48 protein-coding genes, 3 tRNA genes and 3 pseudogenes (2 of these 54 cut by a window edge) are annotated in these 57,671 nt (G+C 28.2%); 32 read left to right on the top strand and 22 right to left on the bottom strand.

The genetic code is table 11. The features are described 5' to 3' along the window. The 5 genes from QMG63_RS03460 to QMG63_RS03440 all read left to right on the top strand — a co-directional run. Positions 1 to 527, top strand: the 3' end of a protein-coding gene (locus tag QMG63_RS03460) for a hemolysin family protein (RefSeq protein ID WP_281861739.1). It extends 715 nt beyond the left edge of the window; the window shows 527 of its 1,242 coding nt (coding positions 716–1,242); the start codon falls outside the window, past its left edge; the stop codon is at positions 525 to 527. A gap of 25 nt (positions 528 to 552) precedes the next feature. Then, positions 553 to 1,485 (top strand): FtsH protease activity modulator HflK, encoded by a 933-nt coding sequence (hflK, locus tag QMG63_RS03455; protein WP_281861738.1) that lies wholly within the window; start codon positions 553 to 555, stop codon positions 1,483 to 1,485. 1 nt (position 1,486) lies between these two features. Then, positions 1,487 to 2,458, top strand: a complete 972-nt coding sequence (hflC, locus tag QMG63_RS03450) for a protease modulator HflC (protein ID WP_281861736.1) — start codon at positions 1,487 to 1,489, stop codon at positions 2,456 to 2,458. A 336-nt stretch (positions 2,459 to 2,794) separates the two neighbouring features. Continuing rightward, positions 2,795 to 2,867, top strand: a tRNA-Phe gene (locus QMG63_RS03445). 204 nt (positions 2,868 to 3,071) lie between these two features. Then, positions 3,072 to 4,613 (top strand): HD-GYP domain-containing protein, encoded by a 1,542-nt coding sequence (locus QMG63_RS03440; RefSeq protein WP_281861734.1) that lies wholly within the window; start codon positions 3,072 to 3,074, stop codon positions 4,611 to 4,613. 9 nt (positions 4,614 to 4,622) lie between these two features. Here QMG63_RS03440 and rsmD read toward each other — a convergent pair whose 3' ends face one another. Then, positions 4,623 to 5,162 (bottom strand): 16S rRNA (guanine(966)-N(2))-methyltransferase RsmD, encoded by a 540-nt coding sequence (gene rsmD / locus QMG63_RS03435; protein ID WP_281861732.1) that lies wholly within the window; start codon positions 5,160 to 5,162, stop codon positions 4,623 to 4,625. Between the two features lie 95 nt (positions 5,163 to 5,257). Here rsmD and QMG63_RS03430 point away from each other — a divergent pair, with 95 nt between their 5' ends. From QMG63_RS03430 to QMG63_RS03400, 7 genes and pseudogenes are all read left to right on the top strand, one after another. Next, a complete protein-coding gene (locus tag QMG63_RS03430) occupies positions 5,258 to 6,088 on the top strand; it encodes a UTP--glucose-1-phosphate uridylyltransferase (RefSeq protein ID WP_281861731.1) in 831 nt (276 codons plus the stop codon). Continuing rightward, the gene (locus QMG63_RS03425; protein WP_281861730.1) at positions 6,089 to 7,801 is read left to right on the top strand and encodes a BB_0208 family protein; all 1,713 of its coding nucleotides are present in this window, start codon (positions 6,089 to 6,091) and stop codon (positions 7,799 to 7,801) included. It begins immediately after the preceding gene. Between the two features lie 49 nt (positions 7,802 to 7,850). Continuing rightward, positions 7,851 to 8,549 (top strand): annotated as a pseudogene (locus tag QMG63_RS05725) (tetratricopeptide repeat protein); the annotation flags it as partial. 886 nt (positions 8,550 to 9,435) lie between these two features. Further along, positions 9,436 to 11,802, top strand: a complete 2,367-nt coding sequence (locus tag QMG63_RS03415) for a tetratricopeptide repeat protein (RefSeq protein ID WP_281861728.1) — start codon at positions 9,436 to 9,438, stop codon at positions 11,800 to 11,802. Then, positions 11,799 to 13,637: a DNA mismatch repair endonuclease MutL gene (gene mutL, locus QMG63_RS03410; protein WP_281861727.1), complete on the top strand. Its 1,839-nt coding sequence runs from the start codon at positions 11,799 to 11,801 to the stop codon at positions 13,635 to 13,637. The genes QMG63_RS03415 and mutL overlap by 4 nt, the downstream gene beginning before the upstream one ends. A 20-nt stretch (positions 13,638 to 13,657) precedes the next feature. Next, positions 13,658 to 14,698 carry a coiled-coil domain-containing protein gene (locus tag QMG63_RS03405; RefSeq protein WP_281861725.1) on the top strand — a complete coding sequence of 347 codons (1,041 nt, stop codon included), beginning with the start codon at positions 13,658 to 13,660 and terminating at the stop codon, positions 14,696 to 14,698. Between the two features lie 100 nt (positions 14,699 to 14,798). Continuing rightward, positions 14,799 to 14,872, top strand: a tRNA-Ile gene (locus QMG63_RS03400). A gap of 2 nt (positions 14,873 to 14,874) precedes the next feature. Here QMG63_RS03400 and QMG63_RS03395 read toward each other — a convergent pair. Beyond that, a complete protein-coding gene (locus QMG63_RS03395) occupies positions 14,875 to 15,531 on the bottom strand; it encodes a hypothetical protein (RefSeq protein WP_281861723.1) in 657 nt (218 codons plus the stop codon). Next, on the bottom strand, positions 15,509 to 16,087 hold the full coding sequence (gene efp, locus QMG63_RS03390) for an elongation factor P (protein ID WP_281861721.1): 579 nt from the start codon (positions 16,085 to 16,087) through the stop codon (positions 15,509 to 15,511). The genes QMG63_RS03395 and efp overlap by 23 nt, the downstream gene beginning before the upstream one ends. A 119-nt stretch (positions 16,088 to 16,206) precedes the next feature. Between efp and QMG63_RS03385 the strand changes: the two genes are divergently transcribed. The 4 genes from QMG63_RS03385 (at position 16,207) to pstB (ending at position 20,353) form a co-directional block, all read left to right on the top strand. Next, complete coding sequence (locus QMG63_RS03385; protein WP_281861720.1) at positions 16,207 to 17,058, top strand: substrate-binding domain-containing protein; 852 nt, start codon at positions 16,207 to 16,209, stop codon at positions 17,056 to 17,058. 83 nt (positions 17,059 to 17,141) lie between these two features. Next, positions 17,142 to 18,050 carry a phosphate ABC transporter permease subunit PstC gene (pstC, locus tag QMG63_RS03380; RefSeq protein WP_281861719.1) on the top strand — a complete coding sequence of 303 codons (909 nt, stop codon included), beginning with the start codon at positions 17,142 to 17,144 and terminating at the stop codon, positions 18,048 to 18,050. Then, positions 18,047 to 19,588, top strand: a complete 1,542-nt coding sequence (pstA, locus tag QMG63_RS03375) for a phosphate ABC transporter permease PstA (protein ID WP_281861717.1) — start codon at positions 18,047 to 18,049, stop codon at positions 19,586 to 19,588. The genes pstC and pstA overlap by 4 nt, the downstream gene beginning before the upstream one ends. Then, positions 19,589 to 20,353: a phosphate ABC transporter ATP-binding protein PstB gene (gene pstB / locus QMG63_RS03370; protein WP_247065402.1), complete on the top strand. Its 765-nt coding sequence runs from the start codon at positions 19,589 to 19,591 to the stop codon at positions 20,351 to 20,353. Here pstB and QMG63_RS03365 read toward each other — a convergent pair whose 3' ends face one another. The 5 genes from QMG63_RS03365 to QMG63_RS03345 are packed head-to-tail and all read right to left on the bottom strand — an operon-like array spanning position 20,354 to position 25,591. Then, positions 20,354 to 21,175, bottom strand: coding sequence for a ZIP family metal transporter (locus QMG63_RS03365; protein ID WP_281861715.1), 822 nt, complete (start codon positions 21,173 to 21,175; stop codon positions 20,354 to 20,356). Between the two features lie 16 nt (positions 21,176 to 21,191). Continuing rightward, complete coding sequence (locus QMG63_RS03360) at positions 21,192 to 22,973, bottom strand: alanine--tRNA ligase (RefSeq protein WP_281861713.1); 1,782 nt, start codon at positions 22,971 to 22,973, stop codon at positions 21,192 to 21,194. Beyond that, the gene (locus QMG63_RS03355) at positions 22,973 to 24,187 is read right to left on the bottom strand and encodes a flagellar motor switch protein FliG (protein WP_281861711.1); all 1,215 of its coding nucleotides are present in this window, start codon (positions 24,185 to 24,187) and stop codon (positions 22,973 to 22,975) included. The genes QMG63_RS03360 and QMG63_RS03355 overlap by 1 nt, the downstream gene beginning before the upstream one ends. Next, positions 24,174 to 24,875: a 6-phosphogluconolactonase gene (locus tag QMG63_RS03350; RefSeq protein WP_281861710.1), complete on the bottom strand. Its 702-nt coding sequence runs from the start codon at positions 24,873 to 24,875 to the stop codon at positions 24,174 to 24,176. The genes QMG63_RS03355 and QMG63_RS03350 overlap by 14 nt, the downstream gene beginning before the upstream one ends. 20 nt (positions 24,876 to 24,895) lie before the next feature. Further along, positions 24,896 to 25,591 (bottom strand): SIMPL domain-containing protein, encoded by a 696-nt coding sequence (locus QMG63_RS03345; protein ID WP_425592810.1) that lies wholly within the window; start codon positions 25,589 to 25,591, stop codon positions 24,896 to 24,898. Positions 25,592 to 25,668: 77 nt separating this feature from the next. Between QMG63_RS03345 and dusA the strand changes: the two are divergent. Next, positions 25,669 to 26,658, top strand: a pseudogene (gene dusA, locus QMG63_RS03340) (tRNA dihydrouridine(20/20a) synthase DusA). Here dusA and serS read toward each other — a convergent pair. Further along, positions 26,648 to 27,916 (bottom strand): serine--tRNA ligase, encoded by a 1,269-nt coding sequence (gene serS / locus QMG63_RS03335; protein WP_281861707.1) that lies wholly within the window; start codon positions 27,914 to 27,916, stop codon positions 26,648 to 26,650. The pseudogene dusA and the gene serS sit on opposite strands and share 11 nt — an antisense overlap. Positions 27,917 to 28,062: 146 nt before the next feature. Between serS and QMG63_RS03330 the strand changes: the two genes are divergently transcribed. Continuing rightward, on the top strand, positions 28,063 to 28,779 hold the full coding sequence (locus QMG63_RS03330; protein WP_281861705.1) for a hypothetical protein: 717 nt from the start codon (positions 28,063 to 28,065) through the stop codon (positions 28,777 to 28,779). A 12-nt stretch (positions 28,780 to 28,791) separates the two neighbouring features. Further along, the gene (locus QMG63_RS03325) at positions 28,792 to 31,710 is read left to right on the top strand and encodes an insulinase family protein (RefSeq protein ID WP_281861703.1); all 2,919 of its coding nucleotides are present in this window, start codon (positions 28,792 to 28,794) and stop codon (positions 31,708 to 31,710) included. A gap of 16 nt (positions 31,711 to 31,726) precedes the next feature. Here QMG63_RS03325 and QMG63_RS03320 read toward each other — a convergent pair whose 3' ends face one another. From QMG63_RS03320 to QMG63_RS03285, 8 genes are all read right to left on the bottom strand, one after another. Next, complete coding sequence (locus QMG63_RS03320; protein WP_281861701.1) at positions 31,727 to 31,975, bottom strand: type B 50S ribosomal protein L31; 249 nt, start codon at positions 31,973 to 31,975, stop codon at positions 31,727 to 31,729. A gap of 57 nt (positions 31,976 to 32,032) precedes the next feature. Then, complete coding sequence (gene rho, locus QMG63_RS03315; RefSeq protein ID WP_281861699.1) at positions 32,033 to 33,577, bottom strand: transcription termination factor Rho; 1,545 nt, start codon at positions 33,575 to 33,577, stop codon at positions 32,033 to 32,035. A gap of 89 nt (positions 33,578 to 33,666) precedes the next feature. Continuing rightward, on the bottom strand, positions 33,667 to 34,074 hold the full coding sequence (locus tag QMG63_RS03310; protein ID WP_281861698.1) for a bactofilin family protein: 408 nt from the start codon (positions 34,072 to 34,074) through the stop codon (positions 33,667 to 33,669). 3 nt (positions 34,075 to 34,077) lie between these two features. Continuing rightward, positions 34,078 to 34,404, bottom strand: a complete 327-nt coding sequence (locus QMG63_RS03305; protein ID WP_281861696.1) for an HU family DNA-binding protein — start codon at positions 34,402 to 34,404, stop codon at positions 34,078 to 34,080. A gap of 11 nt (positions 34,405 to 34,415) precedes the next feature. Then, positions 34,416 to 34,673, bottom strand: a complete 258-nt coding sequence (gene rpsT / locus QMG63_RS03300; RefSeq protein WP_011772187.1) for a 30S ribosomal protein S20 — start codon at positions 34,671 to 34,673, stop codon at positions 34,416 to 34,418. Positions 34,674 to 34,746: 73 nt separating this feature from the next. Further along, positions 34,747 to 35,568 carry a hypothetical protein gene (locus tag QMG63_RS03295; RefSeq protein WP_281861693.1) on the bottom strand — a complete coding sequence of 274 codons (822 nt, stop codon included), beginning with the start codon at positions 35,566 to 35,568 and terminating at the stop codon, positions 34,747 to 34,749. Between the two features lie 17 nt (positions 35,569 to 35,585). Then, positions 35,586 to 36,692, bottom strand: a complete 1,107-nt coding sequence (ychF, locus tag QMG63_RS03290; protein WP_281861691.1) for a redox-regulated ATPase YchF — start codon at positions 36,690 to 36,692, stop codon at positions 35,586 to 35,588. A 25-nt stretch (positions 36,693 to 36,717) separates the two neighbouring features. Further along, positions 36,718 to 38,724, bottom strand: a complete 2,007-nt coding sequence (locus QMG63_RS03285; protein WP_281862107.1) for a hypothetical protein — start codon at positions 38,722 to 38,724, stop codon at positions 36,718 to 36,720. 156 nt (positions 38,725 to 38,880) lie between these two features. Between QMG63_RS03285 and lnt the strand changes: the two genes are divergently transcribed. After that, the gene (gene lnt / locus QMG63_RS03280) at positions 38,881 to 40,434 is read left to right on the top strand and encodes an apolipoprotein N-acyltransferase (protein ID WP_281861689.1); all 1,554 of its coding nucleotides are present in this window, start codon (positions 38,881 to 38,883) and stop codon (positions 40,432 to 40,434) included. On the opposite strand, the gene QMG63_RS03275 is transcribed toward lnt, so the two are convergent. Both QMG63_RS03275 and QMG63_RS03270 read right to left on the bottom strand, forming a co-directional pair. Beyond that, a complete protein-coding gene (locus tag QMG63_RS03275) occupies positions 40,398 to 41,162 on the bottom strand; it encodes a hypothetical protein (RefSeq protein WP_281861687.1) in 765 nt (254 codons plus the stop codon). The two genes, lnt and QMG63_RS03275, sit on opposite strands and share 37 nt — an antisense overlap. Positions 41,163 to 41,230: 68 nt before the next feature. Next, positions 41,231 to 41,833, bottom strand: a complete 603-nt coding sequence (locus tag QMG63_RS03270; protein WP_281862105.1) for a deoxynucleoside kinase — start codon at positions 41,831 to 41,833, stop codon at positions 41,231 to 41,233. Positions 41,834 to 42,082: 249 nt separating this feature from the next. Between QMG63_RS03270 and QMG63_RS03265 the strand changes: the two genes are divergently transcribed. From QMG63_RS03265 to QMG63_RS03240, 6 genes and pseudogenes are all read left to right on the top strand, one after another. Further along, positions 42,083 to 42,499, top strand: a complete 417-nt coding sequence (locus QMG63_RS03265) for a hypothetical protein (protein WP_281861685.1) — start codon at positions 42,083 to 42,085, stop codon at positions 42,497 to 42,499. Positions 42,500 to 42,643: 144 nt separating this feature from the next. Beyond that, positions 42,644 to 43,405, top strand: a complete 762-nt coding sequence (locus tag QMG63_RS03260; protein WP_281861683.1) for an MIP/aquaporin family protein — start codon at positions 42,644 to 42,646, stop codon at positions 43,403 to 43,405. A gap of 61 nt (positions 43,406 to 43,466) precedes the next feature. Next, positions 43,467 to 44,960, top strand: coding sequence for a glycerol kinase GlpK (gene glpK / locus QMG63_RS03255; RefSeq protein ID WP_281862103.1), 1,494 nt, complete (start codon positions 43,467 to 43,469; stop codon positions 44,958 to 44,960). A 104-nt stretch (positions 44,961 to 45,064) separates the two neighbouring features. Beyond that, positions 45,065 to 46,429: a glycerol-3-phosphate transporter gene (gene glpT / locus QMG63_RS03250; RefSeq protein WP_281861681.1), complete on the top strand. Its 1,365-nt coding sequence runs from the start codon at positions 45,065 to 45,067 to the stop codon at positions 46,427 to 46,429. Between the two features lie 70 nt (positions 46,430 to 46,499). Next, entirely contained in the window at positions 46,500 to 47,516 is a 1,017-nt protein-coding gene (gene glpQ, locus QMG63_RS03245; protein ID WP_281861679.1) for a glycerophosphodiester phosphodiesterase, read from the top strand. A gap of 41 nt (positions 47,517 to 47,557) precedes the next feature. Further along, a pseudogene (locus QMG63_RS03240) lies at positions 47,558 to 49,120 on the top strand (glycerol-3-phosphate dehydrogenase/oxidase). Positions 49,121 to 49,322: 202 nt separating this feature from the next. Here QMG63_RS03240 and QMG63_RS03235 read toward each other — a convergent pair. The 3 genes from QMG63_RS03235 to QMG63_RS03225 are packed head-to-tail and all read right to left on the bottom strand — an operon-like array spanning position 49,323 to position 51,382. Continuing rightward, on the bottom strand, positions 49,323 to 49,817 hold the full coding sequence (locus QMG63_RS03235; RefSeq protein WP_281861677.1) for a YaaR family protein: 495 nt from the start codon (positions 49,815 to 49,817) through the stop codon (positions 49,323 to 49,325). After that, positions 49,814 to 50,356: a bactofilin family protein gene (locus QMG63_RS03230; protein WP_281861675.1), complete on the bottom strand. Its 543-nt coding sequence runs from the start codon at positions 50,354 to 50,356 to the stop codon at positions 49,814 to 49,816. Before QMG63_RS03230 ends, QMG63_RS03235 begins: the two co-directional genes overlap by 4 nt. Then, on the bottom strand, positions 50,357 to 51,382 hold the full coding sequence (locus QMG63_RS03225) for a M23 family metallopeptidase (RefSeq protein WP_281861673.1): 1,026 nt from the start codon (positions 51,380 to 51,382) through the stop codon (positions 50,357 to 50,359). It abuts the gene before it with no gap. 229 nt (positions 51,383 to 51,611) lie between these two features. On the opposite strand from QMG63_RS03225, the gene rdgB reads away from it, so the two are divergent. From rdgB to leuS, 6 genes are all read left to right on the top strand, one after another. Further along, positions 51,612 to 52,211 (top strand): RdgB/HAM1 family non-canonical purine NTP pyrophosphatase, encoded by a 600-nt coding sequence (gene rdgB, locus QMG63_RS03220; protein ID WP_281861671.1) that lies wholly within the window; start codon positions 51,612 to 51,614, stop codon positions 52,209 to 52,211. Between the two features lie 119 nt (positions 52,212 to 52,330). Then, positions 52,331 to 54,100, top strand: coding sequence for an oligoendopeptidase F (gene pepF, locus QMG63_RS03215; protein WP_281861670.1), 1,770 nt, complete (start codon positions 52,331 to 52,333; stop codon positions 54,098 to 54,100). A 14-nt stretch (positions 54,101 to 54,114) separates the two neighbouring features. Continuing rightward, the gene (gene pcsA / locus QMG63_RS03210; protein ID WP_281861668.1) at positions 54,115 to 54,822 is read left to right on the top strand and encodes a phosphatidylcholine synthase; all 708 of its coding nucleotides are present in this window, start codon (positions 54,115 to 54,117) and stop codon (positions 54,820 to 54,822) included. Positions 54,823 to 54,831: 9 nt separating this feature from the next. Then, on the top strand, positions 54,832 to 55,413 hold the full coding sequence (locus QMG63_RS03205) for a DedA family protein (RefSeq protein WP_281861666.1): 582 nt from the start codon (positions 54,832 to 54,834) through the stop codon (positions 55,411 to 55,413). 42 nt (positions 55,414 to 55,455) lie between these two features. Further along, a tRNA-Leu gene (locus tag QMG63_RS03200) sits at positions 55,456 to 55,539 on the top strand. Between the two features lie 141 nt (positions 55,540 to 55,680). Next, a protein-coding gene (gene leuS, locus QMG63_RS03195) for a leucine--tRNA ligase (protein WP_281861665.1) crosses the window boundary here: on the top strand, positions 55,681 to 57,671 show its 5' portion. It continues 538 nt past the right edge of the window; 1,991 of the gene's 2,529 nt are visible here — the first part of the coding sequence; it begins with the start codon at positions 55,681 to 55,683; the stop codon falls past the right edge of the window.

Genomic DNA, 57,671 nt, shown 5'->3' with positions numbered 1-57,671 from the left:
AAATAATAGGAATTTTAATAACTAAAGACCTAATTGAAATAAGTAAAAAAAAACTTGAACAAAACATTGTTAAATTTGTTAAACCTGCCGTTTTTGTACAACAAAACAAAAGAATAAAAGATATACTAGATATCATGAGACAAAAACAAAAAATAATGGCCATCGTTATCGATGAGTATGGAGGATTTGCAGGAATACTTACAATAGAAGACATAGTAGAGAAAATTTTTGGTGCAATATTTGATGAATATGATTTTGAAGAACAAAAACAACTCATTACTAAAAAAGATAAAAATATCTACTTAATATCGGGCGAGACCACATTTGATGAGATTGAAGAAACAGTTGGAATAAAAATTCAACATAAAGATTACATAAACACAATTGGAGGATATATAATGGACTTACTTGATAAAATACCCACAGGCGGAGAACAGGTTAGCACAGAACATGGAAAATATTTAATAGAAGAAATCCAGAATCATAAAATAAAAAAAATAACATTTACAAAACTTGAAAAGGAGTGAAAATGCATAACAAAAAGGAGACAAAATGCTAAATGATATCTTAAAATTTTTCAACAAAACATACGAATATATGATAATTCTAATTGTATTAGTAATAACATTACTAATAACCATTGCAAATATTTTTGTGGTAGGACCATCTGATGAAGCTATAGTTCTTCGTCTTGGCAAGTTAAATAGAATACTTGAACCAGGGATACATATAAAAATTCCATTAATTGAAGAAAAATTAATTGTACCAGTAAAGATCGTACAAGAAGTTAAATTTGGTTTTACTACAAATAATAACACAAGACCCAATTTGAACGAAGATGATGGGATAATTATTACTGGTGATTTAAATATAATTAAGGTTGAATGGTTAGTACAATATAAAATCAGTGACCCATATTCTTTTATGTTTAAAGTAGAAGATCCTGCAAAAACTATAACAGACATTGCAAAATCATCAATGAACAGATTAATTGGGGACAATACTATTTTTGAAATAATTAATGATAATAGAGTTGGTGTTACAGAAGGAGTAAAAGTCTCTATGAATGAAATCATAAAAACATATGATTTAGGAATTGATATTGTTCAAGTACAAATTAGAAATGCTATGCCACCAAAAGGAAAAGTTTATGAGGCCTTTGAAGATGTTAATATCGCAATCCAAGATAAAAATAAATTTATTAACGAAGGAAGAAAAAAATTTAATCAAATAATCCCAAAAATTAAAGGAGAAGCCCTTAAACTGATAGAAGAAGCCAAGGGATATAAGGAAAATAGAATAAATACCGCATTAGCTGAGACTGCCATTTTTAATGCAATTCTAAATGCATACATCAAAGATCCAGAAATTACAAGAGAGAGAATCTATAACGAAACAATAAAGGAAATCCTTGAGAGTAAAGACAACATTGAAATAATTGACAAAAACTTAAATAATTTTCTTCCATTTAAAGAGGTTAAATAAAATGAAATACATACTAAAATTTCTATTCTCTATTGCTAAGATTTTAGCTTTTACATTAATATTTGGCTTAATATCGTTAGCTATAACGCAACCACTCTATATTTTAAAAGAAAATGAAATTTCAATCACCACAAGACTTGGTAAAATTGAAAGAACTGAAAACAAAGCAGGACTTAAATATAAAATTCCATTTATTGAAAATGTACAAATTTTTCCCAAAAACATACTTAGATGGGATGGAGAACCTCAAAAGATTCCAACAGGAGGAGAAGAAAAACAATTAATCTGGATAGATACAACTGCTAGGTGGAAAATTGTAGACATTAATCAATTCTATACAACAATTAAAACAATGAATAGAGCTTTTACAATAATTAATGCAGCTATTGAACCTGCAGTCAGAGGTGTTATTGCCAAGTATCCTTTGCTTGAAATCATCAGAAGTTCAAACGATCCAATTCAACGTCTATCTAATGGAGTTTTAACACCACAAGAAACTACAAATAACACAACTTACAAGATCACAAAGGGTCGAAAAATAATCGAAAAAGAAATAATTGAAGTTTCCAACAAAAACACAAAAGACATTGGTATTGAAATTGTCGACGTTCTTATTAGAAAAATCGGTTATGATCCAAGTTTAATTGACTCTGTACATAACAGAATGATTTCAGAAAGACAACAAATTGCAGAAGAACAAAGAAGTACAGGAATTGCTGAACAAACGGAAATCCTTGGTAACATTGAGAAAGAAAAGCTAAGGTTATTAAGTGAGGCAAAAGCTGAAGCAGCTAAAATTAAAGCTGAAGGGGATCATGAAGCTGCAAAAATCTATGCAAATGCTTATGGCAAAAACGTTGAATTTTACAAATTTTGGCAAGCACTAGAGAGTTACAAAACAACACTTAAAGACAAACGAAAAATATTTTCAACAAATATGGATTTTTTCAAATACTTGCATAATAAAAAATAAATTATGAAAGGGGACAAATACTTAATTGTATTGTGCCCCATTTCAGCAAATACTAAAAAGTAAAGATAAATTCACAAATAATAAACCTTAGTAAAAACATTGTAAAAGTTAAGACAATAATTATCATCATAAAAATATACAATTATCTTTATCATCATATACTTCATCATAATATTTCAAAGACTAAAAATAATATTTACTATATTTTATAATAACTAAAATTAACAAAAAAATTACTCACTCAAAAAATTACAAATAATTTTTTATTGACAAAAGACTTTGTTTATGAAAGAATTACTTCTGTTAATAAAAAATTACAATGTCAAAAAAAATTTAGCCGCTGTAGCTCAGTTGGTAGAGCAGAGGACTGAAAATCCTTGTGTCAGGAGTTCGATTCTCCTCGGTGGCAATATAAGTTAAAAATTTTGTATATACAGTACAACCTAATTAAGAAAAGTAAGAATAAACTTTAGGTTTCAGCTGTTAAGAAGTTATGTAAAATTATATAATAAGTATAGCTACATCTTAATTGATAAAGCATAGGATAAAATTCCTGACTCGTGTATTCAATTGTCTTAGACAAGAATACTTAAAGCTTTTAAGAGGGCTTTCAATGATTTTCAAAGAAATAAAAAAAATAGAAAATTTAACAGAAAAGGATATAATTTTTTCAAATGTTGGAAATATGACCAAATTAAGCACAAGAGTAAATGAAAAAATAATCACATTTTTAAATAAAGGTAACGTTTTACACATACCAGTAATCAATAATTATGAAAATATTCCACATGACAAACTAATAAATACAATTAATGAAGAACTCCTAAACAATGAAATAAATTCCTTAAAGGAAGAGCTAATAGAAGCATTAAAAGATATATATAAACCATTTTCAGAAAAAGATAAAATGTTTACAATCTCTGGAAGAAAAACATTAATTAACTTAAATACACTAATGGAAAAAGAACCCGATCCTATCTACTTTAAGGAAATAATTGAGGGCAGTTTTAAGATTTTACCAAAACACAAAATAATATCTATTCAAAAGATATTAATAAAAATCTATGATTATTTCGATTTCCAAAAAATCACAGACAAAGACAGTTTTAATAATACAAAAACAATAAAAAAATTATATCTACATTCAATTAGAAGAGATTATGAATTTTGCAGGGAACAAGTAAAAACAAAAGGCGACTCCATATTGATACATGCAATTGATACTACGATCTACTTTTTAACAACTATTGCACAATTAAATAAAGAAAGGGCTGCCAAAGATGCTCCACGATCAACATCAAAATTCTTTATCGACAAATCGCACTACACAGAATTCACAGAATTTTTCTACGATAATGACATTATATTGCAAGCTGCACTTGGAGTACTATTACACCCAATTGGACTCATGCATATCACAATATTACAAAAAATAAGAGAAAAGATCAGTCTTAAAAACAAAGACACAAAAGAAAAATATATGTCTAAAATAGAAATTTTAGAAAAAAGTATTAATATTTCCAAAAATCTATTCAGAATGAGAGAAGATATTTCTGCCATTACAAAGATGATAATAAATGGACAAAAAAGCTATCTTAACATCAAAAATCGTGCAGAAATAACAACAAAATTTACCCATGAGCTTATTAGAATTTTTTGCATAATAGATACTTATGATGAAATGGTTAATCCAATTATAATCAAAGAACCCGTTAATCCTTTAGAAGCTATTAAATTTTTAACTGAAAACAGTGAACAATACTATTGGACAAAAGATAACCCAGAAGAATACTTAAAAAACAAAAAATTTGACGTAGAAATGCTAAAACAATTTCTAAAAGTCCTTGCACCATTTGATTATGGAGAAATACTAGATGTATATATAAAAGATTGCAATGAACCTTTATTTAAAGCAGTTGTTTTGAAGTATACAATAGGTATTTTGCCCATTATGTCCATTATCAAACACAAGAACAAATCTTACAAAATTGGAGATATATTACTAAACCTTGAATCTAGAGAAATCATTATAAAGGGACAAAATGGAAAAATTAAGACAAGTCCATTCAAAAACACAGATCAATTTGAATTAAGGCACAACATTGAAGAACTTAAAAGTGATGAATTTCAACTTTTGACTTCTATGCAAAGTTAAGTCTTATGTTTAAGACTTAACTTTAAAAAAATCAAGTTTTGACCCCCCATACTTTCTAAAATCATATTTAAAGAGTCTTAAAATATTGTTGTCCAAATTTTCTTTCGAAGGATAATGAATAATAATTTTTGCATCTTTATTTAAAGTTTCATTTTCTGATATTATTTTAAGTAAATTCTCTTTAAAAGAATATCCAAAAGGCGGATCAAGATAAATAAGGTCATAAAAAAGATCACTCTTTTTAAGAAATAATTCAGCCTTCCTGAAAAAAAATCTGTAAGGTTCACTCACAACTTCAAAATTTTTAATCAAAACATTTTTAGAAAATTTATTGCAATCAACAAGATGAGCAAGATTAGCTCCCCTACTTAGAGCTTCAAGAGACATTATTCCCGTACCTGCAAATATATCTAGAAAATTTGATCCTAAAATCTGATTTAAAAAAATGGAAAAAAATGCTTCTCTAACAATAGCCATCACAGGACGCACACCACCTATTTTAGGAAAAGCAACCTTCCATCCCTTATACTTACCTGCACTTACATGCATAAAAACAAATTTTAAATCATTTTCAAAAAAAATTAAATATTTATAAATATTTATAATTTAAACTTTGATATAATTTTAATTAAGAGAGACAAAACATGAAAGGTATTATTTTAGCTGCGGGATATGGAACAAGATTCTTACCCATAACAAAAACTATTCCAAAAGAAATGCTGCCAATTTTAAACAAACCATCAATTGATTACATTATTGAAGAATTTGCTAGTTCTGGAATCAAAGAAATACTAATAATAACTTCAAGAAGAAAGAGTGTTATGGATAATTATTTTGATAGAGAAATTGAACTTGAAACTGTATTTACCAAAGAATGTAAAAAAGACTTTCTAGAAAAAATCAAACTTAAAGATATTAATATTAGCTTTATAAGACAAAATGAAATGATGGGCACAGGGCACGCTCTACTACATGCAAAACCCTGGATAGGGACTGAAAATGTAATAGTCGCATACCCTGACGATTTACATGTTGGATCACCATCCTTAACAACACAATTAATAGAATTGCATAAAAAAACTGGAAAAAATATATTATCTGTTATTGAGAATCCTAAAGACATTAACAAATATGGAGTAATAAAATTAAATAAAGACAATATTCATGTCAAAGACATAGTAGAAAAGCCAGAAATTGGAAAAGAACCAAGCAATAAAGCATCTATTGGAAGATTCTTATATACACATGAATTTTTCAAATTTTTAGAAGAAGGTTTTAAAATTCACAAAAAAGGAGAATATCATCATATTTATGCCTTAAAAAAACTCATGGCTGAGAACAAAGTACTATACAAAGAAATAGAAGGCGAAAGACTTGATATAGGTGATATTGAGGGATATTTAGAAGCGATAATCAAAATTGCAAAACATGATGATAAATTATTACAAATCATTAAAGATTCACTAAGGAATTAAATGAAAATAACACCAAAATATCAAGAGTTTTATAATTCTCTTAGCATATTAAAAAAATATATAAATATAAACATAGAAGAAAAAATTTTAAGATATAGCATTTTATCAAAACTTTACAAACTCAATGAAGAAGAAATTCAAAATCTTATAAAGATAAGTCAAGATTATGAACTTAAAAAAAACAAAATCAATATCACACTTGAAGAATATTATTATGAGAAAATACAAGACAAAAAAATAAAAAATTGGATACTAGAAATAATTAAAGAAAAAAATTCATTACAAATCAAAAAAGAAACAAATCTTATCAGTAAAAGATCTGGGATAACATATAAATTAAATTCCACCAACTTTTTAAAAATAATTGAAATACAAAATAATAGCAAATATACACAAGAAAAAAAAGAATTATATAAACAATTCATATTAAATTTCTCTAGTAACTTAAAAATAGAAAATCTAGAACCAACAATAGATATATTAATAGCTGTAAAACATAGAAATAAGGAAAAAATTAAACGCATACTAAAATATAATCAATCATTTCAAAGATTATTTAAATCAAGTTTAGGAAAAAAACAAAGTAGAGTAATAAAACTAAAAAAACTACTTATCTTAACCTACTGGCCAGTAGGATGTTTATCCAAATCACTTTTCAATAAAATTTTAACAAAAAATTACAGATATATAATAGATGAGGTTTTAACCCTAAAGTATGATGAGATTCTAAAGTACATAAAAACAATTAAAACTTTCAGTCTTAATGAAATTTTTTATAAAGGATCGAATAAAAATTCTAATTTTAACTATTTTTTTAGTGAATTTATGAAATATACCCCTAAAGATTTTCAAAACACTTTAAAAACTTATTTATTTTCACTTGAAAAAACTGCAATAAAACAATACCTAGAATGGTTTTTTAAAGACAAAGTACCAAATGAATGGGAAGATTTCATCTTTACAATTGAATATCTTGAAACGTATAAACTGCTTAACCTAAGTTCAAATATCAAAAATATCCTCATAGCAAAATTTAAAGCAGAAGAATTTTTTGTATCTTTCGAAAAAATGAATTTCAATCCATACAAAAGTTCAAAAATATTTCAAAATAAAAATATAAAAAGAATATTTTTACAAAATGTAATAAATTATATAAAAGACAACTCAACAAAAATAGATACATACGGATGGATTGCATTTTACATTTATGCAGATAAAAATGATAAAGCAAAATTCTCAAAAGATATAGAAAACTTTTTTGAGAACAAAAACCTTGAAATTCAAAATCAAATATTTGTATACTTTTTATCCTTTTATCCAAATATTGATAAAAAAATTTTTGAATTCATATCAGAAATAATGATACACCTCGATAAAGATAAAATTTTAATACCTCAAGAAATAATAAAAATGCAAGAAATAAGTCCTTACAGATTAAATTATCGTAAATCATACATTTTTGTCAAATCATTAATTTTAAGAACAAGGGTATTTAAAATATTACATAAAAATATTAAACTAGAACTGTTATTTAAACTAGAGGAATTTAAAACTGAAACATTACTACCTGCCGTATGCTATATTACTTGTTATTCTAAATCAAATGCATTAAAAGAAGAACAAACAATGTCATCCGAAAAAAAAGAAGAAATAATGAAATTTATTACTTTTTTAACTAAAGAACAAAATAAATTTGATTTTAAGACACTATGAAATATAGAAATATTTACCTTAAAGTAATAGAATAGTATTCATAAAAGATATGAATAAATATTTATTGTTGCTTAAAAATCTGATTATCTTGCTTATTTTATTACTTAATTCAAATTTGGCATACTCTCAAAGATTAATTAGAATTGGACAAGAAGAGATAAAAAATAAAAATTATTCACAAGCAATAAAAATCCTAAGTGAAGCCATTCAGAAATACCCAAAAGTACAAAATGGCTACTACTTTTTAGCAATAGCCTATAGAGAAAATAATCAACTAACAGAAGCAGAAGGGGCTCTGCTTGATGGAATTGCAATAGGAGGAGACATTGATTATAAGTTATATTTTGAACTGGGTAACATAATGTTTAAACGAGGGGAGGGTTATTATAACCTAGCAATCAAATATTATTCCAATTCAGTTAAAAATATGCCCAATTATGACAAAGCACTTCTCAATAGAGCAAATTCTTATGTTGAACAAGGAAAAATTAATTTTAAGGAAAAAAATTACAAAAATGCATGGGATTCATACACTATGGCAATCCATGATTATTCACAATTTATTACATTAAGATATGAAAGTGAGAAAAAAAATGATATCCTCCACATGATCGCTCTGTTAAGAAATAAAAAGGCCGCTCTTGAAGAGCTTGACAAAAGTCTTAAAAATAGAAGTGAATACATTGCCACAGCACAGCAAAAAGATAACGAGAACATACAAGAACATATAAACAAAGACAAACAAGAGCATACAAACAAAAACGATAACAAAAATAAACAAGAACATACAAACAAAGACACACAAGACCATACAAACAAAAACGATAACAAAAATAAACAAGAACATACAAACAAAGACACACAAGAGCATACAAACAAAAACGATAACAAAAATAAACAAGAACATATAAACAAAGACACACAAGACCATACAAACAAAAACGATAACAAAAATAAACAAGAACATACAAACAAAGACACACAAGACCATACAAACAAAAACGATAACAAAAATAAACAAGAACATATAAACAAAGACACACAAGACCATACAAACAAAAACGATAGCAAAAATAAACAAGAACATACAAACAAAGACACACAAGACCATACAAACAAAAACGATAACAAAAATAAACAAGAACATACAAACAAAGACACACAAGACCATACAAACAAAAACGATAACAAAAATAAACAAGAACATACAAACAAAGACACACAAGACCATACAAACAAAAACGATAACAAAAATAAACAAGAACATACAAACAAAGACACACAAGACCATACAAACAAAAACGATAACAAAAATAAACAAGAACATACAAACAAAGACACACAAGACCATACAAACAAAAACGATAGCAAAAATAAACAAGAACATACAAACAAAGACACACAAGACCATACAAACAAAAACGATAACAAAAATAAACAAGAACATACAAACAAAGACACACAAGACCATACAAACAAAAACGATAACAAAAATAAACAAGAACATATAAACAAAGACAAACAAGAGCATGAAAAGAAAAAAACAATGTTAAAAGACAAATTTGAAGATAATTTAAAAACAGATTCTTTAATTGAACTAGACAAAATTAATTGGCAAGAGGAGTTGAACATAGATGAATAAAAGAAAAAATTTATCCACACTAATAATTTTAATAATATTACTTATTGCTTCATTTGGAGGGCTTGGTTATTACGTATATAAAGAACGCCTAAATAAAAATAATCAAGAAATAATGCTGAATGAAGTAAAAAACAGCATTATGGATAGAAATTATAAAAAAGCATACTCAATAACAAAAATTTTAAAAGACAAATACCCACAAAATACAGATGTTGCAATGCTTGAAAATACTCTGTCCGAACTTGCAAATAACAATCCTTTTGAATCAAAAGATTTACAAAGAGATACGGCTAATCAAATATTAGATAAAATACAAGGAAAACAACAATCAATACCTATTAACAATGAAAATTCTGAAATTGCTTTTAACAATAGATATATAAAAGATACTACAAAAATAGAAAATTATGCTGATAGAAAAGATGATACTGGAATTGAAAACGAAGACATTTTAGAATTTAATCAAAACACAGTACCTGAAAACTTAAGAAAAAACATAAATAAAATAGCAAAACAACAAGAATCAACTCCAAACAACGGTAAATCTATTGGAAATAAAAAAAATATATTTAACTTAAAAAAACTAAAAGAAAATCTCAACAAAGAATTAAATCAAACCAAGACTACCCAGTTCAACACTACAGAACAAGTCATAAAAACACACGAACAAAATGAAGATAAACTTATAAAAAAGAATACAAATGACTCTAGGGAAAATAAAACAAAACAAATTGACAAAGTTATCGAAATTTATCCCTCTCCCAAACCAAAAACCAAAAAAGAGGCCCCAAACACAAAAGATGCTCATAAAAATCAAATAATCGAAAAAATAGAGAGACCTTATAGTTATGTAATAAAAAAAATACTCTATGAAATATTAGATAACATTAATACCGGGAATCCCTCACTTGCCAAAGAAAGACTTAATGAGCTTATTAAAAAAGGATTGAGTTACAAATTCAATAAAGTTAATGACTTAATTGATAAACTACAAACCCAAGAAGCGGCCAATCTCTTAATTAGATTAATAAAACAAGATATAGAACCAAATTCAATAAGTTCAATAAGTATAGAAAAAGCTCCTTTCAAAAAGGAGCTTTTAAAGCAAAAACAACCCAAAGAAAAAAAAATCCCTACAAAAGATCACTTAACAGATAATCAAATAAAAATGAAAGAAAAACCTAAAACACATGCAAACCACCTTAGTCAAACCTCAATAGACTTACAATCTCTTAAAATGCTAGCATCAACAAATGAGGAACAAAAAAATTTCAAAAAAGCTGAAACAATTTATGAAAAAATTGCAAATATTACAAACGAAGCAGAAGATCACTACAAAGTCGGAATAATAAAATTTAAACTTAAAAAATATGAAGAATCAATAAAAGCATTTAATAAAACAATATCATTAAATCCAAAACACAAAAAAGCATATACAAATAAAGGAACAAGCTTAATATTATTACATAAACCAAAACAAGCAATTGAAGCCTTTAAAAAGGCAATTACAATCGACCAAAATTATGATACTGCCTACTATAAAAAAGGAATAGCAGAAGAACAAAACAATGACAAACAAAATGCTTTTTTAAGTTTCAAAAAAGCTTATGAGATTACAAAAAATCCTCATTACGCTTTAAAAACAGGAATTATTGCAAACTACATCGGAGATTTTAAAAACAGTGAAAAATACTTAGACAAAGCAAGTACTTCGATAAAAGAAAAAAACGATATTATGTTTTATAATCTAGCAATAGCAAAATTTGAAAATGATAATCTTAATGAATCACTAATAAACATCAATAAAGCCCTTGACATAAATCCAGAAAAATCTGAGTATTTATATTTAAAAGCATCTATTTATTTGACTAAAGAAAATTATAATGAAGCAATACTACTCTACAATGATGTAATTTTAAAAAATCCTGAAAATATTACGGCTCATATCAATCTAGCAAGAGCATACGAAAAATCAGGAAATGAATCAAAAGCAATTGAAATCCTTGAGAAAATTAGCAATAAAAATCATTTATTAGCACTAAACAATCTTGGCATACTTTATAAAAATCAAGGAAAATATCAAAAAGCAATAGAAATTTTTCAAAAAGCAGAAGCTCTCTCAAGTCTTGAAGCAAAATACAATCTTGCAACTGCCTTGATTGCTATTAAAGACAATAAAAAAGCTATGGAAAAATTAAAAGAATACATTAAAATAAATCCAAATAACCCAGAAGCTTTACATGCATTAGGCATAATAGAATATAATGATAATGGGAATGATAAAATACTTAAAGAAGTTATCAACAAATTTCCCAATTACAAACAAAATAAAACAATAATAAAAATTATAGGCAAATGAATAAAATAAAATTTTTAGATAAAAGTCTAGTACAAAAAATAGCAGCAGGAGAAGCAATAGATAGACCTTGTTCAATTTTAAGAGAATTACTTGACAATTCAATAGATTCTGGAGCAGATAAAATTGAAGTTTTTCTTGAAGAAGGTGGAATTCGAAAAATATTAATAACAGACAATGGTAGCGGAATAAGCAAAGAAGATTTAAAGATATGTTACCTACCCCATACCACTTCAAAAATAAATGAAGAGAAAGACCTTGAAAAAATCCAAACACTAGGATTTAGAGGTGAAGCTCTCTCAAGTATTGCCATCTGCTCAAATCTCACAATCACAAGTTCAACTACAGGAGAAAACAGCTACCAAATTGAAGTTGAAAATGGAACTGAAAAATATTTTAAAAAACAATCCGCAATAAATGGAACAATAGTAAATGTTACTAATCTATTCCACAATTTCCCAGCAAGAAAAAGATTCTTAAAAAAAGACTCTATCGAGACAAAAATGTGTTTAAAAGTTTTTGAAGAAAAGGCTGTTACTCATCCTGGTATTGACTTTAAATTAAGTCTAAATAATGAACTAAGAAAAGTTTACTTTAAAGAAAGCTTAATAAATAGAGTTCAAAGCGTATATGGAGAAATAATAGAAAACAATAAATTTGGGAAAATAGAAACAGAATACGAAAATGTACAAATGAACATCTTTTTTGCTCCACCCAACTTCTCAAGAAAAGACAGACGAAACATAAAAATATTCCTCAACAGGAGACCTGTTGAAGAACACAATCTATCTGAAGCAATAATTGATGGACATAGCAAAATACTTACTAATAGAAATTTCCCAATATGTTATTTATTTCTAGAAATAGATCCCAGACACGTCGATTTTAATATACATCCTCAAAAAAAAGAAGTAAGATTTTTTAACTTACCATTTCTTCCTAAGCAAGTTTCAAGCAATATTAACGAATTTTTCGACAGAGAACGAAAAGAGATTTTACAAGACTACCATAACATAATAATTAAAAGGCAAATAACAAATGATGCACATCTATTACACCCTGAAGATGATCTAACAAATTCAGATTTTCAAGCTTATGAAATCATACAAAACGAATCATTGATTCTAGATAAACCTCAAAACAATAAAATAACAAACATAATAGAAGACAAGGTAAAATTTGAAAGTCAAAACCCAATTCAAAAAAATAAACCATCATTCAAAAGCTACATCCAAAATATTCTTCTAGAAACTCCTTCAATGCCAAATGATTTTCAAAAACCAATAGCAAAACATGAATTTAAATATAGAGGACAACTATTTTCAGAATTTTTAATAGTAGAAAAAGATAATGAAGTTTTTTTCATAGATCAGCATGCACTTCATGAAAAAATCATATATCAAACTCTAATAAATTCAGAAAAAATTACCCAAAAACTTCTAATACCAATTGAATTTCAAGTAGACTGTGAAGATACAGATAAAATATTAGCAATTGAACTGGAAGAATACAAAAAATTAAATATTATAGTTACCAAAATAAAGGAACAAACCTACCAACTCGAATCAATTCCCAACATCTGCAACAAATATGAAAATGTTATCATTCAATTTTTTAAGACAAGAAAAAGTAAAACAATTGATTCTCTGCAAACTGATTTATATGCAACTATTGCATGTAGACAAGCTATTAAATGCAATGATATAATAAGTTCTGAATTCAGTCAATTTTTAATAAATGAATTTTTCAATCTCAAACTAAAATACTGCCCACATGGAAGAAAAATTTACCATAAAATTTCCAAATTCGAGCTTGAAAAAAATGTGAACAGAAAATAAAATGAACATGGAAGCCTCTTATGATAAAAGATATTAAATCCAAAATTCAAGAACTGATCCCACAAAGAGATAAAAAATTAGTTGAACTTGGCAAGGCACTTAAAAACAGTAACATAATAGAGCTTAAAAAATTAAAATCTTACACATCTTTAAAATTAATTGAAAAAGAAATATCTCAGCTTAAAGCAAGCCTAAATAAAATAGAAGATAATGAGAGTAAACTAAAAGAATTATATAAAAAAGTCAAAAACTATAAAGAAAGCAAAAAACACATCCTAAAAGCATGCGAAAAAAAACTTAAAAAAATTACTGAAATAATAATAAACAAATATCCAAATAATCTTTCAGCAATTTTAGAATACAAAATGAATTCTACCAAATCAACACTTGAAAAGCATAAATACAAAACAACAGAAATAATAAAACTCAATGAAAAAATTAATTTCTTCAAAAAACTTATCATAAACATTAAACTAATGCTAAAAGACATCATAAATAAAATAAACATAGAAAAAATATCAAAAGAATTTGAGAAAAAAATATTAAAAGAACATTTATTTTCAGACAATTTAGAAAATTTAATTGATGAATTTGTAGAAAACAAAGAATTAAGCAAAGCAATCGTTGAAGAATATAGGTTAATGAATGAAATTCAAACAGAAATCGTAAAAATAAACAATGAAATAAAACATAAAAGTATAAAAGATAACATTAATAGTAAAAATAAAATAGAATGTACTATCAACGCTGTTCAAACAAACAGAGAATTAATTTTAAAGAACATTGCCGAAGAATTTGTTGAAATGTCAAAGACAGAAAAGGGATTAAATAAAACCGGAACAATTAATTCATTGTTAGAAACAATAAAAAATCTCAATCAACAGATATCCAAATTGAACTCAGATTTAATAAAAGCAATAAAAATAGATGAAATTGAAAAAGTGAAATCAAAAATGCAACAACTCATCAAAAATAAAGAATCAATTGAGACTAAATTAAACGAACTAAATTCAAAAATAGAAATCATACAAAATGAAATTAACGAACTTGACAATCAATAAAAAATCAATATAATGATTTAAGGTATTTTTAAGCTTTAATTGGTATTAAAAAATATTTAGTCACTTTTAAGAACTTTTTTAGCTTATCTTTACTTATATGGGGCCTATAGCTCAGATGGTCAGAGCACCCGACTCATAATCGGATGGTCCCAGGTTCAAGTCCTGGTAGGCCCAAATTAGTTTAATTTAAAAAATAAATTAGAATGCTTGCCTACGTAATAAAACCCTAAATAAGCATCCAAGTTATCATCATCTAGCTGAATGTTCATTAAATCTTCGATCTTAACAATTGAATAGAAAAAATCAATTTCATCCTTAGGGGTCTTAATCAAATATAAATTATTACCACTAATTTCATTTAACTTAAACTTATCTTTCGAATTATACATATAATAATGAATTAAAGTCAATTCTTCTTCCGACAAACTTAAACTTATGACAATATCTCTACTATATACCCTCATTCCAGAATCAATAAGATGAACTTGTGCCAAAAAACTTTCAAAAGTCTTATCAAAAACATTAAATCTTAAATCTTTACAATAAAGAACGTTTTTTCCAAGAACAGAATCTATAAAAGAAGAAGTATATTTATCCTTAACTACTTCAATAAACTCCTTACTATCCATGTTTTCAACAAAAAATTTGATCACATCATTAGAATTTAAAACTTTAACGGCAAAATCAAAAGTCATAAAATAATCGAATTTATCTTTAGCAAAATAATAATTAATTATATAATCAACTTCCTTTATATCAGGATAGTTCATCTCACAAGAAGAAAAAAAAATAAAAAATAATAACAATATGTTACTCTTTAACTCTCTCAGCATACTCTTTAGTTTCGGAATTAACTAAAATTTTATCTCCAATATTAATAAAAAGAGGTGCTTTTACCACCAATCCCGTATGAAGGGTAACATTCTTCATTGCATTAGTTACAGTATCCCCTTTCACAGCAATCTCAGCATCTACAACCTCAAATGCAACTTTTGGAGGCAATTTAAGATCAATAACTTTATTACCCCATTTAACAAGAGAATAAATCTCAGCTTCTTGCAAAAACAGAACCTTGTCCTCAATGTTTACAACCTCTCTTAAGTTCACATCAAATTGATCATAAGTTTCTAAATCCATAAAAATAAGATTTTCATTCTCTTTATAAAGATACTGAGAACCAACTTCTAACACTTCAATTTCTTCTACTGTATCAGCACCCTTTAAAGTTTCCTTAACAATAGACTTGTTTTTAAGATTTTTAAGCTTCAATCTTACAATAGCCCCTCCCCTACCCATTTTTGAAAACTCTCTCTCAAGAACAATATGTGGCATGCCTTTAAAAAGCAAAAAAGTACCTTTTTCAATATCTCCCGATTTAATAGTACCCATCTACTACCTCAAATTTTTAATGTATATAATAACTTATATCAAAAAATCAAAATATTTACTATTCATTGACTTATCTAAGATTAATGATATTATATATAGTTGTAAAAGGAGTTAATTTAATGCAGGCTATCAAAGTGCTCTTTACTATTTCACTAGTTTTTTTGTTTAACAATTGTACAAACAAAGATAAAGAAAATGTCATTGCAATTGGTGGATCTACCTCAACAACCTCTATTATGGATGAAATGATCCTACGATATCAAAAAATAAATAATCAACTTAAAGTTACTTATGATGCACAAGGCAGTAGTGTTGGCATTAAAGGACTATTTGATGGTATTTATAAAATGGCAATTTCTTCAAGAGACGCAATTGAAGAAGAAATTGCTCAAGGAGCAAAAATCACAATTATTGCTTATGACGCTTTAATATTCATTACAAGCCCTGATGTCAAAATCACAAATATTACAGAAGAAAATTTAGTAAAAATACTTAATGGAAATATTAGAAATTGGCAACAAGTTGGTGGACATGATGCTAAAATTAACTTCATAAATCGAGATTCATCATCAGGCTCTCATTCATCTATAAAAGAACTGGTTCTTGATAAAATATTAAAAAATCCTGAGGAAGCTCAATTCAGACAAGATAGTATTATAGTCAAATCCAATGGTGAAGTGATTGAAAAAATAAGTCTCACACCCCACTCAATTGGTTATATTAGTTTTGGATATGCAAGAGGTGCAATAGAAAAAGGTCTACATACACTCTCAATAAACAGCATATATCCTACAAAAGAAACAATAACAAAAGACAAATATAATATAAAGAGAAGGCTAATAGCGATCACAAACAGTATTTCTGAGGATCAAAACATACTTGATTTTATTAACTTTATGCTAAGTCCAAATGGACAAGATATTATTGAAGAACAAGGGTTCATAAGGGTTCATATAACTGAAAATAACTAAAATCATGACAAAATTGTCTTAAGAATTTAAGTTAAATACAAATTTAACAAAATTCGATTTCTATAGGGGAACTCTTTTAAAGCATGAAATTAACTTTAAAGACAAAAAGAAATATTGTTAGATTGACTTTCAACTGTTTTATTTTTACATCCGCAACAATTAGTACCTTGACAATATTATTACTAGTCTTATTTATCATTAAAAATGGACTAGCACCCTTGCTTAATAATAAAATCAAGATTTTTAATTTTCTATTCAGCACAAACTGGGATCCTACTAGCAGACTACAAAAATCTTACGGAATTTTATCTTTTATTATAAATTCAGCTTTAACAACATTTTTTTCTGTCTTAATTGCACTACCAATTGGACTTGGTTTTGCAATTTACCTATCTGAAAAAACCAAAGGTATTTACCAAAAGACATTACAAACCATAATAGAACTCTTAGCAGGAATCCCAAGCGTCGTATATGGTTTTTTTGGAAGCACATTTATAGCCACCCTTATAAAGAACACTTTTAGAAGAGAAGATAACTTAGGATATAATTTAATAACCTCAGTAATAGTTCTAAGCATAATGATACTCCCAACAATAATTAGCGTTTCATACACATCACTTAAAGCTGTTCCAAAATCATATAAACTAGCATCTCTTGCACTAGCTGCAACAGACTGGCAAACAATATATAAAGTGATGATTCCTTCAGCTGGAAAAGGAATTTTAGCAGGAGTAATACTAGCAATTGGAAGAGCTATTGGTGAGACAATAGCAGTTTTAATGGTTGGTGGGGGTTCACCTCTATTTATACAAAATATATTCTCACCTATTAGAACACTAACGGTAAACATTGCAATAGATATGGGATATGCATCTGGAACACACAAAGAAGCCCTATTTTCTACAGCTTTGATCTTGCTATTATTAGTCATAATAATAAATTCAATTAAACACTTTATTTTATCTTCATCTAAAAGGCTAAAAATCAAGTGAATACAATTCAAACAAATAAGTTGTTCAACAAAATTTCATTTTGCATAATCAAATTCATTGCTTATTTTTTAATAACACTATTATTTTTTCTAATATCATATATAGTATACAATTCACTATTTTTTACAAGCAAAAAACAAACATTGTTTTTAGATGAAACAAAACACTTTTTACCATTCACATTGAAAAACAAAATAATCAAAATTGCATTTATTATTAATAAAAGCATAAAATTGGAAGAAATTACTACGCAAGATATCTACAATATATATAATAATAAAATTTCACATTGGGGAAGCATATCAGATCAAAGTATTGACATAGTTCCAATTGCAAGTTCACAGTCAAATCTTGCAAGTACAGTCATACTACAAACTTTTACCAAAAACAATAAATTTAATAACAGGTATATAAAGCTTGTAGAATCAAATGAAAAGATAATAGAAAATGTCAATAAAACAATAGGGGCTATTGGCTATTTAACAAAAGAAGAACTTGAAAAATTAGATTTTAAAAAATATTCAGAAATTAAATCCCTAAAAATCAAATCCATGTCTATTTTAGTAGGCAAAAAAACATTACAAAAAAGTGAACATGAAATTATTAATACACTAAACCTCAATCAGATTAAAAAATTACTCATAAAAAAGATAGACTGGAATGACTTAATATCTAAAAATATTAAATTAAATATCATAAAATACTCAAATTATGATAAAAATGCAATAAAAACAGTAGAAGAACATGAAGGCACAATTGCAGTTGTGCCTTGGCATTCTTTCTATAAAAGTGACGCTCCTTTTCTCAACTTATACTATATGAAAAAAGACATGCCTTTAAACTTAAATTTCATATTATCTACTCCAAGAAATTCTGGAAAATACGGGGGTATTTCTTATTTAATCTTCAATACATTTTACGTCATACTATTAACAGCAATAATATCAATTTCAATAGGAATTGGTACAGGAATAATGCTTGCAGAATATACTGCAAATAAGATACTCTATAAAACAGTATCTATGAGTGTTGATATCTTATCATCCATCCCTGCTATCATTTTTGGACTCTTTGGACTTATCTTTTTTGTTCCAATCTTTGGCATGGGAATACTCTCAGGAGCAATAACAAGTTCTTTAATGATATTACCAATGATTATTAAAACAACTGAAGAAGCACTAAAATCAATTCCTAAATCATATAAATATGCCTCAGTTGCTCTAGGTGCCAATAAAACAGAAACTATAATTAAAATTTTACTACCCGCTTCTAGTCCAGGCATATTGACAGGAATAGTGCTTGCAATAGGACGTGCTCTTGGAGAAACTGCTGTACTCCTTTTTACAATGGGAACAAATTTAGGACTTGCAAGTTCTCTAAATGAACCTTCAAGAAGTTTAACTGTACATCTACTATTATTATTTCAAGAAGGATATTTAAACAAAGGTTTTGCAACAGCATCAATACTTATAATAATGATACTTTTAATAAATTTAACATCAAAATTTTTAATCAATAAATTATATAGGATTAAATAAATGAGCCAAGACAAAGCAATTATTAAAACAGAAAATCTAAACTTATTTTATACAGATTTTAAAGCATTAAATAATATTAACATATCAATACTAAGAAATAGCATCACAGCCTTAATAGGTCCATCAGGTTGTGGAAAATCAACATTTCTTAGAACGCTTAACAGAATGAATGATCTTGTAGAAGGCGTTAAAATAGAAGGAAAAGTTATGTATGAAGATAAAAGTATCTACTCAAACAATTTTGACGTACTGGAACTTAGGAGAAAAATTGGAATGGTTTTCCAAACTCCTAATCCATTTTTAATGTCAGTTTATGACAACATAAGTTATGGACCTAAAATTCATGGAATTAAAGATAAAAAAAAACTTGATGAGATAGTTGAAAAATCCCTAATAAAATCTGCACTATGGAATGAAGTAAAAGATAAACTTAATAGAAATGCTTTAAGTCTTTCAGGGGGACAACAACAAAGACTTTGCATTGCAAGAACTCTTGCAATCGAACCAAATGTAATATTAATGGACGAGCCTACTTCTGCTCTTGATCCAATCTCAACAGGTAAAATTGAAGAACTAATAATAAATTTAAAAGAAAGCTACACGATCATAATCGTAACTCATAATATGCAACAAGCCGGACGGATATCTGATCGAACTGCATTCTTCCTAAATGGCTACATTGAAGAAGAAAGCCAAACAGATGAATTATTTTTCAATCCTAAAAATATTAAGACAGAAGAATATATTACTGGAAAGTTTGGCTAATTACCCCAAAGATACATCAAGGAACATCATTAAAGCAAATCCAATAACTCCAAATATGGTTGGAATCTTATTGTCAATATCTTTTCTCTTAGCTTCAGGTATTAATTGTTCAATTGAAACATAAATCATTGCCCCTGCAGAAAAAGATAAAGCAAAAGGTAGAATCCTAGTAAAAGTATAAACTGCATAAGATCCTAAAAATCCTCCAACAATTTCTACCAAACCTGACATTTGACCATAATTAAAACACTTCCATAAAGGAACATTACCTCGTCTTAAAGGCAAAGAAATTGCTGCACCTTCTGGCATATTTTGAATACCAATTCCTAATGTAAGAATCATAGCCCCAACTAAAGTATGAATATCAGGAGAAGAAGCTAAAGCCCCAAAAGCAACACCAACAGCAAGTCCTTCCGGAAAATTATGCAACGTAACAGCCGTAAAAAGCAAAAAATCCTTTTTACCATGTCTTGTTAAATCTTCATCAATAAATGCTAGTTTATCAAGATCTGGCACAAATACATCTACAATATATATAAAAAATGCTCCTAAGAGAAAACCAAAAACTGCTGGCACCCATGCAATATAACCAAGCTCTTCCGCCATCTCTATTGCTGGTTTAATAAGTGAAAAAAAACTAGCAGCAATCATAATTCCTGCTGAAAAGCCAAGCATGGCATCCATTATTTTATTGCTTACTTTTCTGAAACAAAAAACAGCAGCTGCTCCAAAAGCTGTAGTAAACCAAGTAAAAGTAGAACCTAAAAATCCTAAAAAGATAGGATGTAAAGTTAATAAATAATCACCTAAATGTTTAAACATAAAGTATCCTCCAATATTAATCGATCAAAATGCCTCTTATTCTTCTTACACCTGATGATGAAGCCTGTTCCTTTTGTATCTTAAAAATCCCAAGTTCACTAGTGTTCTTAACATGAGGACCACCACAAACTTCAATTGAAAAACCATCAATTTCATACACACTCACAATTTTTTCATATCTCTCACCAAATAGAGCCATAGCACCCTTAGCCAAGGCATCATCCAGACTCATTACAGTTCGCTTTACAGATAATTTATTTTTTATCTGTAGATTAACCATATCTTCAACTCTTTTTATCTCATCATCCGTCATTTTATAAGGATGACTAAAATCAAATCTTAGTCTCTCAGCAGTAATATTACTACCTTTTTGCCTTACATGATCACCTAAGACTAATTGAAGTGCCTTATGAAGCAAATGAGTGGCTGTATGTAGCTTAGTAGTCTCATATGTACAATCCGCAAGTCCCCCTTTAAAGACTTTATCACCTCCTTTCTTAGAAACCTTTTGATGTTTTTTCAAATGCTCTTCAAAGCCTGTCTTATCTATACTAAATCCATGTTCAGTTGCAAGTTCTTCTGTTATTTCATAAGGAAAACCATAAGTATCATAAAGTTTAAAAGCAATCTCACCAGGAATTAATTTCGATGATAAATGTTGAATTAATTTAATAAATTCTTGTTCACCATGACGCAAAGTTTTAAAAAATTTTTCTTCCTCTGTATTTAACTCATTCTTAATAAAATCCTTCTTTTCTGTTAATTCTTTATAAAAAGATTTATAAATCTCTTCAACAGGATCAACAAGATCTGCTAAAACATGAGATCCCATCCCAAGTTTTTTTGCACATCTAATAGCTCTTCTAATGATTCTCCTTAAAACATATCCTTGTCCTATATTAGATGGAAGAACTGCAAAATTATCAGCCAAAATAAAACAACTGGCCTTAATATGATCAGCAATTATTCGAATAGATTTATCATCTTCTAAATGTTGTCCATAAACTTTACCAGAAAATTTTTCGATCTTATCAATTATCGGTCTAAATGCATCCGTGTCATAAACTGAAGACTTTCCCTGCAAAAATGTAATTGTTCTCTCAATACCCATGCCTGTATCCACACATTTCCGATTCAACTCTTCATAATTTCCACTCTCATCCCTTTTATATTGCATAAAAACATTATTCCAAATCTCAAAATATTTACCACAAGAACATGTAATACCACATTCATTAGAACATTTCTCTTTGCCCGTATCTACAAAGATTTCAGTATCCGGTCCACAAGGCCCTACATTTCCAACAGGTCCCCAAAAATTATGCTCTCTTGAGAGATAAAATATTCTATCTTTAGAAATTCCAAGACTTTCCCAAATACTAGCTGTCTTTGTATCCCGTGGAATACTCTCATCACCTTCAAAAACACTAACATAAAGCCTATCTTTTGAAATATTTAAGTAATCAGGTGAAGTTAAAAACTCAAAACTATACTTTACTGAAAATTCTTTAAAATAAGCTCCAAGAGACCAATTTCCAAGCATTTCAAAGAAAGTTAAATGACTCAGATCTCCTACCTCATCAATATCTCCTGTTCTTAAACATTTCTGAACGTCAACTAACATATCTCCAGACGGATGTATTTCTCCAAGAAGGTAAGGTACAAGTGGTTGCATGCCAGCTGTATTAAAAAGGACTGTAGAATCATTATCAGGAATTAAAGACTTGCCTGCAATCTCACAATGTCCTTTACTCTTAAAAAATTCTATATACTTTTTACGTAGTTCATCAAGTTTCACTAAATAAACTCCTCATTTTTTCTATATATCATTAACTCACCCTTTAAAGTTAACTCCTTAATATAATTAACAAAGGACGTAGTAATTGATTTTATATCTCTCTTTTTCACCTCTTTCAAAAAAGACTCTTCTTCTAAAATAAGAATTTTACGTCTTCTTGAAACATTAAAAAGAATTTTATCTCTAATTTCATCACTTTTATCTTTAATGATAATTGCAATATCGCTATCTGTAAATTCTCTTAAAATATTATGCATATCATCATCTGTAATTCTAAGTATTACATTAATATCAAATATTCTTTCTTTAATCTCACTATCTTTAACAGGATTTAAAACTTTCATATCAATATTACTCAAAAGATTTTTTTCATCCTCAAAATCCATATAACTCAAAATATCAATAAGTATCTTAGAACCATCAAGTTTTTCTGTCTTAAGTTTACCCTGCATTGCGAATCTATTCTTAAGTCTATCAGAGATAATATCAATCATACACATATTTAACTGTCTCGGCTTAGCAAGCTCCTTAATAAACTGTTTCTTAATATCTTTTTCCAACATAGAGAAAACATATTTTTTCTGTTCTTTGGTTAAATAATTATATATTATCAAAAGTGTTTGAATATTTTCATCTTTAATTAAAGCCCAAAGTTGTTCATTTTCAATACCAGACAAATAATCAAAAGGCAAAAACGGATCAATTCCTGTAACTTTTTTATAAATCTCTTTCGCTTTTGCCTTACTTAAAGATTTATTTAATAACTCATAAGTAAATTTATCATCAATTTTTAAATATTTCCTCTCACTTTTTACTAAATCCTCAAATTCTCGAATAATTCGTTTTTTATCATCAGGAGTAATGTACTTAATTTTTGTAATTTCTCTAGTAATTGCAATTATATCAGAATCATCAAGCTCAGCCATAATTTTTGATGATTTTTCAAGACCAATAGCTAAGAAATATTTTGCTATTTTTGATACTTTACTCTCTTTGCGAATAAATCCCGGATTCCCAACTCCTTTGCTAAGAGAACTTGAATTGCTGAAGCCCTCTTTTTTGCCGCCCCTCTTAATCAGATTGACCCATGACTTAAGCAGAGAACCTTGTACTTCAGGCAAATCATTATGTAACTCTTTTTTTTCAAATTTTTTAAAAGTTTTTACTCCCAAATTTTTTGCATTCTGATATTTGGAAAGCCTAGGATCCTGCATAGACCCCCTCAATATTTGTAAGAACCAATAAACGAGCGTGATCCTTGAAAATTTTAGCTGGACATTCTCTTAAAGAAACTTTTAAACTTAAAAAATTTTCTAAAGCACCTTTTTTTTCATAACCAATAAAGAGTAATACAGCAGCTTTAGACAAAAATAAAGACTTAGGGGTTAAGCTCATTCGCTTACTTGGAAGCTTTGGTGCATCATACTCATATTGATATCCTTCCATCTCAGAAAATAAAAGTTTCCTTGAAGGAAAAAGAGAAGCAACATGCCCATCTTCACCAACAGACAAAATACTAAGATCCAATCTTGTAAATCTAGAATTAAATTCAACATTATAATTATAAATAGACGATGTTTCATCAAACTCACTGTAAATAAATGGATGAAAATTAGAACCACAGATTAAATTTTTCTTCATCATTTTAGAAAAAAATCCTTCACTCAAAAGCCTAAAATTACTGTACTCACTATTTAAATCAACACAACGCTCATCTAATAAAAAAAAATGAGATTTTCTAAGAGGATAATTTTGTTCATCAAAGACATTGAGAAAAGAAATAATATTTCGACCACCACAAACTCCAATACTAGTAAAATCATCTTGACTAATATTTTTTAAAAAAAAATCAAAAAATTTTCCCTTTAAATCACTCTCTTTATTAGAACACAAAAATTCCATCACTATTCCTTTCAAAAAATTTAATCTAAATAATAAGAAACTGTAGTAACAACCCTTAATATCTTCTTTGAATAACGTTCATGATTTTCAGAACTTCTATCAACTGGAAGAAACTCAAAGTATCCTTGATTTGCGGTCTTAATTTTTCCTAAAACAGCACCAGAATTACGTGAAAATTCTAAAGCCGCATCCAAGGCATTTTTAATAGAATCTGCTAACATTTCAGGTTTAACATCATTGATTTTATCAAAATAATAACTTGGTCCACCATTACCAGTAAAGAGTACTCCTTTATTGTAAAGTTTAATAATATTTTTGCTTACCTGCTCCATTTTATCAATATCTTTAGTATAAATACCTAAAGATACATACGCATTGTACTTATAAAGAGTATCACTATAATTTGCAATATGAAAATCCATATTTTTCATGCTTATCTCATCTTCATGAAACCCATAGCTAACAAAAAAATCTCTTATCGCTAAAAAATTTGCATTATTTAATTTATTAATTTCATCTATAGTATTTCCACCTAATTCATACCGTAAATTCCAACTTGAAGAAGTTGAGAGTACCTCTTTTTCACTTAATCCCTTAACAGTAATGTAATTTCCATTTTTTATCCCAATATTCTTTATACCATTAGACATGATAACTGATGCTATCACAAAAACTAAGAATGACAATAAAAATAATAACTTTTTTGCCAACATAATTTCCAACTCCTAATTTTTTATAAACCCATAAACAAATATATTATCAACTTAAAGAAGTTATTTTAACACATTATACCATATTAATAAACCGAAAAATCGCAATAGCACCAATGCTAACAATTACTAACGAACACTTTAAATATATAATAAGATTATTATTAAAAAAAGTTAGTCTATATACCCTCAATGATTTTTACAAAATCGACTATTATACACAAGTTAAACAAAATTGTAAAACAAACTCCCACTAATTCACCAATTGCAATTCAAATAGCAACAAACTAAAGCCATAAAAATTCTTGAAAACAAATTTAACTTTAATGAATATAATCTCAACATTGGATGCCCATCATCTCGTATTCAATATGTAAACTACAGGACCTCTTTAATGCAAACTCCAACCCAGGTAGATAAAATCCTGCAAACCATGAAAAAAAAATACAAATAAACCTGTCTCAATCAAACAAAAAATAGGAATAAGACATAATAAAAGAAAATATCATGAAACATGATATAGAGAACTCAAACAATTTGTAGAAAAAATTATAAAATATGAAATAAAAAATTTTACCGTTCATGCCGAGCAGCCATCCTAAATGGATATTCTCCTAAAGATAATCAAAATATTCCAAAACTCAAACATGAACTTGTCTATCAATTAAAGCAAAATCATAAAAATATATTTATTAAAATAAATGGAGGAATTATCAGTAGTAACCACATAAAACACATTTATCTTATGTGGATTTTGTCATGATTGAAAAAGCTGCAGCAAAAGAGCCATATTTTACTGCCAAAATTCCAAGAAAATTCTTAGAAAAAAAGGAAAAAATTCCAACAAGAGAAGAGGTATCATTAAAAATGGTAAAACATATCAAAGAGTATAATGAAAACCTTTCAATTAATACAGTACTAAAACACATAATGAAAATAGTATTTGCAAAAAAAATACTCACAAATTTAGACAAATCTTAAGTGCACCTTTTCCTAAAAATCTTAAAAATCATGAAATACTCTTAAACGCAATTGAACACTTAAGAAAAGATACTTTAAAATCTAATTCTTAGGGGATATATAATCAAAACCTGTATATTTGACCAAATTCTTAGGTATGCGCACACCACCTTTTGCATCCTGAAAGTTCTCAAGTATAGCAATAATCGTTCTTGTTGAGGCTAAGGCTGTACCATTTATCATATGTACAAACTTACTTTGATCATCATCCTTATATCTAATTTTAAGACGTCTTGACTGATAATCTGTACAGTTTGAAGTTGAAGTAACCTCTCCATACTCGCCCTTATCTCCCCTACCCGGCATCCAAGCTTCAATATCGTACTTCTTATAAGCTGGTGCACCAAGATCAAAAGAACAAATATTTAAAATTCTATAAGGGATCTCAAGTTCAGTAAAAATTTCTTCTTCTAATGCCAAAAACTCATTATGCATACGAGTAGAATCTTCACTCCTGCAAAAACAAAACATTTCAACTTTACTAAATTGATGAACCCTATAAAGTCCCTTAGAAAATTGCCCAGCTGCTCCTGCCTCTTTACGAAAACAATGAGACAGTCCTGCCATCTTTAGTGGGAACTTAAGATCTAATATAGTATTATAATAATATCCACCAAGAGTAATCTCAGCTGTACCAATAAGATATTTATCTGTATCTTCAATTTTATAAATATTACTTTCAGTACCACGCGGATTAAATCCAATTCCATCAACTATAAATTCCCTTGCAACATCAGGTGTGATAAATAAATCGAAACCCTTGAGTTTAAGTTTATTTAAAGCAAAATTAATAAGTGCAAGTTCTAAAAAAACAGCCTCATTTTTAAGATAATAAAACTTATTACCGCTAACTTCACGTGCCCTTTCAAAATCAAAAAGATCCAAATCAATTCCAATTTTCAAATGATCTTTTGGTTTAAAATCAAAATTTGGAATATTTCCTGACATTTTTAACACAATATTTCCATCCTCACCAACAGGAACATCAGGAGCAGAAATGTTTGGAATCTGCTTGTGCTCAATTAATAGCTTAGATGTTATATGACTCAATTTTTCTTCCAATATAGCAATTTCAGACTTTAAAACCTTTCCAGTCTCTATTAAAAAATGCCTACGAGAATCATCTATTTTTCCTTTCATAGCGTTAGCATTTTCATTCCTTATAGCATTTAACTCCCCTATCTTAGTAACAAGTTTTTTGCGCTCATCATCAAGAAAAATTAACAGATCGATATCCAAATCAAGCCCTCTATCTTTAATATTTTTTTGAATAAGCTCTAAATTATCTCTTATAAACCTCAAATCAAGCATCACAGAACTCCCACATAGATTTAAATAAAAATAATTGAAGTCAAATAAAATAAAATGAAAACAAATCACATCAATTATTATCATAAATATTATATAATAATTATAATAATAGTAGAATAAACTTATATACGGAGAAAAATGTCTTTATGGTAAAAGTGTCAACAGCTCAAAAATTATTCATTCTAACATCATTACTAATGATTTTTATAGGGTGTACAAAAAAAACAAAGAAAATAAGCTTTAATGAAATTGACACACTCTATAACGAAAAAGATGAAATAATAATTCAATCAATTCTAGCAGAAGAAGAAAACGAATTTTTTGAATATAAAATTAGAATACCCAAAGTAATAGATGCCAGAACAAAAAACAATAAAATAAAAACATTCAATGATGAAGTTGAAAATTATTCAAATGAAATAGTTAAGAACCTAGAGAGTGTTGCTCAAAATATTAAACAAGACTCTAAAAAACCAAGTTTAAATATAGATTATGAAATCTACCATGGATATGGTATTTATACAATAATAGTAAGTGCCACTCAAAAAATTAATGATACATCTATTACAAACCATAGAAGTTATTATATTAACGATAACGGGGATTATATTTATAATATAGATGAAATCATTAACGTAGAAGAAGCATTTCCATACTTTACTCAAAAGATTAAAGAAAAAATTAAAGAAACATACCCAAATAAACTACTATTTGATTTACAGCAAGCAGTGATTTACTTTGAAAATAAAAAAATCATAATAAAATTCCCATTTTATGTATTTAATTTAGACGATACAAAGGATACCGAAAATATATTCGAATTTAGTGAAGAAGAAGCACAAAAATATATAAAACAAGGATAAAATAAATCATAAATGAAAAGAAAAAAAATTTTCAACTTAATTTCAAAAACTTACCTAGAAGAATATGACACTGAAGGGTGTTATTTTAAACATGAAAGTGGAGTAGAAATATTTGAACTAAAAAATACCACATTTAAAGAAAATGCTTTTGGAATAGCATTCAAGACTATACCCCTAAATAATACTGGGGTTGCTCATATCCTAGAGCACACGATTTTTTGCGGATCAAATAAATATAGAATAAAAGATCCTTTTCTTTATTTGATGAAAGGAAGTCTAAACACTTTCTTAAATGCAATGACATTTCCAGATAAGACTCTCTATCCAGCAGCATCTACAATCCAAAAAGATTATTTCAACTTATTTAAAGTATATGCTGATGCTGTTTTTAATCCATTACTTAAAAAAGAAGCCTTTATGCAGGAAGGTTATAATATAAACCCAAATAACTTTAAACTATCTGGTATTGTCTTAAATGAAATGAAAGGTAATTATTCCAACAAAAATTCTTTAATTAACGAAATTGCTATCAATTCTCTTTTTTCTGAAGGTACCTATCAATACGATTCTGGGGGCAATCCTATCAATATCATCGACCTTACATACGAAGAATTTATCGAATTTTACAGAAAACACTATACACTAGAAAATTGTAAAATATTTTTATTTGGCAATATTGAAACTAACAAAAATCTTAATTTTATCGAAAAATATATAATTAGACCTTATACAAAGGAAAAATTAAATATTAATTACAATATAGAAAAAACCACAAGATGGAATAAAGGTAAAACACTAAACTTTAATATCCCAAAAGAAACTGAAAATACACTAGGAGTATATGTAATAAACTGGTTATGTACTGATATTAAAAATATTAAAGAAAACATCGGACTTGAAATTCTATCAGAAATTCTTCTAAACAGCTCCTGTCAATTCACTATAAACATGCTAAAGAGTAAAATTGGTGACGTAATAGCTGATGTTAGTGGCATCAATACAGACATAAAAGAGTGCGTATTTTCATTCGGATTACAAAACGTACTTCCAGGAAAAATGGAAGAATTTAAAAATATGGTTTTTAATGAACTTAAAAATCTTGTTAAAGTAAAAATTTCAGAAGAATTAATACAAGGTATCCTCTTTGGTTATGAATTTGCATTAAAAGAAGAAAAAGGACAAGGATGGCCTATTTCTTTAATGATCAAAAGTTTTAAAGGTTGGTTACATGGAATGTATCCAACTGAAACTTTAAAAATCAATTGTCATCTAGATGGGATTAAAAACAAACTAGAAAGAGGAGAACCTTACTTTGAAAATCTAATAGAAAAATATTTAATCAATAATAATCATTATACACTGATCCAATTTAATCCATCAGATACAGTCCTTAAAGAAATGGAAGAAAAAATAGAAAAAAAATTAATGGATAAAGAAATTAACATTAAAAAAAATCCAGAAAAATTTGCAGAATTTACTAAAGATTATAATCAATTTAAAGACTATCAAAAAAGGAAAGATCTTAAATCCGACATTACTAAGCTTCCCATGCTAAAAATAGAGGATTTACCAAAAGAAATTGAGAAAAGTTTGACTCTTAATGAAAGTCCCGAACTTAAAACACATACATTTGAATTAAAGAAAAACAATAATATCTTCAATGTGAATCTATTTTTTAAATTAAATTTTCTACAAAAAGAAGATTTTATGCATCTTTCTTTATTAAAAAGAGCCATTCAAGATCTATCTACCCAAAATTATTCCTATGTAGATTTAAATAATAAAATCCAAAATACTTTGGGACAATTAAACATATATGAAAGTTATGAAGAAGATATACAAGGAAACATGATAAATTTGTTTAACATAAATTTCAAATCATTTAACAATAAAATTCAAGAATCATTTACACTAATTAAAGAAATTTTAATCAACATAAACTTTCATGATTACGATAGATTAAAAGAAATAGTCTTAAGCCTCAAAAATGATTTTAAATCGATATTAATACCCAAAGGACATATCTTTGCAACAATAAGATCAGAATCAAAATTAAATCAAAGCAAATATCTAAAAGAACTTCAAGTTGGCATTACAGGAAGAGAATACTGGCAAAAAGTAAAGACAGACTTAGAATCTTTAAGAGAAATTGCATCTAATTTAGAAAGGCTAAGGGACAAAATAATTTTTAAAGACAATCTCTCATCACTGCTTATAGGTAATACTAACGATGTCATTAAAAGATTAGAAAGTGAATTATTTACATTAAGAGAAAGTTTAAGTGAAAAGACTTATATCAATAACCCAATTACAATACAACCATCAGATAATATTTTAACAGAAATAATCATTATTCCATCAAAAATATCTTTTAACTCCATAAGTTTTGTAAGTTATAAAATAACGGATGAAAATTATCCAAAAATAAATTTCTTAACACATATATTAAAAAGTGGGATCTTATGGGAAAAAATAAGGGTCATGGGAGGAGCATACGGTGCATTTGCATCAATTACAAACGGAATATTTTCTTTTTCATCGTATAGAGATCCTAACTTTGTAAAAACATATCAAGCATTTGAAACATCATTAGAAGAATTAGCTAATAACGAAATTAAAAACGAAGAACTCTATACATACTTAGTAGGAGTAATTGGTTTAAGTACAAATGTAAAAACCAAATTCACAGAAATATTAGAAAGTTATAAAAGAAAAATGCTAAACATTAGTGATCAGCTAAGACAAGATATAAGAAATGCTTACTTCAAAATAACAAGCACAGACATTAAAAATATATCTGAACAAGTGTTACACCAATTAAAACAAAAGAGTAGCATTACATCTCTTGTTAACAATACAATTTATGAAGATGAAAAAGAAAAACTAGAAACACTTATTGGAACAAACTACAAGGTAAAAAGAATATATTAATATATAAGAAAAAAAATTACTTAAGTTTTTTATATTTTTTGTTAAATTTATCAATTCTACCTGCTGCATCAACAAACTTCTGTTGACCTGTATAAAAAGGATGTGATTTACTTGTAATTTCAACAGTAATTAACGGATACTCTTTATTATCACTATATTTAATTGTCTCTTTTGAAGTTAAAGTAGATCTAGCTAAAAACATCGCACCATTGGAACTATCTTTAAATATTACTAAATTACTAACAGGATGTATATCTTTTTTCATAACGCCTCTCTTAATTTGATAAAAGTTTAGTCTAAATTTCAAATAAAGTCAATTTTACTAATCTCCATTACTCATGGTCTTTAGGAAAATTTCATTATTCTTACTCTTTTTCATCTTTTCAACTAAAGCTTCAACACCTTCATAATCATCAACACCACCTAAAATTTTTCTAATAAGCAAAATTTTAGAACGTTCTTCTTCACTTAAAAGCAATTCTTCTTTTCTTGTCCCTGATTTCTTAATATTAATAGCAGGGAAAAGCCTTCTATCTGCCAAACTCCTATCAAGAATTAACTCCATATTACCAGTACTTTTAAATTCCTCAAATATGACTTCATCCATCTTACTTCCAGTATCAACTAAAGCTGTAGCTATAATAGTAAGACTTCCACCCTCCTCAATATTTCTAGCAGAACCAAAAAACCTTTTTGGTTTATGTAAAGCATTAGAATCAACGCCACCTGAGAGTATTTTACCAGAAGTTGGCATAGTTTGATTATAAGCCCTTGCAAGTCTTGTAATAGAATCTAAAAGAATAACAACATCCTTTTTATTCTCAACAAGTCTTTTTGCCTTCTCAATAACCATCTCTGCAACCTGCACGTGCCTACTAGCCTGCTCATCAAAATTAGATGCAATTACCTCACCCTTAACACCCCGAATCATATCAGTCACTTCTTCAGGTCTCTCATCAATAAGTAAAATCATTAAAACAATGTCTGGATAATTAGTAGTAATTGCATTGGCTATTTTTTGAAGCAAAGTAGTCTTTCCAGCCTTTGGAGGTGATACTATTAATGCTCTTTGTCCTTTTCCAATAGGAGAAAAAAGATTAATAAGCCTAGTGGAAATATTACAATTCTCATATTCAAGATCCAACTTTGAACTAGGATATAAAGGTGTTAAATTATCAAAAGGTATTCTATTTTGTGCAAATGTAGGATCCTGGTCATTAATACTTTTAATTTTAATCATTGCAAAAAATCTCTCACCATCCCTTGGAGACCTAATCTGCCCATATAAAATATCACCTGTCCTTAAATTAAAAAGTCTAATCTGAGACGGTGAAACATAAACATCATTACCTCCTGAAAGATAAGAATTAGATGCCGTACGCAAAAACCCGTACCCATCACTTAAAACATCAAGAACACCAGTAAATAAAACATTAATATTATGTTCAGTTAATATCTTAACAAGTAAAAATATCAATTCTGTCTTCTTCATTGTTACCGCAATAGTATGATTAGTACCAAGTCCCTCAACAACTTTCCTAATTTCGGTAATGGGTTTATCATAAAGACTATCAATAACAATAAAATCTTTACCACCTAAAAAATTAATAATGTTGCTTTGCTCAAGAGTTTTAATACTATTTTCTAAATCTGGATCAGATATATCATAATCAAAACCTGACGAGACTCCATTAGATTCTCTCAATTTATCAATATTAGAGTTTTTAAGTCCACTAGCAACAGAGTCTTTTTTAGTGACAACTTTAACTATTTTTTTCTTAGAATTATCCTCAATCTTTAATTCCTTAGAAGAATTTAAACGCTTCATTTCATCCTCTAAATTAAATTCCGAACATTTTTTATCCATAATCTCCTCTATGAGATAAATTTTTAAGAAGGGTATTTTATCAATAAATAATACTTAACCATTAAATAATCAATAAATATAACACTAATTCATTGAAAAGTATCTTTTAATTGTGACACTGTAAAAGAAAATAAATCTATACTCTCATTAGATTTAATCATTTCACACTTACCATCAAAGACTATATTATCATTAATAAATATCTTTTTTGTCTTAACATCACCGTATATCTTACAACCACTATTTAAATAAACCTTATTGCTAGCATTAATATTTCCCTTTAAAATTCCTTCAATTATTAACGTATTGCAAATTACCACATCTGTAATAACTTTACTATTTTTACCTATAAAAAGTATTCCACTTTTTGAAAATATCTCCCCCTCAAAAGACGAATCAAGATATAAAGCACCCTCAAACTTTAACTTTCCTCTGAAAATCAAGCTTGAATCTAACTTACAGTCCCATTTGTAAGAATCTTTAACATTAACAGGCATTAACTATCCCTTAATGCCCCATACTCGTTCTTTTAAATCTTTTCCTGGACGAAAATAAGCAACATGATGATCATCAACATTAACATATTCACCTGTTTGAGGATTACGAGCATTTTGGCGACCTTTTCTTTTTCTAAGCTCAAATGTACCAAAAGATCTAAACTCTATAACATTATTAAGACAAAGATTATTTTTAAGCTCTTCAAAAAAAGCATCAACTACAAGCCTTATATATTTTTTCTCTAATTTTTCATTACTATTTTTAATATTTAAAGATATTTGGTTAACAATATCTGACTTAGTAACTTTGGGTCTTCTTGAAAAAGACATAAACTAGTTCCTTATCGTAATAACAAAATACTCAAATTTGATTTTTTACGTGCAGCTTTATTCCTATGAATTATTCTTTTTCTAGCAGCAGTATCTAATTTTTTTGAAACAAATTTAAAAAACTCCAAAGCTTCTTCTTTTTTACCTTCCCTTATAAGGTTCATACAACGCTTTTCTATTGTTTTTAACTCACTCTTAACACTTACATTTCTTAAATTTCGCTTCAAATTTTGGCGAGCTCGCTTTAATGCCGATGGATTATTGCCCAAATTAAACTCCTTAATGCAGCAAACATGATAATAAATAAATATACCAACTAAGTACAATATAGTCAATCATACATTAAACACACTGCTTACAATATTTATCAATATAAGCAAACACATTTTGCATAGAATAAGCCATTCCCTCATTACTAATGTATACCTTTTTAAGAGTACCTCTATGATTATACACAAAAGACAAATAACCATCCCTGCCAAGCTCAGAAACATGAACAAATATACTGTTAAAAAATTTATAAAAGTATTCTTTATGAGAGAAAATTTTTTTCTCATAAACAGAATCCTTTCTAAATTCATAAAAAATAACCAAATTTTTAATAACTAAAATATCGTCTATTAAAACCTTAATACCGATAAGAAAGATAAAAAGAAATACTATTATGCTATCAAATGCAATATAACAAACAAACATGTTAATTAAAATTCGACACAAAAACATTAAGAAATAAACACCTGAAATATAATACCTTATTGGAAATTCTTCATTCTTTGCAATAAAGAGATCACTTCTCATAATTTTAAGTTTCCTGAAAAAATTGCTTAAATATTTTTTTCTTAAAAAGCAAATTTTTATTTTCTGTTCATTATTTAATCCTAGGATTAACATACTATCTGATAATCTATTTTCAAACCATACAATATCATTAAAAGTAAAATTAACCTTGGAATAAAATTTTTTATAAAAAATTTTATCTCCTTTGAAATCAAGTTCATAAAAATATCTTAAATAAAAAATTATTAAAAAAAGATTTATCAATATTAAAAAAAGAATAAAAATACCAAAAACATCCTTATATAACAACATATAAAATATAGAAAAATTCAAATTAAGAAAGAAAATAAAAACTAATCTGATTTGATAAAAAAAAAACTCTTTCATATTAATAAATATTTTATTTAAACATTAAATTTAAAAAAAATTATATCACCATCTCTTACTAAGTAATCTTTCCCTTCAAGCCTAAAACGTCCTTTCTCCTTGACGCCTTGAACACTTTGATATTCAATTAAATCATTAAATGAATATACTTCGGCTTTAATAAAACCTCTTTGAAAATCACTGTGAATAATACCTGCAGCTTCTGGGGCCTTCATTCCATTCATAAAAGTCCAAGCTCTAACTTCTTGCTCTCCAGCCGTAAAATAGGTTCTCAAACCTAAAGCATAATAAGTTGTTCGTATTAAATTGCTAAGACCACTATCATTAATTCCCATAGACTCAAGCATTTCCCTTCGCTCACGCAAGTCTTTAATCTCAACAAGTTCTGCCTCAACCTTAGCACACAAAATTAAATAATTATTACCCTCACTTAAAGCTATATTTCTTACAATATCTGTGTATTTATTGCCACAAAAAGAATTTTCATCAACATTACAAACATATATAACTTTTTTAATAGTTAAAAGATTTAAAGATTTAATAAAACTATATCCAAATTCATCAAACTCAAATTCAATTGCCGGTCTAACATCCATTAAATGCTTTTCAAGGCTCTTAAGCATCGAAACAATCTTCTTCGCATTCTCACTAATCTTTTTATCAACACTCTTTACATTTTTTTCATTCTTTAAAATGCTTTTCTGGACAGTATCAAGATCTGCAAGACATAATTCTGTATTAATTGTGCTTATATCTCTTTGTGGATTTACATCCCCATCAACATGAATAACTTCTCTATCTTCAAAACACCTAACAACATGCACAATAATAGAAACCTCACGAATATTTGCCAAAAATTTATTACCAAGTCCCTCACCCTTCGAAGCCCCCTTCACAAGACCTGCAATATCAACGAATTCTATTACAGCAGGAACAGTTTTTTTTGACACAACCAAACTAGCAATTTTTGAAAGCCTATCATCAGGAATTTCCACTATACCTACATTTGGATCAATAGTACAAAAAGGATAATTAGCAATCTCTGATTTTGATGCTGTCAAGGACGAAAATAAAGTAGATTTACCAACATTGGGCAACCCCACTATTCCCACATTAAGCGCCATAACTAAAACTCCATAAAATTAAAATCTAATTAACCAAATACGCAAATTCGCCTCTACCTATTTGTTGATTAAAATTTACCTCAACAGATAGATTATAATAGCTATCAGGTTCTTGAAGTCCTGGATAATCATACTCAAGCAAATAAGTGCCTGTTTTTTGTTTCATCATTAAATCATAAACTCTAGATACTCCCTCATAAGATGAAAAAGGAATAATTGCACCACCAGTTTCATTTACTAAATACTGTAATTTAGGATCAACAGGATTATTGCCAAATAATATCAAATAAAATCTAATATCATTATTCTTATAATAACTTAAAATAGTATCTATAGAATATCTATTGAAAGCAGAACGACTTAAATGTCCATTGCTAAAATAAAGCACAGCTCTTCTTACACTCTTTGACATAAGCTCAGAACCTGCAAGTTTAAGACTAACATCAGTCTTTACATAATTTGAATCATAAGCTCCAAGAGAATTTGTCTTATGAATGGTACTTACTAAACTTTCAATATTATCTACTAAAGGTACACTTGTTGCATTTATAAAACTAAATTTCTTATTCGCTCTAGACTTTATAAGAGTATTTACACTCATAATCTGTTCTGACTCATAATTTTTCATAGCAAAAGACTTATCAAAAACAATTGCAATATTCATATCATTAGAAGTATCAATATCATAAGCAACTTTAGGATTAACAATATAATATTCTTCATTAGCAATCGCAAAATTTTCGCTCTTTAGACCTACAACTGGCAAGCCATTTCTATTACTAACATTAAGTTCAACATAAATTTTAGGACCTCCGACCCTAATTACCCGACGTACATCAATATTTAAACTATCATAAACACTAACATCACTTTTATAAATCGAAATTTGAGCATTATCAAAATCTGAAACAATCATTTGATTATTAACATCAATAATTGAAGATGAAATTTTAGAATCAATCTTATCTGCTTTTAAAAGCTTAACAAATATCTTTCTTAAAACACTGTACTTATAAACACCATACTTTGAAGATATAATAATATTATTGCCTGTAAAATCACTACTAAGACCTTCTATTCCCTCAAGAGAAGTTGCAATAGAATATAAATGATTACCACTAGTATCAAAAACCTCAATGGAATTTCTCAAAGTATCAGCAACATAAATATTTCCATTTAAATATGTAATACCTGTTGGACCTAAAAGCCCCATATATCCAACTGTTTTAACACCAAAATGCAAAATAAAATCTCCCTTGGCATTAAATTTACTTACCCGCTTATTTCCCCATTCACTAACATAAATATAACCTCTCTCATCCACTGTCATATACTGAGGAGCAAGCAACTCACCAGCATCAGTGCCTTTTTTTCCAATCGAACCCCTTTTAATACCAAAAACTTTATCATATATGCCAATCTCATCATTAGAACAAAGTGTCACATACAATAGGTCACCAAGTTCAATCACGTCATAAGGCGACTTTAAAGAAGTAATTCCATCTTTAATCAAAACACTAACATTATTGTTAGCATCAAAATGTAGTATTTCATTTCCTACAAAATTAACAGCATAATACCCACCATATTGATCAGCTTTTAAAGAGGTAATCTGATATCCATTTGGCCGTCTATAAATAGAATTATTAAGAGAAGCAACTTGAATAAACCTTTCAACATCAAGTTCATTACTTAATGATATACCTCTTCTTTTTTCAATTATAGATATTAACTGTCTAAGATAAGCTGCCTTATACCCTTGGGATTGCAAATTTCGCCATTCCCTTAAAGATTCTTCAACATATCCCAACCTATAATAAACATTACCTATCCAAAAACGATAATCTAGATTACTTGGATCAAAACTTAAAACTCTTTTAAAAGATAATAAAGCATCATCATAAAGCCCATTATTATAAGAATTAAGTGCCAATTTAAATTCTTCTTGAGCATCTTTATTGGTAACTATACCTTGAGAATTTAAAACAAATGGACTTAAAAAAAATAACACAAATACATTAAATATTAAAATCATTCTCTTTATACTTAAACAAATACTATACAAATTTGATATTGTTATACAAAACATATTATATATATTATACTATGCAATATGGCATATTAATATCTATAACACTTAATATGCCATATATTTTTATAGATAAATATCAGTAAAAAAAGAGGAAAAATGGAAAAAAGATATTTTTTACTAGCTATATTTTCTGGAGTGCTTACCACTCTGGCAATTCCAAATGAAATAAAAAATATGGGATATTCAAGTATTGGCCTAGTTGCATACATACCACTTTTTATTGCATTAATTAAAGTAAAAGACAAAAAAACTCTCATCAGTTTAACAATTTTTTACTTTTTAGTAGCTAATAGTTTACAAAATTTTTGGCTTGCATTTTTTCATTCATTTGGGCTAATTACATTTTTAGGAGCAATATCTGGATATATTCCCTACGCTTTTGTTTTAGGATTTTTTTTATACTATGCATTAAAAACTTTTAAGAATAAAACGTTGACTTTAGCTATACTTTTCACATTTTATGATTACTCAAAATCAATTGGATTTGCAGCATATCCTTGGGGATTCTCAGCCTTTATGGTAAATAACTTCAACAATCTTATACAAGTAGCTGATATTTTTGGGGTTTTTTTTGTATGCTTCATTGTTTATTTTTTTAATGCAGGAATTGCAAATTTTTTAATAAAAAAAAACAAAATAAACACATTAAGCATATTATTCTCCGTTCTATTAGTAAGTACATCTTTTGCTTACGGAATCATGAAAAAAATCGAATTAAATCCAATCTTAAGCAAAGAAATAGACACTCTAAATATTGCAGCAATCCAAATTAATATTGATCCATGGATACCTGGAAATCATAAAAAAGGAATTCAAACATCTATCAAGCTTACAAAACAAGCCTTAAGAAAACATCCTGATACAGAACTTGTACTTTGGAGCGAAGGGGCATTAGCCTTGCCATTCAATTCTTACAAAGATTACATTTATTATAATGAAGAATTGATTGAATTATATGATTCAGTAAATGAACTAATAAGCAATAGCAAAGCCCATTTTGTCATTGGTTCACCTTCAAAACCAGATAAAAGATCATTAACACATCAAAATTCAGTTTACGCAATAAAACCTAACCTTAAGATAGAAAATATATACTCTAAAATATTCTTAGTTCCATTTTCAGAAAAAATACCATTTTATGAATATAAATTTATAAGAAAATTTTTCAGTCAAAACTTTAACATTACAGGACAAATCAACGGCAATAAACTTGAAATCTTTAAACTCAAAAAATTCAATTTGGGACTATTAATATGCTATGATGATGCATTTCCAGACCTTGCAAGAAATTACAAAAAACAAAATGCAAATCTACTATTAAACTTTTCAAATGATTCTTGGTCACATACAGATTCATCAGAATGGCAACATTTTGTAGTAGCAAAATTTAGAAGCATAGAAAATGGAATCAAGACTGTTAGAGCTACAAATTCTGGAATCACTGCTATAATAAATGAATATGGAGAAAATGTTAAAAGTTTAGACACATTCAAAGAAGGATATCTAATATCAAAAATAAAATTGTCTCCAAGATTCACAACAATCTATGAACACATTGGAGACCTGTTTATATATGTTTTGGCAATAGTAATTGTAATTATGACACTAAGATTCTATTTTATTGAAAAGAGTACCCATTTATCATTCTGATTTTCAAAACATAAAGTTTGAACATCTCTCCAAAATGGAATATTTTTAGTAACATCATTTTTCTTAGCTTTAACTTTAACACTATAAAGAACATCTGTATTTTTTACAATATTTAAAGATTTAAGGTCATAAAAATCATCAACTGCAAGATAACTTACATCATCCTTACTAATATCATTTGAAACCAACTCTAAATTTGAAATAAAATCTGTTTTAGGCTCAATTTTACCCAAAACTTTAACCTCGTCGGCCACAACAGAATCAAGTAAATTTAAATCCTGCAAAAGAAGAGCCCTTACAAATTTGCTAAACTGAAATTTAACTGCTTGTTCTTTATATTTCTCTCTCTCTCTATTTGCAATATATTCTATTTTAGGAGCATTTGTTATTTCACTAATTTCAATTTTACTATGAATTATCCCTGGAATATCATCAAGTTTAACATCATCAAATGCAAGGAAGTTAGTCTCACCCTCCAATTTAATCTTAGAATCAATTTCTTCTACAGCAATTTCAAGATTAACTTCTTCTTTCAGTCTTGGATAAATTTCCAAAGCCTTTTTTTTAAAAATTTTACCCTTTTTAACTTTGCCAACATCAATATATCGCTGCCCAACCTCATAATAAAAAATAGCAAGTTCTTTTTGTTGCTCATCAACTACAGAACCATTTTTTGCAAATAAACTTATAAAAGCAAAAGAAAAAAACAATAACACCAATTTTTTCATGCTAACCTCCAATAAAATCTAATCATCCTCAAAAAACAAAAATAAAACCATAAATCATCTATAAATAATTATATTACAAGTTTATCTTTAATGAAAGCAATAAGCTTGCTTTTGTGTTTATCATCAAAAATATTTATGCTATTGTAATCAAAGCTCAATTTAGGCGATAAATCATAACTATCATACCAACTTAAATATTTCTCATTAAGACCTTCAAGATACTCTCTAGGAATGCCTGTTTCAAAACTCCTATTTCTATTTTTAATGCGAGACTCAGCTTCATCAACACTACAATCAAGATAAATCATCAATACAGGTTTTTGAGAATGCTCAAGCATATTATCAAGCAAATCAAGATATATCTTATATTCATCATTGGAAATATATCCACTATCATTTAAAAGAGAAGCAAATACACGATCGCCATAAATAGATCTATCAAGAATCCCTCCCTTAGTCTTAAATATACTCTTTATAAGCTTAAATCTTTCATTTAAAAAATTAATCTGAACTAAAAAAGCCCACCTAGACTTATCTTTATAAAATTTATCTAACATAGACAATGTAAATTCATTATTTAATTCACTGTAAAAAGGAATATTAAACTCCTTAGACAAAACATGTCCAAGCGTAGTTTTTCCTACCCCAATTAAACCCTCAATTACAATCACCAAACCTGCCTCCAAAATTCTAAATAATATTTACTAATTAACATTAATAATAATTAAAAATAACATCATTTAAACACATAAAAACATAAATTATTAAAAAATATAAAATAAAAATGTTTAAAAAAAATGAATAAAGTATTAATAAATTCATATTTTTAAATTATTGACATTAATAGCAATAAAAAATAAAATCTTTAACATACAAAACAATTTCATATACTTTAATGTTTAAATTCAGGAGAATATTCAATGAATAGAAAATACAAGGTAAACAATCAAATAACATTGTTTAAAGAAATAATTAAAAAATTCATAAAGGAAAAATGTAAAAAAATTTTCATCTCAAAAAGATTTATAAATAAAATTAAAGGATTAATCAAAAAATTTAATTTATATATCAAAAATCATATAATCTTAAACAACCAAAAAGGGAATAGTCACAATTGGCAAAAATTTATAACTTATAATCTTATCCCCTTAATAGCAAAAAATTTATTAATGAATAAAGATCTATGCTACAAAAACAAATATAAAGAGCATATAAATGCTTCTATATCAAATTTCACAAATTCTAAGATAATGGATATTGAAATATTAAATAAAAAAAGAGCAATTAGTCAGCATAAAAAGACTTCTCTTAAGTTTTCATATTTGGAAATAATTTAACAAATTCAACATAACTGTACATATTAAAAAATATTATGAGAGAAAATGAAAATAAAAAATTATAAAAAAATACCATATAAAAATTGAAAAAATATAAAAATTTAATTCCAAATTAAATTTTAAGTAATATAAGGGGGCTAAAGTATGATTTATATACGATTGAAAGAATTTATTGCAGAATTTTTAGGTACATTTATTTTACTGGCACTTGGAACAGGTTCTGTAGCAATGACAACCTTATTCCCATCAAACCCTTCTGTAACTGGAGAAATAATAAAGGGAGGCTATACAAATATAGTACTTGGCTGGGGACTTGGTGTAACATTTGGGGTTTATACAGCAGCAAGAATTAGTGGTGCACACTTAAATCCTGCTATTAGCATTGGATTAGCTACTATTGGCAGATTTCCAACGGCAAAACTTTTTCACTACATTTTAGCACAAATACTTGGAGCATTTTCTGGGACTTTAATGACATTAATTATATTTTACCCCAAATGGATAGAAATAGATCCTGCATTTGAAAATACCCAAGGAATCATGTCCACTTTTCCTGCTGTCCCTGGGTTTTGGCCTGGATTTATTGATCAAATATTTGGAACATTTTTATTGATGTTTTTAGTCCTAGTTGTTGGAAAATTTATAAAAGGAGACGCTCAAAATCCATTCTTTCCCTTCATTATTGGATCAATAGTTTTAGCCATTGGAATAAGCTTTGGGGGAATGAATGGTTACGCTATTAATCCAGCAAGGGATTTGGGACCAAGAATATTATTACTACTAGCCGGTTTTAAAAATCACGGTTTTGACGAAATGACTGTATTCATCATCCCCATATTAGGTCCAATAATTGGCACTATCCTAGGTGCTACAGTTTACGAATTTATCTTAGAAGACAAAAAATGATCCTAAATACAATTCAAACTAACATTGATTATGACAATAATGTTAAGGAGGAACAATGAATATGAAATATATTTTATCCATTGATCAAGGTACAACTAGTTCAAGAGCAATAATATTTGACAAAAAAGCAAACATAAAAGGATTTGCACAAAAAGAATTTAAACAAATTTATCCATATCCAAGTTGGGTTGAACATAATCCAAACGAAATATGGAGCTCAATATTAGGAGTAATGGCAGAAGCTTTAGCAAACGCAAGAACTTTTCCCAATGAGATTGAAGCAATTGGAATTACGAATCAAAGAGAAACGACAATTATTTGGGACAGGCAAACAGGACATCCAATTTATAACGCAATAATCTGGCAAGACAAAAGAACAGCACAACTTTGCGATGAATTAAAAGCAAAAGGACAAGATAAAATTTTTTTAAAAAAAACAGGTCTTGTATTAGATGCCTATTTTAGCGGTACAAAAATAAAATGGATATTGGATAATGTTGCAGGAGCAAGAAAACGAGCAGAAAAGGGAGAATTATGTTTTGGAACAATAGATACTTGGATGGTCTGGAAACTTACTAAAGGGAAAATACATATTACAGATTATTCTAATGCATCAAGAACACTACTCTTAAACATTAAATCACTTAAATGGGACGAAGAATTATTGCAAATATTAGAAATCCCAAAATCAATTTTACCTGAACTTAAACAAAGTTCCGAAGTATATGGAAAAACCAACTCTTCAACACTGGGGACAGAAATCCCTATATCAGGAATTGCAGGTGATCAGTTTGCAGCAACATTTGGACAAGCATGTCTTCAAAAAGGAATGGCTAAAAATACCTATGGAACTGGCTGCTTTGTTACTATTAACATAGGAAAAAAACCCATTATTAATGAACAACAAACAATTTTAACCTCAATTGCATGGGGAAGGAAAAATTCAATAACTTATGTCCTTGAAGGAAGTGTTTTCATTGGAGGAGCTGTAATTCAATGGCTAAGAGACAATCTAGAACTATTTAAAAAAAGTAGTGATGCAGAGGCACTAGCAGCCTCAGTAGATAATAATGGAGGTGTTTATTTTGTACCAGCATTTGTAGGACTTGGAACACCTCATTGGGATCCCTATGCTATAGGAACAATTATTGGACTTACAAGAAGCTCAACAAAAGAACACATTACAAGAGCCGCTCTTGAAAGCATTGCATTGCAAAGCTTTGATGTACTAACTGAAATGCAAAACTCAATTAAAGATTTTGCAATAAAAGAACTAAGAGTTGATGGAAAAGCTAGTCAAAATAATTTACTTATGCAATTTCAAGCTGATATTTTACAGTGCAATGTTGTCAGACCAAAAATTACAGAAACTACCGCTCTTGGTTCTGCTTATCTGGCAGGACTTGCTGTAGGATATTGGGAAAGTGCTGAAGAGATTACAAGTCTTTGGAAATCAGATAAAATATTTGAACCTTCTATGGAAAACAGCAAAAGAGAAGATTTAATCTATAATTGGCATAAAGCTATTAATAGAGCAAAGGATTGGATTCAATAACATTTAAATTACTAATTTGTCAAAATCCAAAGACTAGTATTTCTTAAGTTATAAACGTAATATATAAAATTAATATTTGGTAAACACAACGGAGATGTTAAATTATGAAGAAGTTATTTGATTTTTTAAAACCAGCGCCCCACATAAAGAGAGTACACAAAGAAATAGAAGATTCACTATATAAAAAGTTAAGATTGCAAATCTTTATTTCAATATTTATTGGATATGCTGGTTTTTATTTAACTAGAAAAATTTTTTCATTTGCTATACCAGAGCTTGAAAAAGAAGGTTTCAATAAAGGTCAATTAGGAATAGCTTTATCTGGAGTTTCAATTGCATATGGATTTTCTAAATTTATTATGGGAAATATCTCAGATCGAAGCAATCCTAGATATTTTTTAGCACTAGGACTACTGCTTACAGCAATAATCACCTTGTTATTTGGATTATTTTCATGGCAATTACTAGACCCCACAACTGCGATAATATTAATGTTCATTTTGATGTTTGCAAATGGATGGGTTCAAGGCATGGGCTGGCCTGCGTGCGGAAGAACTATGGTTCACTGGTGGGCAAAAAAAGAAAGGGGAATAACTGTAGCTACTTGGAATTTAGCTCACAATATAGGAGGAGGATCAGCTGGGATAATATCCGCTTGGGCTTTGATTTACTTTAAAGAATGGCAAGCCATATTTTATGTACCAGCAATATTAGTAATAGGAATTGCAATATTTATTCTCATTACACTACGAGATACACCTCAATCTGTAGGATTACCACCAATTGAAGAGTATAAAAATGATTATCCTGACGACTATACAGAAGAGGCAGAAAAAGAACTTGGTTCAAAAGATATATTTATAAAATATGTCTTTAACAATAAACTGCTATGGTACATAGCTACTGCTAACGCATTTATATACTTTGCCAGATACGGAATTCTAGACTGGGCACCATCATATCTATCTCAAGTAAAAAATTTTTCCATCAAAAATTCAGGATGGGCATATTCCCTTTATGAATTTTCAGCCATTCCTGGAACAATAATTTGCGGATGGATATCTGATAAAATTTTTAAAGGAAGAAGATCTGAGACTGGAATAATTTTTATGACTGCTGCTCTTATTACAATAATTATATATTGGCAACTACCAGAAAATAATCCAACACTTACAATTATTCTCTTAGCAATAATAGGATTTTTTATCTACGGCCCCGTTATGCTTATTGGTCTTCACGCTCTTGATCTTGCTCCCAAAAAAGCTGCGGGCACTGCTGCAGGCTTTACAGGATTATTTGGATATATAGGGGGTTCTGTTACTGCTAGCGCTATTACAGGTCTTGTACTGCAACACTTTAACTGGAATGTTTATTTTTACTTATTAATAACTGCTTGCATTTTCTCAATACTATTTATAAGTTTAACACTCAAGCAAGAAAAAAAAATCAATAATACCAATAAACAATAATTATATAAACATGGAAGCTTAATAAATAAATATATTATAATGTAATCATCACAATATAAGGGGTTAAATAATGAAATTAATTAAACCAAAATTATTAATGCTTACAGTGAATATTTTTCTTATCATTGCCTGTCAGGACGAAAAAATGAGTATAATAAACAAAAAATCACCATTAATTATAGCTCACAGAGGTGCTAGCGGGTATTTACCAGAACATACCTTAGAAGCTAAAGCATTTGCTTATGCTTTAGGAGCTGATTACCTAGAACAAGACATCGTTTTAACAAAAGATAATGTCCCTATTATAATGCACGACCCAGAACTTGATACAACAACAAATGTTGCAAAATTATTTCCTGAAAGAGCTAGAGAAAATGGAAGATACTATTCTGTCGATTTTACACTAGATGAACTTAAATCACTAAGTCTTAGCGAAAGATTTGATCTAGAAACCAGAAAACCAATATATCCTAACCGTTTTCCCTTAAACGAATATAGCTTTAAAATCCCAACTTTAGAAGAAGAAATACAATTTATACAAGGATTAAACAAAAGTACAGGAAGAAACGTTGGTATTTACCCTGAGATTAAAAAACCCTTATGGCATAAACAACAAGGTAAAGATATCTCTAAAATTGTAATAGAAATTTTAAATAAGTATGGATATAAGTCAAAAGAAGACAAAATCTATCTTCAAACATTTGACTTTGACGAATTAAAGAGAATAAGGGAAGAACTTGGATATCAAGGAAAATTAATAATGCTTGTTGGCGAAAATGACTGGGATGAAGCCCCAACAGACTATGAATACATAAAATCACAAGAAGGTATGACAGAGGTTGCAAAATATGCCGATGGAATTGGACCTTGGATACCACAAATTATCATTGATGGAAAAATAACAGATCTAACAAGTTTAGCGCACAAATATAACATGGAGGTTCATGCTTATACATTTAGAATTGACTCATTACCTTCATATGTAAAAGATGAAAATGAGCTATTAGATCTACTATTTAATAAAACCAAAATAGATGGCCTATTTACAGATTTTACTGATACAGTAGTAAAGTTTATAAAACAATAAAACGATCACTATAATTTTAATAAGGAGAATATATGATTTTTATGGGTAAAAATAAAAAAAAGAATTAAGAGATATTGATAATCAAGATTTTGACTTAATAATAGTTGGAGGAGGAGCAACTGGTCTTGGCATTGGAATAGACTCAATTACAAGAGGATACAAAACTTTACTCATCGAAAAATTTGATTATGCAAAAGGTACTTCCTCTAGATCAACTAAGCTAATACACGGGGGTGTAAGGTATTTAGCACAATTAAATGTGCCTTTAGTAAAAGAGGCCTTATATGAGAAAGCTTTACTTGAAACAAATGCACCCCACTTAGTTAGTAAATGTGCATTTGTTACACCCATATATAATATTTTAAATATTCCTTACTACTATTTCGGATTAAGTTGGTATTACAACCTTCTTGGCAAGCATAAAAAATCCCAGTATAAAACAAAGCTATTATCAAAATCCAAGACAATAGAAAAAATGCCAAATATCAAAACCAAAGGCCTTAAATGCTCTGCCTTATACTATGATGCTTCATTTGATGATGCCAGAATGGCAATAAGCATGCTTAGAACTTTCACTGAAAAAGGAGGAATTGCGTTTAATTATACAGAACCCACAAAATTTATCAAAAAAAAATGGCAAAATATCTGGTGCTATTATTAAAGATAAAATGACTGGGAAACAAGTTATCATTAATAGCAAATGTATAATAAATGCAACAGGAATCTTTGCAGACGAAATCAGAAAATTAGATGATACTAATACAGCTAACATTATAAAACCCTCCCAAGGAACACATTTAGTAATTAAAAAAGACAAACTACATACCGAATACGCAATGCTTATGCCTAAGACAAATGATAATAGAATCTTATTTGCTGTACCTTGGTATGATGTCATTGTTTGCGGAACTACAGATATTGCAATAAACAAAATTGAAGAAGAGCCTAAAAGACTAGAGAGTGAAATTGAATTCATAATAAAAAATATGAATAATTACTTAGATATTAAAATAACCAAAAATGATATTTTAAGTGTTTACTCAGGAATTAGACCTCTAATAGTAGATCCCAAAGAGAAAAAAAATACTTCAAAAATATCAAGAAACGATAAAATATTTGTATCAGACTCAAATCTAATTACAATTGCCGGAGGAAAATATACTACTTACAGAAAGATGGCTGAAAAGGTCTTTAAAAGAGCAATAGAAGAAAATTTAATACCTGATTCAACGTGTATAACAGAAAATTTCAAGCTGCATGGATACATAGAAAGAGAAGAAGCACTTAAAATTCCTAAATATTTTAGAGCTTATGGAAGTGATTTCGAATATTTAAGTCAAATGGAAAACTTTAATAAAAAGATTCACACAGACTTGCCATTAAATGAAGCCCAAATAACCTTTGCTATTGAATTTGAACAAGCAAAAACTGTTGAAGACATTTTATCAAGAAGAACAAGATCGTTACTTTTCAATGCAAAAGCCACAATTGAATCTACACCAAAGGTTGCTGAAATTATGATGCATAAACTTGGCAAATCTAAAAAATGGAAAACAGAGCAAATAAAAAAATTTAAAGATATAGCAACAAAATATTTAGTTTAAAATATGAAGGATTATATCATATCCCCCATATTCCAAAATTCTCACGTATAATAAAGCCTATATTATTTTATAAGGAAAAAAATACTTCAATAGTTATACCTGTGCAAAAACAGTGCTCAATTTTCAAAGCCTGTATTTTGTCTGTAACGAATTTAAACAAAATAAAAATACCAATTTCAAATAAAAAGAGAAAACTCGGGCCTTACTTAAGCAAATTTATAAGCAATCCTTGAATTTCTTCAATACTACTTAAAAGTTTAATCTGAGAAACCTGATTTTGCAAAACAGAATAAGCAAGCCTATCAAGCTTTTCATTAATAATCCTAATAATACGATATTTGGGTCTCTTAAGTTCTCCATTATTACCTCCCTTTTGTTCTTTAAGTGAAATAGAAAATGATAAAACAATAGATAAAAATTCTCCTATAGTTTTTTTATAAAAAATTACATTTTTACGAGAAGGTTCACTTAACAGCTTTTCACCAACATCATTAATCTTGTATAACATATCTTTAATTAACTCAAGATTAAATTCACCATTTTCAAAAACAATAAAATGCTTATCTTCTCTTACAAGTTCAGCTTTAAATATCGAAGAAAAAATATTTGCTCTATTAACATTAACTTTCTTTTTAGCAGCCTTATAGTCTTTTGAATCAAGATTTAAAACTCCTGCAACTAAATTATTAATCTTCATCTATCTTGTTCGTCATTCAATAAGTACTTATCAAACTCATCTATGCAAGTATCCTTAGTTGATTCTTCACGACTCATTTCCTTATTTATTTCAATTAAAACACCTTCATCAACCTTATAAGAACCCGTATAAATCAACACATCTTTTTCAGAAAAACTAAGACTTCCAATACCAATATTCATATACCCATCAATAATTGCTCCTTCTTCAACCTCAATTGACTTACATGAAATATTGCCAATAATGCATCCTGACTGAAAAATCTTAATTTTATTACTAGCCTGCACATTTCCAAGAACTATTCCAGAAACAACTACCTCATTTGCATTAATATTTGACTTAACTCGTCCTGCCTCTCCAATTATAACTCTTTTAGTAGAATTAATAGTTCCTAAAAAATCACCATCAATTCGAATAAAATTATCTGAAATTAGTTCTCCTTTAAAAAAATCACCTTTTCCAACAATTGTTTTTACATCAGCAAAAATAAAAGATGACGAAATTTTCTTATCCTTTTTAATATTCAATAAATTCAACATTTATTTTGAAGCCCCCGTTGCTAAATTTAAATACATATCAGGATTTACAACTTGAGATCCTATGCGAACCTCATAATGAAGATGCGGACCTGTTGAATACCCTGTTTGACCAAGAAAACCAATTACTTGGCCCTTCCTAACATAAGAACCTTTAGAAATGTTTAAACGAGACATATGCGCATAAAGAGTTGAGAGTCCATACTTATGCTTAATTTGAACAAAGTTACCATAACCTGTTACCTGATAACTAGCTCTAATAACTTCACCATCAGCAGCTGCCACAATAGCTGTTCCAATTCTCACACCTGCAAGATCTATACCCTTATGAATATACCATTGTCTGGTAAAAGGCTCAATAGCTGGACCAAAATGCAAAGAAACAATACCATCTCCTTTAACAATCGGCCAAAGCGAAGGAATATCATTTAATAATTTATTTTGAGAATGAATTAATTTAACAATACTCTTAAGGGGAGAAATTGACCCTTCTATTGTATTCTTAACATTTTTAAGATCATTTAATTCTTTAAGTGCATTGGCTTCTAACATTTGCAAATCAAGAAAATCCGCAAAATCCCCATCTAATTTACTCCGATTTAGATCAATATTACTTTCTTTTATTTTTAAGGAAATGTTAAGTTCATCCAAAACTTTAGAAAAATTACTAGCAACAGAATTAATTTCTACAACTGTGTTTCTAAAATCCTCAATCTCAGATTCAGCAAGTGCATAACTTTTCTCAGTAGACTTAACAATAGATTTAAGAGTAACATAATTAATAGAAAGCAAAACAAACCCTATAAAAATCAAAAGAAAAAATAGAAAAAATAAAAATAGAGTTAAGAAAGAAATCTTTATATTCTTAATATCCCCTTTAACATGAGGAATAATCATAAAGCTAATATTTTGCCTAAAAATTGAGTAAACATTACTTAAAAGTTTAAGAAAGGAACTAAAAATCGTAAAAAAAATCTTATCTAATTTTTTAAAAAAAGATAAAATTCTAAAATCTCTTCTATCTCTCATCACAAACCCCTCACCACTCATTCATTAATCAATAGAGATTTCAACATCTAAAACCTATTTGAAAGCCACAAATTCTGATTTAATGCTTTTAATATTTAATATCAAGTAACACCACCAAATTCTAAAATTTATCTTCCATATAATCACTATCTCCATTAAATCATAAATTATCTCTACAAGTACAATAAAAATACCAAAAATATACATAAATGATTTATCATTATATACAATGAAAACATTATTCTTTGCAACTACTAATATAAATAAAATAAACGAAGTAAAACAAATTTTAGATATACCTAACATAAAAATCAAAATTCCTAAAAACTTCTATGCAAAAGAGACAGGTAAAACTTTTAAAGAAAACTCTTTGTTAAAAGCAAAAACTTTATTTGAATCTTTAGATAAAAAAAAACCTGTTTTTAGTGAAGATTCTGGGTTATGTATAAAAGCTTTAAATTTAGAACCTGGAATTTATTCTAAAAGATATGATCAATACAAATTAGGAAAAAAACTAGGAACAAATAAAAAAAACCATCTTATTATAGACTTAATGAAAGATAAAGAAAATAGAACAGCATATTTTATATGTATAGTCAGTTATATCTCTATAAACGGGACGATAACCAATTTTGAAGGAATCCTCAATGGAACAATTGCTTTGGATATTGATTGTCACAAAAAAAACGGATTTGGATATGATCCAATATTTTTAACTGCAAATAATAAAAGACTCAGCAAATTAACTCTTACAGAAAAAAACAAAATATCCCATAGAGGAATTGCATTTGCTAAATTTAAAAAATTTTTAATGCAATCTTTAGATTAATACTCAAAAAAACAATACAAATCAAGTATTAAACTCAATTGTAAAATTACACGTAAAGATTTAAAATGATTATTATTTATAAATCACAATTGGTGTCATATTAACAAGGAGCAAGTCTAGTGATAGAGAGAAGCAAAATTAATGAAAATGACAAGTGGGACTTATCTTCTCTATTTAAAAATAATGAAGAATATAAGGAAACAGTCAAAAAAATAAAACTAAAACTTCAAGACTTCAAAAAATATGAAAAATTAAAATTCAACCTAAGCATCTTCAAACAAGCATTAAATGATTACTATGAAATTGAAGAAGAACTAGAGAGAACAGTATACTACACACACATTCAATTAGAAACAAATGTAAGCAATCCAACCTCAAACGAACTTCGCGCAATCAATATCAACTTAGAAACATATGCATCAAATTCCACTTCATTTTTTATCCCAAAAATTTTAAAAACAGATACAAACCAAATAAGAGAGTGGCTTCAGGACATAGAACTCAAAGATAAAAAAATAGCTATTGAAAAAATCTTAAGAGAAAAAGAACACGTCTTAAGCAAAGACGAAGAAAGAATACTAGCTAACTATACATCCCTTTATTCATCTTATAATGATATATTCTCTGCATTAACAAATGCGGACATGGAATTTGGAGAAATTGATGGTAAGCCATTAACTAATGCAACTTACAGTCTATTCCTTCAAAATGAAAATCAAGAAATACGAAGAGAAGCTTTTTTGAAATTTTATAAAGAATATAAAAAACATGAAAATACATTATCCAACCTCTTAATTGCCGATATCAACAAAAATAAATTTTTAGCTAAAACAAGAAAATTTGAAGATACTATTTCAATGAAACTTTTTCAAAACAATATTGATAAGAAAGTTTATACAAACTTAATTGAAACGGTTAACGAAAATTTATCTGTACTCCATGAATATTACGAATTTAGAAAAAATATACTTAACCAAGAATATCTCAATCATTATGATGTCTATGTTCCTCTAACAAAAAACATCAAATTCAAACACTCCTTTAAAGAAGCCTGTGATAAAATTTTAAAATCGCTAGAAATACTAGGAAGCGAATATACCGAGGTACTAAGAAAAGGACTCTTAGAAGAACGTTGGGTTGACAAATATGAAAATAAAGGAAAAAGAGCAGGAGCATTTAGTGCAGGATCATATAATGGAAAACCTTATATATTAATGAATTATAAAGATGAATCAATAAGAGATATGTTTACCCTGGCCCACGAAGCAGGACACTCCATGCATTCCTATTTCAGTATCAAAAATAATCCATTCCCTCAATACCAATATTCTATTTTTGAAGCAGAAATAGCATCCACAGTGAATGAGCAAATACTTGCAGACTATTTACTAAAAAATGAAAATGATATCGAAAAAATAAAATACATTAAATTAAACCAAATCGATGATCTACTTGCAACATTTTTTAGGCAAACAATGTTTGCCGAATTTGAATATATTATTCATGAAATGATCAATAAAGATGAGCCAGTGGTAAAAGAAACAATTAAGATCACCTATTTAAACTTACTAAAAAAATACTTTGGTCCAAATTTTAAATTTGATGAGAACAGTTCACTTGAATGTCTTAGAGTTCCTCATTTCTACTCACCATTTTACGTATATCAATACGCAACAGGCATCACAGCTGCTCTTTTGATATATAAAAACATAAAAAATAACAAAAAAGATGCTACCAAAAATTACATAGATTTTTTGAAAATAGGAGGTTCAAAATATCCCTTAGAATCATTAAAAGTTACTGGTGTTGATTTAAGCTTAAAATCAACAATAAAAAATACAATTAATATATTCAAAGAACGTCTTGAAGATGTAAAAAAATTATTTTAATAAAGGAGTAAGTTTTGAAGGAATTATTAAATCTTATTTTAGCCTGGTTAGTACATATTTTAACAGCTTCCGGATTAATAGTCAGTCTTTACTCAATAATCTCCATAATAAACACAGATTATAATCTTTTATTAAAACTCACCATTCTTGGACTTTTAATTGATGGGATTGATGGCACACTGGCAAGAAAATTAAAAATAAAAGAAATAATTCCAACAATCAATGGAGAAATCCTTGACAATATAGTAGACTACATAAACTATACATTCATTCCCACAATATTTTTTTATTACGGTAACTTCATAAGCAATGAATACAAAATAATAACTTGCATTGGAATTTTATTGGCATCAGCATACCAATTCTCAAGATCAGACGCAAAAACTAGCGATGATTACTTTAGAGGTTTTCCATCTTTATGGAATTTATTAATAATCTTTAACATAATCTTCAAACTAGAACAAACCACAAATCTTAGTATAATATTATTATGTATCATTTTCAGTTTTGTACCAATTAAATTTATCTACCCTTCAAAAACAAAAGAATTTAAATATATAACACTTCCTGTAACAGTAATAGCAGCCCTATCAGTAATACTTATAACATTTGCAAAGCTGCCAGACACTTATTTAAAGATAGGTAAAACACTAATAATTTTTTATTGTCTATATCTAATCTTAATGAGCATATATTTAACTTATAAGACAAAAAAAAAATAACGAGGTATTATGCATATCATACTAGAATTTATAGATCTCAATATAGCTTATTCGCCAATTGTATTTTTCGGATTACTTATTCTTGCAGGTTTTAATGTTCCCATTTCTGAAGATGCAATAGTAATAATGGGAGGCATACTTTCTAACCGAAAAAATGAGTATACAATCTTAATCTTCCTAGGAATTTTCTGGGGTGCTTATATTGGTGATATAATTTCATTTCATATAGGCAAATTTTTAGCTAACAAATTCTTAAAACAAAAGAAACAAACAAATAAATTGATCCATAAAATGAACTATTACTATAAACGCTACGGAAGCTTAACTTTACTATTTGGAAGATTTATTCCATTTGGATTTAGAAACGCAATATTTATATCAGCAGGAATGGGCAATATGCGTACCAGTAATTTTCTTATAATTGACTTTTTTGCAGCCATGATATCAATTACAACTTACTTTACACTAAGCTTTAAGATAGGTGAATCGTTTAAATTAATATTTCCTAAAATTAGGATCATATCACTAATAGCACTTATCATCGCAATAATAATTTTAATAATTTACATTATAAAAAAGAAAAAAATTTAAAAAGTTGACAAACTTTTTAAATAGCAAATATAATATGTATGCGCTGTGGTGGTGGAAGTGGTATACACGCTAGCTTGAGGGGCTAGTGGGCGTAAGCCCATGCTGGTTCAAGTCCAGTCCACAGCATGCTTTAAGAGAAAATCTAACGTTATAAACTGTTAAATTAATAAAAGGATAAATATTTAATTTGCTTTTCAACGAAGTAACTATGAATATAAAAATACTATATAAACCTTAAATAGAATATTATTATTTACTGAGGCGCAGATGTCTAAATACAATTTCATCAAAATAGAAAAAAAATGGCAGGATTATTGGGATAAACATAAAACATATAAAGTTACTGAAGATCCAAGTATTCCAAAAGAGAAAAGAATCTATATTCTTGATATGTTCCCCTACCCTTCAGCTAATGGACTCCACGTCGGTCATCCTGAAGGATACACAGCAACTGACATATTAACAAGATATAAACTATTAAATGGGTTCAATGTACTTCACCCAATGGGATTTGATAGTTTTGGATTACCCGCAGAAAATTATGCAATACAAACAGGAGAGCATCCAAAAAAAATAACAGAAAAAAATATTGAAAAGTTTAAAGAACAAATTAAGGCATTAGGGTTTGCCTATGATTGGGATAGAGAAATTAGAACCCACGATGAAAATTACTACAAATGGACACAATGGATTTTTTTAAAACTATACAAAAAAGGTCTAGCGTACATAAAAGAAATGCCCGTATGGTACTGCCCTGACCTTGGGACAGTATTATCAAACGAAGAAGTTATCCAAACACCTGATGGTCCTAGATCTGAGAGAGGTTTCCATAAAGTAAAAAGAAAACCTTTAAGACAATGGGTTCTTAAGATCACAGAATATGCAGATAGGCTAATTAAAGATCTTGAAGAGATAGACTGGCCTGAATCTGTTAAAGAAATGCAAAAAAATTGGATTGGAAAATCAATAGGAGCCGAGATTGAATTCTCAATAAAGGCAAATAAAGAAAAGATAAAAGTATTTACAACAAGACCAGATACAATTTTTGGAGTAACATATTTAGTACTAGCACCAGAGCATAACATAGTAGATGAAATCACAAAAGATGAACTTAAAACTATAATTGCAGAATATAAAGACAAAGAAATCCTTAAAAGCGATCTTGAAAGAACTTCTCTTGAAAAAGATAAAACAGGAGTATTTACAGGCGCATATGCTATTAATCCAATAACTGAAGAAGAAATCCCAATCTGGATAGGCAGCTATGTACTTGGAACTTATGGCACTGGAGCTGTAATGAGTGTCCCAGCACATGACGAGAGAGATTTTGAATTTGCAAAAAAATACAATCTGCCAATCAAACAAGTAGTGTCTCAAACAGGAAATAATGAAATACTAACAAAACCATTTACTGAAAATGGTATTTCAATTAACACACCAGAAGAATTTAACAACCTCAAAACTGAAGAGGTAAAAACAAAAGTAATAGAATGGCTTACAAAAAACAAAAAAGGTCAAAAAAAAGTTAATTATAAACTTAGGGATTGGATTTTTTCAAGACAAAGATACTGGGGTGAACCCATTCCTATTATACTTGATGATGATTTAAATGAAATACCATTAGAAGAAGATGAATTACCGTTAAGACTCCCAGAAATAGAAAATTATAAACCATCAGGTACAGGGGAATCGCCTCTCTCAAAAGTCCAAAGTTGGGTAAATGTTAAACGTAATGGCAAAACATACAAAAGAGAAACAAACACAATGCCTCAATGGGCAGGTTCCTGCTGGTATTACATACGTTACCTTGATCCAAATAACGAAAAAGAATTTGCAAGTAAAGAAAAAATTAATTACTGGATGCCCGTTGATCTTTATATTGGAGGTGCTGAGCACTCAGTATTACACTTGCTATACGCAAGATTTTGGCACAAAGTTCTCTATGATCTAGGATATGTCAATACAAAAGAACCCTTTAAAAAACTCATAAACCAAGGAATGATAACATCATTTGCATATCAAGATGAAAATGGCATTTTAATTCCCAATGACGAGGTTGAAAAGAGAGATAATAAATTTTTTTCCAAAACAAATAATAAAGAACTAAAACAAATAATTGCCAAAATGTCAAAATCACTCAAAAATATAATAAATCCAAATGATATTATTAAAGAATACGGTGCAGACTCAATGAGAATCTACGAAATGTTCATGGGACCTTTAACTGATTCAAAACCTTGGAATACACAAGGATTAAT

Source organism: Candidatus Borrelia fainii (assembly GCF_027925085.1).
In the GTDB taxonomy this organism is placed as follows: domain Bacteria; phylum Spirochaetota; class Spirochaetia; order Borreliales; family Borreliaceae; genus Borrelia; species Borrelia turicatae.
The sequence above is the reverse complement of the archived record's forward strand: the minus strand, read 5'-3'. Positions and strand labels throughout refer to the sequence as shown.

Excerpts from the sequence above, each read along its gene's own strand:
- QMG63_RS03305 (WP_281861696.1), bottom strand. The coding sequence starts at position 34,404 with ATGTCTTTTTCAAGAAGACCCAAAGTTACTAAGTCAGATATTGTTAAC.
- serS (WP_281861707.1), bottom strand. The coding sequence starts at position 27,916 with ATGCTTGATTTGAGGTTTATAAGAGATAATTTAGAGCTTATTCAAAAA.
- QMG63_RS03440 (WP_281861734.1), top strand. The coding sequence starts at position 3,072 with ATGATTTTCAAAGAAATAAAAAAAATAGAAAATTTAACAGAAAAGGAT.
- rdgB (WP_281861671.1), top strand. The coding sequence starts at position 51,612 with ATGAAAACATTATTCTTTGCAACTACTAATATAAATAAAATAAACGAA.
- lnt (WP_281861689.1), top strand. The coding sequence starts at position 38,881 with ATGGAAAAAAGATATTTTTTACTAGCTATATTTTCTGGAGTGCTTACC.
- QMG63_RS03260 (WP_281861683.1), top strand. The coding sequence starts at position 42,644 with ATGATTTATATACGATTGAAAGAATTTATTGCAGAATTTTTAGGTACA.
- QMG63_RS03265 (WP_281861685.1), top strand. The coding sequence starts at position 42,083 with ATGAATAGAAAATACAAGGTAAACAATCAAATAACATTGTTTAAAGAA.
- hflK (WP_281861738.1), top strand. The coding sequence starts at position 553 with ATGCTAAATGATATCTTAAAATTTTTCAACAAAACATACGAATATATG.
- QMG63_RS03235 (WP_281861677.1), bottom strand. The coding sequence starts at position 49,817 with ATGAAGATTAATAATTTAGTTGCAGGAGTTTTAAATCTTGATTCAAAA.
- QMG63_RS03325 (WP_281861703.1), top strand. The coding sequence starts at position 28,792 with ATGAAAAGAAAAAAAATTTTCAACTTAATTTCAAAAACTTACCTAGAA.
- glpQ (WP_281861679.1), top strand. The coding sequence starts at position 46,500 with ATGAAATTAATTAAACCAAAATTATTAATGCTTACAGTGAATATTTTT.
- QMG63_RS03225 (WP_281861673.1), bottom strand. The coding sequence starts at position 51,382 with ATGAGAGATAGAAGAGATTTTAGAATTTTATCTTTTTTTAAAAAATTA.
- QMG63_RS03425 (WP_281861730.1), top strand. The coding sequence starts at position 6,089 with ATGAAAATAACACCAAAATATCAAGAGTTTTATAATTCTCTTAGCATA.
- QMG63_RS03385 (WP_281861720.1), top strand. The coding sequence starts at position 16,207 with ATGCAGGCTATCAAAGTGCTCTTTACTATTTCACTAGTTTTTTTGTTT.
- QMG63_RS03365 (WP_281861715.1), bottom strand. The coding sequence starts at position 21,175 with ATGTTTAAACATTTAGGTGATTATTTATTAACTTTACATCCTATCTTT.
- QMG63_RS03350 (WP_281861710.1), bottom strand. The coding sequence starts at position 24,875 with ATGGAATTTTTGTGTTCTAATAAAGAGAGTGATTTAAAGGGAAAATTT.
- QMG63_RS03430 (WP_281861731.1), top strand. The coding sequence starts at position 5,258 with ATGAAAGGTATTATTTTAGCTGCGGGATATGGAACAAGATTCTTACCC.
- QMG63_RS03295 (WP_281861693.1), bottom strand. The coding sequence starts at position 35,568 with ATGAAAGAGTTTTTTTTTTATCAAATCAGATTAGTTTTTATTTTCTTT.
- rsmD (WP_281861732.1), bottom strand. The coding sequence starts at position 5,162 with ATGCATGTAAGTGCAGGTAAGTATAAGGGATGGAAGGTTGCTTTTCCT.
- efp (WP_281861721.1), bottom strand. The coding sequence starts at position 16,087 with ATGGGTACTATTAAATCGGGAGATATTGAAAAAGGTACTTTTTTGCTT.
- QMG63_RS03395 (WP_281861723.1), bottom strand. The coding sequence starts at position 15,531 with ATGCTGAGAGAGTTAAAGAGTAACATATTGTTATTATTTTTTATTTTT.
- hflC (WP_281861736.1), top strand. The coding sequence starts at position 1,487 with ATGAAATACATACTAAAATTTCTATTCTCTATTGCTAAGATTTTAGCT.
- QMG63_RS03230 (WP_281861675.1), bottom strand. The coding sequence starts at position 50,356 with ATGTTGAATTTATTGAATATTAAAAAGGATAAGAAAATTTCGTCATCT.
- QMG63_RS03320 (WP_281861701.1), bottom strand. The coding sequence starts at position 31,975 with ATGAAAAAAGATATACATCCTGTTAGTAATTTAGTAATATTTAAAGAT.
- glpT (WP_281861681.1), top strand. The coding sequence starts at position 45,065 with ATGAAGAAGTTATTTGATTTTTTAAAACCAGCGCCCCACATAAAGAGA.
- pstC (WP_281861719.1), top strand. The coding sequence starts at position 17,142 with ATGAAATTAACTTTAAAGACAAAAAGAAATATTGTTAGATTGACTTTC.
- ychF (WP_281861691.1), bottom strand. The coding sequence starts at position 36,692 with ATGGCGCTTAATGTGGGAATAGTGGGGTTGCCCAATGTTGGTAAATCT.
- pstB (WP_247065402.1), top strand. The coding sequence starts at position 19,589 with ATGAGCCAAGACAAAGCAATTATTAAAACAGAAAATCTAAACTTATTT.
- QMG63_RS03330 (WP_281861705.1), top strand. The coding sequence starts at position 28,063 with ATGGTAAAAGTGTCAACAGCTCAAAAATTATTCATTCTAACATCATTA.
- QMG63_RS03275 (WP_281861687.1), bottom strand. The coding sequence starts at position 41,162 with ATGAAAAAATTGGTGTTATTGTTTTTTTCTTTTGCTTTTATAAGTTTA.
- glpK (WP_281862103.1), top strand. The coding sequence starts at position 43,467 with ATGAAATATATTTTATCCATTGATCAAGGTACAACTAGTTCAAGAGCA.
- QMG63_RS03405 (WP_281861725.1), top strand. The coding sequence starts at position 13,658 with ATGATAAAAGATATTAAATCCAAAATTCAAGAACTGATCCCACAAAGA.
- QMG63_RS03355 (WP_281861711.1), bottom strand. The coding sequence starts at position 24,187 with ATGCAGGATCCTAGGCTTTCCAAATATCAGAATGCAAAAAATTTGGGA.
- QMG63_RS03415 (WP_281861728.1), top strand. The coding sequence starts at position 9,436 with ATGAATAAAAGAAAAAATTTATCCACACTAATAATTTTAATAATATTA.
- QMG63_RS03205 (WP_281861666.1), top strand. The coding sequence starts at position 54,832 with ATGCATATCATACTAGAATTTATAGATCTCAATATAGCTTATTCGCCA.
- rho (WP_281861699.1), bottom strand. The coding sequence starts at position 33,577 with ATGGATAAAAAATGTTCGGAATTTAATTTAGAGGATGAAATGAAGCGT.
- mutL (WP_281861727.1), top strand. The coding sequence starts at position 11,799 with ATGAATAAAATAAAATTTTTAGATAAAAGTCTAGTACAAAAAATAGCA.
- QMG63_RS03310 (WP_281861698.1), bottom strand. The coding sequence starts at position 34,074 with ATGCCTGTTAATGTTAAAGATTCTTACAAATGGGACTGTAAGTTAGAT.